This is a genomic window from Klebsiella sp. CN_Kp088, assembly GCF_040064335.1.
Taxonomy (GTDB): domain Bacteria; phylum Pseudomonadota; class Gammaproteobacteria; order Enterobacterales; family Enterobacteriaceae; genus Klebsiella; species Klebsiella aerogenes.
Window position 1 is genome coordinate 114123 of sequence record NZ_JBEAIQ010000023.1, and the last position, 57671, is coordinate 171793.

Here is a 57671-nt window from a genome sequence, read left to right on the forward strand (position 1 = left end):
AATCGCGCTGGAGGTGGCGTTGATCGAATCCAGGCTATCGCCGCACTCGATCAGCACGCAGGAGCTGAACTGACGAGTTGGGGTACGCACGCCAGACATGATCGGCGTCGGCAGCGAAATTTTAAAGGTGGACACCGCGTCATAGAAACGCTTGATGTAGTCCAGACGGGTCTCACGCGGATAGTTAGAGAACAGGCAAGCCGCAACCAGAATATAGAGGAACTGGGCGCTTTCATAGATTTCGCCGCTGACGCGGTTCTGCACCAGGTATTTACCTTCCAGCTGCTTAACGGCCGCGTAGGAGAAGTTCATATCGCGCCAGTGGTCGATAAAACCGTCCATCTGCTGGAACTCTTCTTCCGTGTAGTCTTCCAGCAGATGATGATCGTATTTACCTTTTTCGACCATGTTCACCACATGGGTGTACAGCGCCGGCGGTTCAAACTGGCCAAACGCTTTCTTGCGCAGGTGGAAAATCGCCAGTCGCGCGGCCAGGTACTGGTAGTCCGGCGCATCGCGGGAGATCAGGTCCGCTGCGGCCTTAATAATGGTCTCGTGGATGTCGGCGGTTTTAATGCCGTCATAGAACTGAATATGCGAACGCAGCTCTACCTGGGAAATCGAAACGTTATTCAGTCCTTCTGCCGCCCAATCTAGTACGCGATGGATTTTGTCGAGATTGATACGCTCGGTGCTACCGTCGCGCTTTGTCACCAGCAGACTCTGATTCATGTGGTTTTTACCTGTCCGTGAGAAAAAATATCCCCCCATTTATCCACAGCCAGTCGTTGTGACTAACTCTGTGGATAAATACTATATGTAGGGGGTTGTCGATAAAAAGAACGCTATATGGTGAGTTATTTTAGTAAGGATTCTTTTGAGTACAAGGGTTGATTTTGACGTTAATTTGAGGTTGCGCAGGCGTAATAATCGCTAAGTCCACGCCGTATAAGGCCTGGAGAAGAAGTCAATAAAACAGAAAAAAAAATCAAAATTTGATCGAGTGCTGATTTCTTCGTCGGAAGGGAAAATTGCGCAGCTTGATGCCGCGCAATCATCATCATAAAAACGTATGACGTTATGCTTTTTTCGCCGTTGTATGCAACATATAGTTAACATCAACCCCCGGCGCCAGCTTGAAGGTATTGGTGAGCGGATTGTAATGCAGGCCGGTAATGTGCTGCTCTTTCAGAGGAGTCTGATCGATCCAGCCGATGAGCTCCGCCGGCTTGATAAATTTCTTAACGTCATGCGTACCTTTTGGCACCATTTTCATCACGTATTCCGCGCCGACCACGGCCATCAGCCACGCTTTGCCGTTGCGGTTAATGGTCGAGAAGAAGACCTGGCCGCCGGGCTTCACTAGCCGCGCGCAGGCGTGCACTACCGACTGTGGGTCAGGGACGTGCTCGAGCATCTCCATACAGGTGACGACGTCGTACTGCTGGGCGTGCTTCGCCGCATGCTCTTCGACGGTCTCCTGCACGTACTCTACCTGAACGCCGCTCTCCAGCGCGTGCAGTTTTGCGACCTGCAGCGGCTCGAAGCCCATATCCAGACCAGTGACCGTCGCACCTTCGCGCGCCATGCTTTCGGCGAGGATGCCGCCGCCGCAGCCGACATCGAGCACTTTTTTGCCGAACAGGCCGCCGGAGCGTTCGGCAATATAGCCAAGGCGCAACGGGTTGATGCGATGCAGCGGTTTGAACTCGCCTTCTAGATCCCACCAGCGCGAGGCGACGGCTTCAAATTTGGCGATTTCATTGTGATCAACGTTGGGGGCCACCGACGGTTTTTCGGCATTCATGGGCGCTTTTACTCCTTTTCTGTTCTGACCTGCGAGTATATCAGCAGACTGCCACGAATAAACCGTATTGCTTTACCTCTATTACGACGGCTGTGTTATAATTTGCGACCTTTGAATCCGGGACACAGTAGAGGGATAGCGGTTAGATGAGCGACCTTGCGAGAGAAATTACACCGGTCAACATTGAGGAAGAGCTGAAAAGCTCGTATCTGGATTATGCGATGTCGGTCATTGTTGGCCGTGCGCTGCCGGATGTCCGAGATGGCCTGAAGCCGGTACACCGTCGCGTACTATACGCCATGAACGTATTGGGCAATGACTGGAACAAAGCCTATAAAAAATCAGCCCGTGTCGTTGGCGACGTAATCGGTAAATACCACCCGCATGGTGATACCGCCGTTTATGACACCATCGTACGTATGGCGCAGCCGTTCTCCTTGCGTTATATGCTGGTCGATGGCCAGGGTAACTTTGGTTCTGTCGATGGCGACTCCGCCGCAGCGATGCGTTATACGGAAATCCGTATGTCGAAGATCGCTCATGAGCTGATGGCCGATCTCGAAAAAGAGACGGTTGATTTCGTCGACAACTATGACGGCACGGAGAAAATCCCTGACGTCATGCCGACAAAAATCCCTAACCTGCTGGTGAACGGTTCTTCCGGTATCGCCGTAGGTATGGCGACCAACATTCCGCCGCATAACCTGACGGAAGTCATCAACGGCTGCCTGGCATACGTTGACAACGAAGACATCAGCATTGAAGGGCTGATGGAACACATTCCGGGCCCGGACTTCCCGACCGCCGCTATCATTAACGGCCGTCGCGGTATTGAAGAGGCCTATCGTACCGGTCGCGGTAAAGTTTACATTCGCGCGCGCGCGGAAGTCGAAGCTGACGCGAAAACCGGCCGTGAAACCATCATCGTGCACGAAATTCCGTATCAGGTGAACAAAGCGCGCCTGATTGAGAAAATCGCCGAGCTGGTGAAAGAAAAACGCGTTGAAGGCATCAGCGCGCTGCGAGACGAATCTGACAAAGACGGTATGCGTATCGTTATCGAAGTGAAACGCGACGCGGTGGGTGAAGTGGTTCTTAACAACCTCTACTCCCAGACCCAACTGCAGGTTTCCTTCGGTATCAACATGGTTGCGCTGCACCACGGTCAGCCGAAGATCATGAACCTGAAGGACATCATTGCGGCGTTTGTTCGTCACCGCCGCGAAGTTGTCACTCGTCGTACTATTTTCGAACTGCGCAAGGCGCGCGACCGTGCGCATATCCTTGAAGCGCTGGCGATTGCGCTGGCTAACATCGATCCGATCATTGAACTGATTCGCCGTGCGCCGACGCCGGCGGAAGCAAAAGCGGGTTTAATCGCGCGTTCATGGGATCTGGGCAATGTCTCCGCGATGCTGGAGCGCGCCGGCGATAACGCCGCACGTCCGGAATGGCTGGAGCCAGAGTTTGGCGTGCGTGATGGCCAGTACTATCTGACCGAACAGCAGGCTCAGGCGATTCTGGATCTGCGTCTGCAGAAACTGACCGGTCTGGAGCATGAAAAACTGCTCGACGAGTACAAAGAGCTGCTGGATCAGATTGCCGAGCTGCTGCACATCCTGGGCAGCGCCGATCGTCTGATGGAAGTTATTCGCGAAGAGCTGGAGCTGGTTAAAGAACAGTTTGGCGATGCGCGTCGTACCGAAATCACCGCCAACAGCGCTGATATCAATATCGAAGACCTGATTAACCAGGAAGATGTTGTCGTGACCCTGTCGCACCAGGGCTATGTGAAATATCAACCGTTAACCGACTACGAAGCGCAGCGTCGTGGCGGTAAAGGTAAATCGGCAGCGCGTATTAAAGAAGAAGACTTTATCGACCGTCTGCTGGTGGCCAACACCCATGACACGATCCTCTGCTTCTCCAGCCGTGGTCGTCTGTACTGGATGAAAGTGTATCAGTTGCCGGAAGCCAGCCGCGGCGCGCGTGGTCGACCAATCGTCAACCTGCTGCCGCTGGAAGCTGACGAGCGTATCACCGCTATCCTGCCGGTTCGCGAGTACGAAGAGGGCGTTAACGTCTTTATGGCGACCGCCAGCGGTACCGTGAAGAAAACGGCATTGACCGAGTTCAGCCGCCCGCGTTCTGCCGGTATCATTGCCGTCAATCTGAACGAAGGCGACGAACTGATCGGCGTCGATCTGACTTCTGGCCAGGACGAAGTGATGCTGTTCTCCGCCGCTGGTAAAGTGGTGCGCTTTAAAGAAGACGCCGTTCGCGCGATGGGCCGTACCGCAACTGGCGTACGCGGTATCAAGCTGGCGGGCGAAGATAGCGTCGTGTCGCTGATTATTCCTCGTGGCGAAGGGGCGATCCTGACCGTGACGCAAAACGGTTACGGCAAGCGTACCGCGGCCGAAGAGTATCCGACCAAGTCGCGTGCGACGCAGGGCGTTATCTCTATTAAGGTCACCGAACGTAACGGTTCCGTGGTCGGCGCCGTGCAGGTCGATGATTGCGACCAGATCATGATGATTACCGATGCGGGCACCCTGGTGCGTACTCGCGTTTCTGAAGTGAGCATCGTGGGTCGTAATACTCAGGGCGTGATTCTGATCCGTACCGCGGAAGATGAAAACGTTGTCGGCCTGCAGCGCGTGGCTGAACCGGTTGACGACGAAGAACTGGATGCCATCGATGGCAGCGTAGCGGAAGGCGATGATGATATCGCGCCGGAAAACGACGCTGACGACGACATCGCCGAAGACGAAGAGTAATCGTCGCAGGTAAATGTTCTGAAAGGGCCGGGTGTTATCCCGGCCCTTTTTGCATTAACATTGCGGCAAAGCCCATTTACCGCTACTTTAACCCCATTCTGTTGAGCCCCTGACGACCGAGCATTGCCCCATTGAAATATCTTGCCTCGTTTCATACGACCTTAAAGGTTTCTCGTTATCTGTTCAGAGCGCTGGCGGTTCTGCTATGGATGCTGATTGCTTTTGTCTCCGTGTTTTATATCGTTAATGCGCTGCATGAACGGGAATCGGAAATTCGTCAGGAACTGAATCTTAACGCCGACCAGGCCCAGCGCTACATCCAGCGTACCGCGGATGTCATCAAAGAGCTGAAGTACGTCGCAGGCAACCGCGCGGCGACCGGCAGCGAGGGTAGCGCGCTACTTGCCAATAGTGGCAATATCACAATCCCTAATTTTGAACCGCTGTATCCGGATTCCGACTGCGGCGCAATGAGCGGCGCCTGGCGCAACTCACTGCAATCGCTGGCGTGGTTCATGCGCTACTGGCGGGATAATTTCTCTGCCGCCTACGACCTGAACCGTATTTTTTTAATTGGCAGCGACAACCTCTGCATGGCTAACTTCGGCCTGCGCGATATGCCGCTGGAGCGCGATCAGGCGCTGAAGGTGCTGCATCAGCGTATCGAACAATATCGCGATGCGCCGCAAAACGAGCGCGGCAATAACCTGTTCTGGATTAGCCAGGGCGTGCGTCCGGGCGTTGGTTATTTCTACGCCCTGACGCCTATTTATATGGCTAACCGTCTGCAGGCGATGCTCGGCGTTGAGCAGACTATCCGCATGGAGAGCTTCTTTACTCCAGGTAGCCTGCCGATGAGCGTGACGATCCTCGACGATAACGGTCAGCAGCTCATTTCCCTTGCCGGGCCGGATAACAGCATTAAACCGGAAACCCGCTGGATGCAGGAGCGGATGTGGTTTGGCTACAGCTCTGGTTTCCGCGAGCTGGTGCTGAAAAAGAGCCTGCTGCCATCATCGCTGAGCATTGTCTATTCGGTTTCCGTCGATCAGGTGCTGGAGCGTATCAGGATGCTGATCCTCAACGCTATCGTGCTGAATATCCTGACCGGCGCGATCCTGTTCGCGCTGGCGCGTATGTATGAACGGCGGATATTTATTCCGGCGGAAAACGACGCCCAGCGGCTGGAAGAGCATGAGCAGTTCAACCGTAAGATCGTCGCCTCCGCGCCGGTCGGAATCTGCATTCTACGCACGCAGGACGGCACCAATATACTGAGTAACGAACTGGCGCATAACTATCTGAATATGCTGACGCACGAAGACCGCCAGCGGCTCACGCAGATTATTTGCGGCCAGCAGGTCAACTTCGTCGACGTGTTAACCAGCAACAACACCAACCTGCAGATTAGTTTTGTACACTCGCGATATCGTAATGAAAACGTCGCGATTTGCGTGCTGGTTGACGTTTCCGCCCGAGTGAAAATGGAAGAGTCGCTGCAGGAGATGGCCCAGGCGGCAGAGCAGGCCAGCCAGTCGAAATCGATGTTCCTCGCCACCGTCAGCCACGAGCTGCGTACGCCGCTGTACGGCATTATTGGCAACCTCGACCTGCTGCAGACCAAAGCGTTGCCGAAGGGAGTCGATCGCCTGGTGACGGCGATGAATAACTCCTCCAGCCTGCTTTTGAAGATTATCAGCGATATTCTCGACTTCTCGAAAATTGAGTCTGAGCAGCTCAAAATCGAGCCGCGAGAGTTTTCGCCGCGCGAGGTTATGAATCATATTTCGGCGAACTATCTACCGCTGGTGGTGCGCAAGCAGCTTGGGCTGTACTGCTTCATTGAGCCGGATGTCCCGCAGACGATGATTGGCGACCCGATGCGCCTGCAGCAGGTTATTTCCAACCTGCTGAGTAACGCCATTAAATTTACCGATACCGGCTGTATCGTGCTGCATGTACGGCGCGCCGGCGACTATCTGCAAATTAGCGTACGTGATACCGGCGAAGGGATCCCGGCGAAAGAGGTTGTGCGCCTGTTCGACCCGTTCTTCCAGGTTGGTACCGGGGTGCAGCGTAATTTCCAGGGCACCGGCCTGGGACTGGCTATCTGTGAAAAACTCATCAGCATGATGGATGGCGACATTGACGTGGAAACTGAACCCGGCATGGGGAGCCGTTTCACCATTCGCATTCCGTTATACGGCATGCAGCAGATGCCGCCGCTGTTGGCCGAACAGCACAGCAACAGCACCTGTTGGCTGGCGATTCATAATACGTCACTGGCGTTGTTTATCGAATCGTTGCTGCAATATCATGGCCTGACGGTACGGCAATTTGCTGGCCAGACGCCAGCCGCTGACGATATTTTATTAACCGATGATGAACTCAGCGAGCGTTGGCCGGGAAGCGCTGCGGTGATCTTCTGCCGTCGGCATATCGGTATCCCCGTTGAGCGCGCGCCGGGAGAGTGGTTGCATAGCGTCACCACGCCGCATGAACTTCTGCCGTTGCTGGGACGCCTGCTGCATCTGGCGCTGGCGGTAGAAGAGAATGGTCCGGCGCTGTCGGCCCACGACGCGCCAACGGTCAGCAATGACGACATGATGATTCTGGTGGTCGACGATCACCCGATTAACCGCCGCCTGTTGGCCGATCAGCTTGGCTCACTGGGTTATCAATGCGTGACGGCCAATGATGGCGTCGATGCGCTTAACGTCCTGAGTAAACAACATATTGATATTGTTCTCAGCGACGTGAACATGCCAAACATGGATGGTTACCGTCTGACGCAGCGAATCCGTCAACTGGAGATGACGCTACCGGTTATTGGCGTGACGGCAAACGCGCTGGCGGAAGAAAAACAACGCTGTCTGGAGTCGGGAATGGATAGCTGTCTGTCAAAACCAGTGACGCTGGATATCCTCAAGCACACGCTGGCCACCTATGCCGCGCAGGTGCGTAAAGCCAGAAAAACAAGCTGAAGTCGCACTTCATCGTGTTGAGATCGCCCCGGAGCGCGATGCTTTCCGGGGTGGGGGAATAAGGCTTCAGAATGGCCCGGAAACGGCGGCTTGCCGCCATCCGGGAAATGTGAATTACTCTTTATCCGTTGAGGTGAGAGAAACGGAAGAGAGGTAGTTCAGCAGCGCGATATCATTTTCAACGCCCAGCTTCATCATGGCCGATTTCTTCTGGCTACTGATGGTCTTGATGCTGCGGTTCAGCTTTTTAGCGATTTCGGTGACCAGGAAGCCTTCAGCGAACAAACGCAGAACTTCACTCTCTTTCGGCGACAGGCGTTTGTCGCCATAGCCGCCGGCGCTGATTTTCTCCAGCAGGCGGGAGACGCTTTCCGGGGTAAACTTTTTGCCTTTCTGCAGCGCGGCCAGCGCTTTCGGCAGATCGGTCGGCGCGCCCTGTTTCAGCACGATCCCTTCAATGTCGAGATCCAGTACTGCGCTCAGGATCGCCGGATTGTTGTTCATCGTCAGGACAATGATCGACAGCTCCGGGAAATGGCGTTTGATGTATTTGATCAGGGTGATCCCATCGCCATATTTGTCGCCAGGCATCGACAAGTCGGTAATCAGAACGTGCGCGTCAAGCTTAGGAAGGTTGTTAATCAGGGCTGTGGAATCTTCAAATTCGCCAACAACATTCACCCACTCGATCTGCTCAAGTGATTTGCGAATGCCGAACAGTACGATCGGATGGTCATCGGCAATAATTACGTTCATATTGTTCATGTATTAGGCTACCTTGCTACAGCAAGCTCTTGACGTAACCGTCAATGTCGCTGATGTATTTTTCTATACCTTGAGTATCTCGTTCATGAATCAGATGCTCAAGCGCTTCACATAACTGCTTGCCGGGTATCAAATTAAGCATAGCAAACGCGCCTTTAAGGCGGTGAGCGGTCTGCGCCAGCGCAGCGAAATCGCTGGTGGTGAATTCAGTATACAATCTCTGAACATCATCCGGTACCGTGTCGGCAAACAGCGCGTAATAGCCGCTGGCATGGAGTTCCGCATTCCCCTCATTTCCTGTTGAGGAGGGCTGAACCTCTTCTTGCGCCAGCTGCTGCTCAATCAGCTGCAGGATAGCTTCCTGCATTGCAGTGCTGATATTAAAATTGACGCTCAACTGACCTGGGCCAATTTTGCGTATCCCAACCTCATCATCGCTTAAAAGCAAGCCTGAAGCAGTAAGATTAGACGGATTATCCGTTAAAAAGAGATCATACTCTTGACTTGTGAGCCTTTCGTCCGGGGTGATACAGCTTGCGCCCCAGCTCTCTAACTGACGCGTCACGATGCGGCGCACTTCATTGGCGGTAATGTCAATCATCACGACCACATCGTCCAGCAGATGTTCGCCTGAGTCGCTCTCTTCCTCACTTGCCGCCATTTTAAGGTGTAGCGAGTAGCGGGTGCCGAGCGATTCCCGCGCCTTAATATTAAGCTGTCCGCCAAGCTTGCGAGTTAACCGGTCGCACAGCCAGAAGGTGAGGGCGTTGGCTTTGCCGTACTGGTCGGCTTGCGTCTCATTAAGGAACGGGAAGTGCATATTATCGATTTCATTGCCGCTCACGCCATTGCCGGTATCGAGGATACGGAAGGTCAGACGATCGTCGGCAGATTCATCTTTGCTCACCTCAAGAGTAATTTTACCGATGGGGGTGGTGGTGATCGCGTATTGAATCAGAAGTAATAGCGTGCGGCGCAGCGCGTCGCGGTCGCCGTAGCGCTGCTCATTGGCCGGCAGCGCATTATTGATTAACAGCTGAAGTCCTTTGCGTTTCACCATCGGCAGGACTTCAGGAACCACTTCATCTATTAAGCCCTGAATGGAGAACAAACCGGGGGTGGTTTTCCAGGTATCGCTTTCCAGTAAGTTCGCCAACTGAATCTCATCGACAAGATGAACCAGTTCATCAGCGTGCTGCGCCAGTTTGCGGCTTTCATGAATCCCAACGGCCGCCGCCTCCTGCGCCAGAGCCTGCGCCGGGTCTTTCAGCGCGGCGCCAATATTCTGCATAAAGGCGATGCGCCCCTGCTGATTTTTCTCATACAGACGCTGGGCCTGTTTGAGTTTTTTGTTCACCATCACTTCTCTATCCTGGTCGCGAATAATCAGGATCTGCGTGCGAGGAGCCACCTGGCTGCGGTACTGGCGGATTTCATAAAGTTCATTATTGATCGTCGCCTGAATCACCCCTTGATGCTGATCGGCCAGATTGGTGATGTTCTGCAGGTTGAGGTGCGGCAGCAGATGATCGGCAATCGGGTTACTAATAATGGTGCGGTTGGCTTCCTGATCGTGGACCAACAGACCCAATGGTAGCAAAGAGACGATCTCTTCATTAATTGCGCGCTGAGCGCGCAGCTCGCTGTTGGCCGCGGCGGGGGCCGTGCTTACGCTGCCGGGGGTACGGCGGCCGCTATAGTTGCGGAAAGTGGCAAAGCCAAACAGGGTTAACGCCAGCAGGCCAATGGTGAGCAGCAGCGGCAGTAAAATATTCTGTAAGGATTCCATTAGCAAAGTGCTGAACGGCACGACCCACACCAGCCGCATGCCGGTGGTATTGATGGCGGTGGTTATCTCAATACGCAGGCCATTAAAGCTGACGCTAACGTTATCAACGGCTTCTTTGTCTGAGCTGGTAGCGCCATTTTGCGCCGGATCTGGCTCGAGACGGAAGCTGTCCAGCGACATGCTCGGGGGGATGAGGTCGTTAATCGGTAAATCGAAGGCGACAACCGTTGCCAGATGACCCGGCTGGTTAAAGGTGGTACGCAGCGTGAAGTAATGGCCATTTTGCCAGGTCAGATGACGCAGCGAAGAAAAGGTTTCCCGTTCGTCCAGCGTATTTGCCTGCAGGAGCATTTCGGCGCGGCGGGATTCCACCACGCTGCTAATCGTCGATTCTTTAAAACTCGAAGACAGATCTTTCAGCGGCAGGGTAGAGACCAGAATCAGGCTGTTATCCAACCCATTCAGGTAATACATCGACCAGGGAATGGTTTCCGCGCCCCATAAAATATCGAGGTAGTTGGAAATTTTCTGCGTCATCTCAAGCGTCGAGCTGTCATGAGAGCCGAAGATCAGCGCTTCGGTCTTACGTCGCGGCTTTTCCAGATAGTAGACGTCCTGCTTCAGCCGCGTCTCCTGCAGACCATCGCTTGAGGTACTTGAGCTGGTGGCGGCAATGTTGTCGTAAATCTGCCAGGTGGCGTAACGCCAGGTATCGATGCGTTTGTGTAACGCGTGGCTGATATCAACCACCTGGTAACTCCGGTCTTTTAGCCACGTATTAACCGAACTTTGGATCATCACGCCCATCGTCGCGAGCAAGACGATAACCATCAAGATGAAGAACCGGGTGATGCTACCGGGGATCAGGGAGAATTTTTTTTGGGTCATCGCGTGGCAGAGCTGCTCAGTAGTGTTTGTAAACAGGATGTTGCGCCATAGTGACGGGCAGCACAACGAATACTGGCAGGAAGTATAAAGGCTAACGCGGGAAATCCATACAACAGATTGACGCTGAGGGATCTTTTAATGCTGAGATTTCTCTCAAAACCATAGATGCGACAAATATGTACAGTTGAATTGATCTTGTACAATTAACCGACATTTCTTGCAGATAAATAGCACTAAAAAACAAGAAATTGGCCAAATAGGCTGACTTTCATTCGGAATTGATTGATTAATAGTCGTTATTTTTTTGCTGCGTTAGCACAGCATAATTCAAGATACGTAAAGAAGGGTAAAAAAAAACCGGATGCGAGGCATCCGGTTGAAATAGGGGTAAACAGACATTCAGAACTGAATGACGGTAATAAATAAAGTTAATGATGATAGCGAGGATTATTTTAGTCTTCGGGGAGGATTTTGTTTTACCATTCAGTGCTATACATTTGAATGCTTGTAATGCAATGATTTGTAATGAAAATATTATTTTTTTGATTTTTGGTGCTTATTTTTGCGACCTTTATTGCGCCTAAAAAGTTCCTTGGTATTTACAAATTGAAACATCTTGTGCGCATTTTGAAACACCTTAGAAGTTTTCGTATCATATTCTTGTTGGATTATTCTGCATTTTGCAGCACAATGAATACAGCCGACTGATTAGAAGGGTAATCAGTAAGCAGTGGCAATAATAAAAGGCATATAACAAACAGAGGGTTAATAACATGAAAGTTAAAGTACTGTCCCTCCTGGTACCAGCACTGCTGGTAGCGGGCGCAGCAAATGCGGCTGAAATTTATAACAAAGACGGCAACAAATTAGACCTGTACGGTAAAATCGACGGTCTGCACTACTTCTCTTCCGACGACAGCGTCGACGGCGACCAGACCTACATGCGTGTCGGCGTGAAAGGCGAAACCCAGATCAACGACCAGCTGACCGGTTACGGCCAGTGGGAATACAACGTTCAGGCGAACAACACTGAAAGTTCCAGCGACCAGGCGTGGACTCGTCTGGCCTTCGCGGGTCTGAAATTCGGCGATGCGGGTTCTTTCGACTACGGTCGTAACTACGGCGTTGTTTACGACGTAACTTCCTGGACCGACGTTCTGCCGGAATTCGGCGGCGACACCTACGGTTCCGACAACTTCCTGCAGTCCCGTGCTAACGGCGTTGCCACCTACCGTAACTCTGACTTCTTCGGTCTGGTTGACGGCCTGAACTTTGCTCTGCAGTACCAGGGTAAAAACGGCAGCGTGAGCGGCGAAGATCAGACCAACAACGGTCGCGGCTTCCAGAAACAGAACGGCGAAGGCTTCGGCACCTCCGTGACTTATGATATCTGGGACGGCATCAGCGCTGGTTTCGCGTACTCCAGCTCTAAACGTACCGATGAGCAGAACAGCATTAACACTCGTTATACTGACTCCAACGGTGTTTCCCGTCGCGTACTGGGTGAAGGCGATCACGCTGAAACCTACACCGGTGGTCTGAAATACGACGCCAACAACATCTACCTGGCGACTCAGTACACCCAGACCTACAACGCAACCCGCACCGGTAACATCGGTTTTGCTAACAAAGCGCAGAACTTCGAAGTTGTTGCTCAGTACCAGTTCGACTTCGGTCTGCGTCCGTCCGTGGCTTACCTGCAGTCTAAAGGTAAAGACATGGGCCGTTACGGCGACCAGGACATCCTGAAATATGTTGACCTGGGTGCGACCTACTACTTCAACAAAAACATGTCCACCTACGTTGATTACAAAATCAACCTGCTGGACGACAACAAGTTCACTAAAGATGCAAGCATCTCTACTGACAACGTTGTGGCTCTGGGCCTGGTTTACCAGTTCTAAGCAAGCTGAAGTGTTGAAAAAGGCGCCTGCGGGCGCCTTTTTTTATGCCCGGTTTAACCTCGCTGGTATACTCTGGCTGCCTTTGTAACAGGAGCCCGTTTTCATGGATACCACCTTTTTCCGCGCCGCCTTTTTCGGCCTCTGCGTTCTGCTTACCGGCTGTGATTCTGCGACATCCCCGGCCACGCCAAAATCCGCCGCCACCGTACTCGATGGCAAAACGATGGGGACCTACTGGCGCGTTAGCGTTGTTGGGTTGGATCCGGCGAAAGCCGAAGATTTACGCCATAAAGTTCAGGCGCAGCTCGACGGCGATGATTGGCTGCTTTCGACCTGGAAAAACGACTCCGCGCTGATGCGCTTCAATCATGCCGCCACCACCGAACCGTGGCCAGTGAACGAGGCGATGGCGGATATCGTCACTCTGTCGCTGCGCATTGGCGCCAAAACCGCCGGAGCGATGGACATTACCGTCGGGCCGCTGGTCAATTTATGGGGTTTTGGCCCGGATAAGCAGCCGGTTAAAACGCCGACGGAGCAGCAAATCGCGGCGGCAAAAGCGCGTACCGGGCTGCAGCATCTGACGGTGATTAACCGCGCCGATAAACAATATCTACAAAAAGATATTGCGGATTTATTTGTCGATCTTTCCACCGTCGGCGAGGGCTATGCCGCCGATCATCTGGCGCGCCTGATGGAGCAGGAAGGGATCGCCCGCTATCTGGTGTCGGTTGGTGGCGCGCTGGTCAGCCGCGGGATGAACGGCGACGATAAACCGTGGCGGGTGGCGATTCAAAAACCGACCGACCGTGAAAACGCTGTGCAGGCGATAGTCGATATCAACGGCCACGGCATCAGTACCTCCGGCAGCTATCGCAACTACTACGAGCTGGACGGCAAACGTATTTCTCACGTTATCGATCCGCAAACCGGCCACCCCATCAACCATAAGCTGGTATCGGTGACGGTGATTGCGCCGACGGCGCTGGAAGCCGACGGCTGGGATACCGGGCTGATGGTATTAGGGCCGGAAAAAGCGCAAAAGGTGGCACACGAGCAGGGGCTAGCGGTCTATATGATCGTCAAAGAGGGCGATGGCTTTAAGACCTGGATGTCGCCGCAGTTCCGCACCTTCCTTGTCGGCGAGCAGAATTAAAAAGCAAGAAGCGCAGTTTTTTAGATCGGAGCAAGGCGCAAAGTAAGGATACACTTACAGCAGGAGCCCGCTATGAAACCGATGATTGCCGATATGACTAACGATGACCGCCGCTGGCAGGCGGTCTGCGAACGCGACGCCAGCGCCGACGGGCAGTTTGTTTTCGCCGTGTTGACCACCGGCGTCTGCTGCCGTCCCTCGTGCCGTTCACGGCGCGCGCTACGGGAGAATGTCCGCTTTTATGCTGATGTCGAAGCCGCAAAGGCCGCCGGATATCGCCCCTGTAAACGGTGTCGGCCGGATAATCTCGACCCGGACCAACAGCGGGTCGAGAAGGTGGCCGCCGCCTGCCGTCTGCTGGAGCAAGAGGTGCCAATCACCCTTGAGGCGCTGGCGCAGCAGCTGGCGGTCAGCCCGTTTCATTTCCATCGCATTTTTAAATCGGTCACCGGGCTTACGCCCAAGGCCTGGCAGCAGGCGTGGCGCGCGCGGCGCCTACGCGAAGCATTAAGTCATGGCCAGAACGTCACCAGCGCGGCATTAGCCGCCGGCTTCCCTGATTCCGCCAGCTATTATCGCCAGGCAAATGAGACGCTGGGCATGACCGCCCGCCAGTTTAAACGCGGCGGCGCAGATATATTGATTAGCTGGGTTTGCTGCAATAGCGCCTCAGGACGGTGCCTGGTGGCGTTCAGTGAACGCGGCGTATGCGCTGTGTTGCTGGGCGATGACGATAAGGCGTTATATGCGCAGCTGGCGAGCTTGTTTCCCGGCGCCCAATTACAGCCGGGTGATGACACGTTTACCGAACGCGTGGCGCAGGTGGTTGCCCATCTGGACAACCCGCAGCAGGCGGTGAATTTGCCGCTGGATATTCGTGGTACCGCTTTCCAGCAACGGGTCTGGCAAGCCTTGCGCCAGATCCCGGCAGGCGAAACCCGCAGCTATCGCGAGGTAGCGCATAGCATCGGTCAACCGCGCGCGGTCAGAGCGGTAGCCGGGGCCTGCGCTGCCAATAAACTGGCGATAGTCATTCCTTGCCATCGGGTAGTGCGTGAGGGCGGGGCGCTTTCCGGCTATCGTTGGGGAAGCGAACGTAAAGCGCTGCTGCTGGCGCGCGAAGCAAAAATGCGGGAGAAATAATGCTCGATCTGTTTGCCGATACGCCGCCCTGGCAGGAGCCGCTGGCCCCCGGGGCGATGATATTACGCCGCTTCGCCGTGCAGCGCGCGCCGGCGCTGCTGCAGGCCATCGCCGCGGTAGCCAGCGCTTCTCCGTTCCGCCAGATGGTGACCCCTGGCGGTTATACCATGTCGGTGGCCATGACCAACTGTGGCCAACTCGGCTGGACAACCGATATGCACGGCTATCTCTATGCGCCGGGCGATCCGTTGACCGGCGAACATTGGCCGCCGATGCCATTGATTTTTCAGCAACTGGCGGCGGAGGCGGCGCAGGAGGCGGGTTATGCGCATTTCTCCCCGGACGCCTGTTTGATTAACCGCTACCAGCCGGGCGCGAAGCTGTCGCTGCATCAGGATAAAGACGAGCGAGATTTGCGCGCGCCTATCGTTTCGGTGTCGTTGGGACTGCCGGCGGTGTTTCAGTTTGGCGGGCTGAAACGTAACGATCCGCTGCGTCGGCTGCTGCTGGAGCATGGCGATGTGGTGGTGTGGGGCGGCGAATCACGGCTCTTTTACCACGGCATCCAGCCGCTTAAACCGGGGGAGCACCCGCTGACCGGCGCCTGTCGTTATAACCTCACGTTTCGCCTCGCGGGAGGCCGGCAAAAACAAAAATAAGAATTATTCTTGCTGTCGTCGGCAAGCCGTTTAAACTGCTGGCTGTTTGCTTGTCCGGATCGTAGCTTATGGAATTACTTGTTCTTGTTTGGCGCCAGTACCGCTGGCCGTTCATTGCCGTCATGGCGCTCAGTTTGCTCAGCGCGGCGCTGGGTATCGGGCTTATCGCCTTTATTAACTTGCGCCTGATTTCCCTTGTGGATACCTCGCTCACCGTGCTGCCGGAGTTTCTCGGCCTGCTGCTGCTGTTGATGGCGGTCACGCTCGGCTCGCAGCTGGCGTTAACCACGCTTGGCCACCACTTTGTCTATCGCCTGCGCGGCGAATTTATTAAACGCATTCTCGACACCCAAATCGAAAAGATCGAAAAAATCGGCAACGCTTCGCTGCTGGCGGGCTTAACTAGTGACGTGCGTAACATTACCATCGCCTTTGTGCGCCTGCCGGAACTGGTGCAGGGGATTATCCTGACCTTCGGGTCCGCCGCCTACCTGGCTTTTCTGTCAGGTAAAATGATGCTGGTGACCGCGGTCTGGATGGCGGTCACCATCTGGGGCGGCTTTGTGCTGGTGGCGCGCGTCTATAAGCATATGGCAACGCTGCGCGAGACCGAAGATAAGCTGTATCATGATTATCAGACGGTGCTGGAAGGGCGCAAAGAGCTGACGCTCAACCGCGAACGCGCCGAATATGTTTTTAATCAGCTGTATCTGCCGGATGCCCGCGACTATCGCCACCACATCATCCGCGCCGATACGTTCCACCTGAGCGCGGTGAACTGGTCGAATATCATGATGCTTGGCGCCATCGGTCTGGTGTTCTGGATGGCGAATGGCCTCGGGTGGGCCAATACCGCGGTGGCGGCGACCTATTCTCTGACGCTGTTATTCCTGCGTACGCCGCTGCTGTCGGCGGTGGGGGCGCTGCCGACCTTGCTCAGCGCCCAGGTGGCATTCAATAAACTGCATCAGTTCGCGCTGGCGCCTTATCGCGCCGGTTTCCCCGAGCCGCAGGCGCATCCGCACTGGCAGACCCTGGAGCTGCGCGACGTGTCGTTCCACTACCCGGATAACAGTTTTGCCGTCGGGCCGATTAATTTAACTCTCAAACGCGGCGAACTGGTGTTTCTGATTGGCGGCAATGGCAGCGGTAAATCGACGCTGGCAATGTTGTTGACCGGGCTGTATCAACCGCTCTCCGGGCAGATCCTGCTCGATGGGCAACCGCTGGCGGCGGAAAAACCAGAAGATTACCGCAAGCTGTTCTCGGCGGTATTTACCGATGTCTGGCTATTTGATCGTCTGTTAGGGCCAAAAGGCGAACACGCCGATCCGGCGCTGGTCGCGAAGTGGCTGGCGTATCTGAAGATGGACCACAAGCTGCAGCTGGAAGAGGGAAAAATTCTCGATCTGAAGCTGTCTAAAGGACAGAAAAAGCGCGTGGCGCTGCTGCTGGCGCTGGCCGAAGAGCGCGATATCATTTTGCTCGATGAGTGGGCTGCGGATCAGGATCCGCATTTCCGCCGCGAGTTTTATCAGGTGTTATTACCGTTGATGCAGCAAATGGGGAAAACCGTGTTTGCTATCAGCCACGATGATCACTATTTCCAGCATGCCGATCGCCTGCTGGAGATGCGCAGCGGCAAGCTTAGCGAGCTCACCGGCGTTGAGCGCGAACTGGCGACCCGCGATGCGGTCGCGCGTACCGCCTGACGGTTTTGCTGGTTACCCGATCGGGCGTGCTCGCCCGTTCGGGACATATTGCTGGTTTTTACAGCAGATAAATTGCTGGCGGTTATTATTTCCCCCTCCTCGCGCTATGCTTATGGCTGCGGCCATGCAGGTCGACTTCTATTCTCACAAGGATTGCCTGAGCGATGTCCGTTTTGCATAAAAAAAGCGCCCGATTACGCGATGAAGAACGCGCCCGCCTGATTTGGCTATTGAGCACTGATAAAGCCGTCACCTCCGCGCTGCTGGGGAAACTCACCCTCGCGGAGCGCTATGATGAAGGGACGCTGGCCGATGACCTGGCGGAAGTGGAAGTGCTGGTGTCGCATCTGCCGCCGCCGGACCTCGCCGATGCCCTGGAAGCGCTGCCCTATGACGCGCGTACCGCGCTGTGGGGGCTGGTTGCCGATGACAAGCGCGGCGAGGTGCTGCTGGAGGCGTCAGAGAGCGTATGGGGCGATCTCATCGATAAGATGAGCGATCACGACTTGATATTTGCCCTGCAATCGCTGGATATTGATGAACAGGTTTACCTGTTGCAGCACCTGCCGCGCGACTTAACCGGCCGCCTGCTGGCGACGCTGCCGCCGGATAAACGTGCGCGCATTCGTCAGATGATGCGCTACGCCGATAACACCGTCGGCGCGATCATGGAATTTGAAGTGATTACCGTACGCCCGGAAGCCACTCTGGCGGCGGTACAGCGCTATCTGCGCCGTCTGGGCAAAATGCCGGAAAACACCGACAAACTGTTCGTCACCACCCGTAATAAACTGCTGCTTGGCGAGCTGGAGCTGCAGACTATTCTGCTCAATGATGCGCAAAAGCGCGTTGGCGAAGTGATGGAAGGCGATCCGGTGACTTTCCAGCCGCAGGAAGAGGCGGAAAAAGTGGCGCGTACCTTCGAGCGTGATGACTTACTGAGTGCTGCGGTGATTGATGCCGACGGCAAGCTGATGGGGCGTTTGACCATCGATGAGATCGTCGATGTGGTGTACGAAGAGACCGATAACGACCTGCGCCGGATGGGCGGTCTGAGCGAAGATGATGATGTTTTTGCGCCGGTGAGCAAAGCGGTGAAAACCCGCTGGGCGTGGCTGGCGGTGAACCTCTGTACGGCGTTTATCGCTTCACGGGTGATCGACGGCTTTGAACATACGATTTCGCAGCTGGTGGCTCTGGCCTCGCTGATGCCGATCGTCGCCGGGATTGGCGGGAATACCGGCAATCAGACGATCACCATGATCGTCCGTGCGATGGCGCTGCAGCAGATCCAGCCGGGAAGTTTTACCTTCCTGATCCTGCGCGAGATGGGCGTCGCGCTGATTAATGGCCTGGTATGGGGCGGGATAATGGGCGCTATCACCTGGTGGCTGTACGATGACCCGCAGCTTGGCGGGGTGATGACGTTGGCGATGATGCTCAACCTGCTGATGGCGGCGATGATGGGGGTTATCATCCCGATGGTGATGGTCAAGCTGGGGCGCGATCCGGCGGTCGGCTCCAGCGTGATGATCACCGCGATTACCGATACCGGCGGCTTCTTTATTTTCCTTGGTCTGGCGACGCTGTTTCTGATGTAAGCTGCGCTTTTACGCGCAGGCGGCGAGGGATGAGCGCCATTGCGATAAGCCCCGCCAGTACGCCGATCGCCAGATTACTGGTAGTGACCGTCACGACAACGGTCGCTGCCATGACCACCGTTTCCGGCCATGGATTGCGCGCCAGCGCGGTTGGGCGAATACTCTGCCAACTGAAGGTTTTCACCGCCACGATCACCATGACCCCGGCCAGCACCGCCATTGGAATTTTGGCCATTACCTGGCTTAGCACCGTCACCAGAAGCAGCAGTACCATACCGGCCACTATCGTCGATAGGCGGCTGCGCGCCTTGCCCATTTCTACGTTAACGATAGTCTGGCCGATCATCGCGCATCCGGCGATGCCGCCATAGCAGCCCGCGAGGATATTGGCGATCCCCAGTCCTGCGCTCTCACGCGACTTATTTGACGGCGTATGGGTGAGATCGTCCACCAGCTTTGCCGTCAGCAGCGATTCCATCAGGCCGACAAAGGCGATACTCAGGGCGCAGGGCCAGATAATTTTTAAGGTGCTTAAATCCAGCGGCACCGCCAGCGCGTTGAAGCCCGGCAGACCGCCGCTCATAGCGCCTTCATCACCCACGGTCGGCAGAAGCTGCCCGCTGGTGACGGTATAAGCAGTAAGGAGGACGATAGCAATAAGCGGCGCCGGCACGGCTTTGATAAAACGCGGCGCCCACAGCACGATGAGCAGCGTCAGAACGAACAGGCCGACGATGAGCGGTTGCCTGCTCCAGAAATGGGGAACCTGGGCGAAAAAAATAAGAATGCCTAGCGCATTAACAAACCCGGTCATCACCGGTGGCGGGATAAAGCGCATTAACCGCGCCATACCGCATATCCCAAACAAAATTTGAATAATACCAGCCAAAATGACAGCAGGCAGAATATACCCTACGCCATGCTGATGTACCATCGGGCCGATCACCAGGGCGACAGAACCTGCCGCCGCCGTCACCATCGCCGGGCGCCCGCCAAGAACCGACATCGCCAGACAGAGCACTGCCGAAGCAATCAGGCTGACCTGTGGGTCAACGCCGGCAATGACCGAAAATGAAATGACTTCAGGAATTAACGCCAGGGCAGTCAGCACGCCAGCAAGGGTCTCGCGTGTTATCAACGCCGGAGAGAGAGAGCGGAAAGTTGAGGGCATAAAAGTTCGCGGATGATAAAAAATTTGAAGTGAGGCATGCCGCCGTTGGCGTGCGCTCCATCACAGAACGGGAGATGATAGCGCGGAAATGACCATCATACCAGTACAAAAAGTGATTTTGTGTACACATTTATTAAACATTTTTATAACAGATCTCAAAACTCAACTTAAAATTTAAACAATATTTAAATTTTTGAGTACAGGTGGTACCTTTGATCCCGAGAATCGTTTCACCTGCGCTAAATAAAAAAAGCGAGTAAAAGTAAGGCTCAAATCCGATGAAGAAAAAGATGGCCGTACCCAGCTCACAGGCGGTTGGTTCCAATACAAATCGGACCAACACCCGCCATGAGCAAGAGACGGATGTATTGTTGATTGGCGGCGGTATCATGAGCGCCACGTTGGGAACCTGGCTGCAGGAACTGGAGCCGGATTGGTCTATTACCATGGTCGAGCAGATGACCAGCGTTGCCGAGGAAAGCTCGAACGGCTGGAACAATGCGGGTACCGGCCATGCGGCGCTGATGGAGCTTAACTACACGCCGCAAACCGCCAATGGAATCAATATCGACAAAGCGGTCGATATCAATGAGTCCTTCCATATTTCTCGTCAGTTTTGGGCCCACCAGGTGACCCGCGGCATCCTGACTAAGCCGAAATCTTTTATTAACAGCGTGCCGCACATGAGCTTTGTGTGGGGTGAAGACAACGTTAACTTCCTGCGCGCGCGCTACGCGGCGCTGCAGCAGAGCGAGCTGTTCCGCGGTATTCGCTATTCTGAAGATCATCAGCAGATCAAGGAGTGGGCGCCGCTGGTGATGGAAGGTCGCGATCCGCAGCAAAAAGTGGCGGCGACGCGTACCGAAATGGGCACCGACGTTAACTACGGCGAGATCACTCGCCAGCTGATCGCCGGGCTACAGACGCATGATAATTTTTCTCTCCAGTTGGGTACCGTCGTTCGCCGTTTTAAGCGCAATGCGGACAACAGCTGGACGGTGACGCTGGCGGATGCCAACAATCGTCACCAGAAGCGGACAATCAAAACCAAATTCATCTTTATTGGCGCGGGCGGCGCTGCTCTGACGCTGCTGCAGGAAACCGGCATTCCGCAGGCGAAAGAGTACGCGGGCTTCCCGGTTGGCGGACAGTTCCTGGTGTGTGAGAACCCGGAAGTGGTTAATCATCACCTGGCGAAAGTCTACGGCCAGGCGGAAGTTGGCGCGCCGCCGATGTCGGTGCCGCATATCGACACCCGTATTATCGACGGCAAACGCGTGGTGCTGTTCGGGCCATTCGCGACCTTCTCGACCCGTTTCCTGAAAAATGGATCGCTTTGGGATCTGCTGGCCTCGACGAATACCTCGAATATTCTGCCGATGCTTAACGTCGGGATGGATAACTTCGACCTGGTGAAATATCTGATTAGCCAGGTATTGCAGAAAGATAAAGATCGTCATGCCGCACTGTGCGAGTACTACCCGGAAGCGCGCAAAGAGGACTGGCGCCTGTGGCAGGCCGGTCAGCGTGTACAGATTATCAAACGTGATAAGAAGATGGGCGGCGTGTTGCGCCTTGGCACCGAAGTGGTGTGCGATGATGAAGGCACCGTAGCCGCGCTGCTGGGCGCTTCTCCTGGCGCGTCGACGGCGGCGCCGATCATGGTGCAGCTGTTGGAGAAAGTCTTCAAAGACAAAGTACAGACGCCGGCCTGGCAGGCGAAGATGAAAGAGATCGTGCCGAGCTACGGTATGCGTCTGGATGGTAACCCAGCCGCTATTGAGCAGGCGCTGGCGTGGACCAGTGAAGTGCTGGGGCTACACTACGAGCCGACGACTGCGGCGGACGAGGTGCCGCAGGCCGAACTCAAACCGTTGACCGGCGGCAAACCGATGGCGGATATCGCGCTATAACAAAAACGGCAGCCTTCGGGCTGCCGTTTTGTATTACCGCAGGCGATTAACGCTCAACGGCATTACCGATAGTTTCTTCAGCTTTCCAGATGCGGTATTTCACTTCGACGTTGGCCGGAGTATAAACCACGATCGGCAGCTTGCTGTTGTAACGCAGCAGGCCTGTATCGCCGAGACCAGCGGTAACAAATTTCTTCTCTTTCTTACCGTCCGGGCAGGCCATCATGGTGGAAACCGGGGACGTCAGCTTATCAAAGACATAGTAGTCATAGCCCCAGCCTTCCAGGGTTTTGCTTTCCAGTTGACCGCCCAGGCGGTGATGGTTGCAGTCGACTTCCAGCGTCTGGCCAATCATCAGTTCAACTTTTAACGCGGATTCATCCTGCTGCTGCGGCAGCTGAATCACCTGACGCTTCATCCCTTTTTCCGCTTTCGGATAGGGGGCGACTTTCTCCAGCGGCTGTTCAGCGGCTAAGGCGCTGGTGGAAACACAGGCAACGGCCAGCAGAGAAACAGCAAGCGTAGCGATTTTTTTCACGGTTGATCATCCTTTATTATCGTTACTAACCAATACAGACTAACATCATTGTCGTGAATGGTAAGAGTTATTTACCATTATTTTCAATATGAATAGTGAAATGCACTAGCAAGCTGAGGCTTGCGTTAGCTATTCATCGCGGCTGTTTTTGGCTTCTTCAATAAACTCTTCGTCCAGTAAGTCGGCGTTCCCGGCGTGTTCACGGCCCGATAACAGGTTCCAGCAGGCAATAAACAAGGCGGCAATCAGCGGGCCGATGACAAAGCCGTTGATGCCATAGATTTCCATGCCGCCAAGGGTGGCAATCAGGATCAGATAATCCGGCATTTTGGTATCTTTCCCCACCAGTAGCGGACGCAGAATGTTATCCACCAGGCCGATGACAATCACGAAGAAACCGACAATAAACGCCCCTTGCCACAATTGCCCGGTGGCGAACAGGTAAATCGCCGCCGGCACCCAGATGATGGCGGAGCCCACCGCCGGGATGAGCGACAGAAAGGCCATTAAAGCGCCCCACAGAATGCTGCCATCAAGACCGACAATCCAGAATGCAAAGCCGCCGAGCGCCCCCTGCGCCAGCGCGACGGCAACGGTACCTTTAACCGTCGCCCGCGCGACGGCGGCGAATTTGGCAAACAGATGTTGTTTTACGTAATTGGATAGCGGCAAGGATTCAAGGATCAGAAGTACCAGATAGGGGCCATCCTTCAGCAAGAAGAACAGCAGGTATAACATAATGCCGAAGCTGACGGTAAAGCCAAAGGTCCCTTTACCAATCAGGAAGGCGCTACCGGCCAGATACTGCCCGCCTTTCAGGGCGGCATCGGACAGCTGCTGCTGAATCTGTTCCGCGCTATCGAGATTGTGCTCGGAGAGGAAACTTCTGGCCCAGCTCGGGAGATGGGCAAACAGGTTGGCGACCACCGTCGGAAACTGGGTGTCGTTGTGCTGTAACTTGGTGTAGACCACGTTGAGTTCGAAGGCTAGCGACGAAATGATAATCGCCAACGGGGTGAAAACAATAAGACAGATAATCACGACGGTCAGTAGCGCCGCGATACCGTTGCGCTCACCGATGCGCGTACGGATGTTGTTTTTTACCGGATTAAATATCACCGCCAGGATAGCTGCCCACAGGATAGCGGAATAGTAAGGGGAGAGTACGTCAAAAAAGGCCAGGGTAACGATCAGTAAAATAAGGATAAAAAATCCTTTGGTAAGTCCTTTAACTCTCATTGGGTCCGCTCCAGATGATAACGAATACAGTCGAATGATAGATGGAATTTAACAATTTGCCATCAGGATAATCGCAGTCACAAAGGGAAGGGGAGTACAAACATTAAAAAACCCGCGCTCTCAGGGAGAGTGCGGGTTCTAAAGGGGACCGGTGGTTGTAGCAACCTACCGGTTAAATTTTTGGTCGGCACGAGAGGATTTGAACCTCCGACCCCCGACACCCCATGACGGTGCGCTACCAGGCTGCGCTACGTGCCGACGCGTGGAGGATAATATTACCCGTTCCCCCATCGAATGCAAGCGACCGACAACTGATTGATTTAAAATTAATCAATCAGTTAGCGATAAAGCGTTTTTCATCCGTCAGCACCTGCAGCAGCAGGCTGAGCTGCGGTTTTTGGTCTTTCACTTTCTCACCATCGCTGTTCCAGGTGTGGTAGGTGCCGTTGTGGTCGAGCACCACGGTCATCGTTGGCGTGGTAATCGCCAGAGTATCGCTATTGGCCGCAGTGACCCAGCTGCGGCGGCGTGCCGGGCTAAACAGGTCTTCGCCCTGCGAATATTCATTCGCTGGCGTCGACACGTGCAGCAGACGCTGCATCAGCGTCGTCATCACGTCTTTGTTATCCGTGAGCGTTGCGATCTCTTGCGCTGGGGTTCCCGGCCAGTGGATAACCAGCGGTACCTGCAGATTGCCCCGTGACCAGTCGAATTTACCCTGCTTGTTATCCAGCGGCATACCGTGCCCGGCGGTAATTATCACCACCGTATTATCCAGTTTGCCCGCTTTACGCAGCGCGTCCAGCACGCGGCCAATTTGTGTATCGACGTTGCCTGCGGCGCGGCCATAGGTGCGCGCAAAATTCTGCTGCTGGCTGTTATCAATATTAGTGCCGTTCAGCGATACCCACGAGAACCAGCGGTTCTCGTCCAGAGCGTAGCGATCCAGCCAGCCGATCCATTGGTCGGCCGTTTGTTCATCGCTCTGCGTTTTAGCCGCCGGCAGCGAGAAGTCCGACAGCAGTGCCTGACGATAGAGCGGGCTGCTGAAACCGTCTGACGAGAACAGACCCAACTGGTAGCCCTGTTGGTTGAGGGCGGTAATCAGCGCCGCCGGGATACGCGCCGAGAGCACGCCATCCATATAACCCGGCGATATGCCGTAGAACAGGCCGAACATCCCGCTGTCGGTGCTATTACCGGAGCTCATATGCTGGCTAAAGTTGACGCTCTCTTTCGCAAAAGCAGCCAGCTGCGGCATGTTCTTCTCGAAACGTGAATAGTTAAGGTTATCCACGGTAATGAGCAGTACGTTGTAACCCGTACCGAGGTCGCGATAGCGCAGATCGCTCAGCGGATATTGCACCGAAACCGCTTCCGGCGCGCCTTGCTCAACCAGACGGCGCTGATAGTCTTGCGCATCGAGCAGGCCATGCTTCTCAAGGAAGCGGCGGGCGGTCATCGGATAAGAGAGCGGCAAGTTGGCCCGCTGCATGGTGATCGGGCGATAAAAATTGGCATCCGCCCAGATATAAATCAGGTGGCTGCTGATAAACGAAATAAAGAAAAACCAGGCGACGGGGCGCGCGTAGTGGCGGCGGCGCGTCAGGCTGCGCAGCTTTTGCCAGCTCCAGGTGGCGAAGAGCATCTCAATCAGGAAGATGATCGGTACGCTGATAAACATCAGCTGCCAGTCGCGAGCCATCTCGTTCTGATCGGGGTTAATCACCAGTTCCCAGACGACGGGATTTAAGTGCAGGTGGAAGCGAGTGAAAACTTCGCTATCGATTAGCAGCAGCGTCATCCCCGCGGTGGCGAAGATAACCGACAGGAAGCGCATAAGCCGCTGCGAGCCGACAATAAAGGTCAGCGGAAAGAGAATCAGTACATAGCTGGTGAAAACCAGAAAACTGAAATGACCAACGAGGCTGACATACGAGAATACTCGTCCGGCAAGCGTCGTTGGCCAGTCGGCGACAAAAAGATAGCGGCTGCCGAGCGCCATTGCCAACAACATGTTGAACAGGGCGAACCAGTGTCCCCAGCTGACCATCTGGGAGACTTTTTCTCGGTAGGGCTGACGAAGAGTCACCATATACTGTTGTTCGTTATCCTTAGTGCGCGGGATCGTCGTTAATGGACGATTGCAGCGCCTGGGCGAAAGAACGGGCGATTGCCTGACGCTGCGCCGGCGCGACGCTACTGTTGAGCAGGTTGGTCACCATATTGCCCAGCACCATCAGTGACAGGTCAACCGGCGCTTTGTGTGTTTCCAGGACGTTCGTTAGCTCGCTGAGCAACTGCTCGACCTGTTCATCGCTATAGCGGGATATTTGTGGCATAAACTCAAAATCTGTTTGTTCGTGAAAGGGCAACATATTACCGTAGCAGCAGCTTTTTTTCCGCATTTTTTCGCCACGGCGCAAAAGCGCCCGGCCACGCGAGTCTCAAGCATAAAAGAGGCGTCTGCCGGTTGCGTCGTCGTCCCGGTGGTGGTTGAATACCGCCCGGTCTAAAAGGAGAGTTTAACATGAGTCTGGATATCGACCAGATTGCCCTGCATCAGTTGATCAAACGTGATGAACAGAATCTGGAACTGGTGCTACGCGAGTCGCTGCTGGAACCAAATGCCACTGTCGTGGAGATGATGGCCGAACTGCATCGTGTCTACAGCGCAAAAAGCAAAGCCTACGGCCTCTTTAATGAAGAGAGCGAACTGGCGCAAGCGTTGCGTTTACAGCGTCAGGGTGAAGAAGAATTTCTTCCTTTCAGCCGTGCGGCAACCGGCCGCCTGCGCGATGAGCTGGCGAAGTATCCATTTGCTGAAGGCGGCATTGTGCTGTTCTGTCAGTATCGTTACCTGGCGGTCGAGTATCTGCTGGTGGCGGTGCTCAATAATCTGAGCAGCATGCGCGTTAACGAAGAGCTGGATATCAGTTCCACCCATTACCTGGACATCAACCATGCCGACATCGTGGCGCGTATCGATCTGACCGAGTGGGAAACCAATCCCGAATCGACCCGTTATCTGACCTTCCTGAAAGGGCGGGTGGGGCGTAAAGTCGCCGATTTCTTCATGGACTTCCTCGGCGCCAGCGAAGGGCTCAATGCCAAAGCGCAGAACCGCGGTCTGTTGCAGGCGGTGGATGATTTCGCCGCTGACGCGCAGCTGGATAAATCCGAGCGCCAGAACGTGCGCCAGCAGGTGTATGCCTACTGTAACGAACAGCTGCAGGCAGGCGAAGAGATCGAGCTGGAGTCGTTGTCGAAAGAGCTCTCAGGCGTCAGCGAAAAGAGTTTCCAGGAGTTTACCGCCGAGCAGGGTTATGAGCTCGAAGAGAGCTTCCCGGCGGATCGCAGTACGCTGCGCCAGCTGACCAAATTTGCCGGTAGCGGCGGCGGCTTGACCATTAACTTTGATGCGATGCTGCTCGGCGAGCGCGTATTCTGGGATCCGGCAACGGATACGTTGACCATTAAAGGTACGCCGCCGAACCTGCGCGATCAGCTGCAGCGCCGTACCTCAGGCGGTAATTAATCCCTGCTGATTATCCCGGCGGAACATGATGCCGCCGGGTTAACCTGCTACCTGAATAATCCCGACGCCGCTTTGCTTAAGCTTCTGACGTAACCTGTCATCCAGTTCGCTATCGATAACCACTGTGCTGGCAAGATTAAGCTCGCCGATGGCAAACGCGGAGGCGGAATTAATTTTTTCGGCAGAGGCCATCACCACGGTTTCTGCGGCTCTGGCCGCCAGCGCGCGCTTAATGCCCGCCTCTTCATAATCACCGGTGGTAAAGCCCGCCTGCGGGTGCACGCCGGTAACCCCCATAAAGAACAGATCGGCATGAATCCGCGCCATCGCCGCCAGCGTCCCGGTGCCGACCGTAACTACGGAATGTTTAAACAATGTACCGCCGAGCAGGATCACTTCGATCCGCGGATGCTCGACCAGCGCCACGGCGATCCCCGGACTGTGCGTCACCACGGTACAAGCAAGGTCGGCAGGTAGCGCGGCGATCATCGCCGTGGTGGTGGTGCCGCCGTCGACGATAACCACCTGTCCTGGCTGGATAAGCGCCGCCGCCCGGCAAGCTATCGCCTGTTTGGAAGCCATCTGCACGTTTTTTCTGCTTTCGATTGGCGCGATAGCGGCGGATACCGGCAGCGCGCCGCCGTGGACCCGTTGCAGTTTACCTTCCGCCGCCAGTTCGCGCAGATCGCGACGAATGGAGTCTTCTGAGACCTGAAAGCGTTGACTTAACTCCCCCGACATCACCTGTTTTTCTGCGGCAAGGATCTGCAGGATGTGCTGTTTTCTCTGGCTGGCGAGCATTTTGTTTACTTCACGATTGATCTTGTTTGTGCATGATTATGCATGCTATGTTGCCCGCTGTCACCTTGGAAGGGGAAAAATCATGCATGAAGACGCACCGCGCGTTCGCCACGTTCGCGAAACGCTCTTGTCCGATAACTGGTACACGCTGAAAAAATATACCTTTGAGCTGTTGCGCCGGGATGGGCGCTGGCAGGAGCAGAGCCGGGAAGCCTACGACCGCGGCAACGGCGCGGTTATTCTGCTCTATAACCGCCACAAGCAGAGCGTGGTGCTCATCCGCCAGTTTCGTTTTCCGGTGTGGATCAACGGTCACGACGGCTTTCTGATCGAAGCCGCCGCGGGATTACTGGATAACGCCTCGCCGGAAGAGCGCATTATCGCCGAAGCGGAAGAGGAGACCGGATTTCGCGTTACCCGCATTGAGCCGGTATTCACCGCGTTTATGAGCCCGGGGTCGGTTACCGAGAAGCTGTACTTCTTTATTGCCGGATACTCCGCGGACGATCGCCGTGGCGATGGCGGCGGGCTGGCGGCGGAAGGAGAGGATATTGAAGTGCTGGAGTGGCCGCTGGCGCGGGCGTTACAGGCCATTCGCGAGGGTGAAATCGTGGATGCGAAAACCATTATGCTGCTGCAGCACCTGGCGTTAAATGCCGATACGCTCCTTGCCGGTTAAGCGGCAAGGAGCAGGGGAGATTAGCGCAATTCGCGGGCAATGGCGCTGTACATCAGCGCCGCTTCCAGCGGCTGTGCGTTAAAGGACGGTTCCGCTTGTGGCCAGGTTGACCACTGCACGATCACCAGATGTTCCGCACGGTTGACCATAATCACCTGGCCGTAGATCCCCAGCGCCCACAGCGAGCCTTTCAGCCCTTCCTGCGGCGTCGGCTGTACGTTTTGCGCATTGGCCGGAATGGCGTTATTCCACCATTGATAGCCATAGATACCTTCCGGATGCGCGGCTGAAACCGAGTTCAGCGCTTTTGTCCAGCTTGCGGCTTGATCGAACCAGCCAGCGGGCACCAGCTGTTTACCGTTGCTCAGGCGGCCATCGCGGGCGACAAACTCGCCAAAGCGGCCCCAGTCTTCGAGGGTGGCGTTAAAGCCGTGGGCGCCGACATCATGTTGTCCTTTTTTGTAGGCGTGCCAGACGCCATCGTGAGCCATACCCGCAGGTTGCCACAGTGATTGCTCAAGCCAGGCGGCCAGCGACATACCGGTCGCGCGCTCCAGCACATCGCCCAGCAGCCAGGCGCCGCCGGAAGAGTAGGACCACTGCTCGCCCGCCGGGTGTTTGCGCGACAGTGTCGATACGATTTTACGCACGCAATCGTAGGCGCCGGGCTGCGCTTCACACTGGGTCAGGCGGGCGAAGTGCGACTGTGGATTGGTGTAATCTTCATTCCATTCCACGCCGCTGGTATGTTGAATGAGCTGCTTGAGCGTTACGCCGTCCCAGGCGGTGCCTTTCAGTTCGGGTTCATAAACGGTAATCAGGTCGTCGAGGGAGTGGATTTTACCCTGTTGAATAGCGATGCCGACCAGCGTTGAGACGACCGATTTGCCCACCGAGCGCGAGGTCCACAACGTGGTGTCGGTATTACCTTCGGCGAGATATTTCCAGGCGACTTTACCGTCTTTCAGCACCAGCATACCGCTGACGTTTTCGCGCTTCAGGTAATCCTGCAAATTCCAGGTGTGGCCGTTGAGCGTATAGCGGGCATCGGTCAGTTGCTTTTCAGCGCGCTCCAGCGGGACCGAGGCGCCGTGGAGGAATACATCGCCAGCATAGTTGCGATAGTCATTACGAAAGCCAATCACGCGTGAAGTCTGATCCCAGGTGAGCATGTCTTTGGCCGCGGGTAGCGTTTGATCGTAAGGCGTGGGGCAGACATCCAGCGTCAGGTCGCCGCAGTTTTGCGCCATTGCCGCCGCCGGCAGCGCCGCCAAAATTAACGCCAGGGCCAGTGGTTTTCTTATCATTTTCATTTCCTCGTTTGCCATAGATTCGCATCGCAGTATATAAATCGGCGCGCGGCGGCTAAAATCACTACATGGGGGATTTTCCCCCGAAAGGGAGGGAAGGATGAAAACCCTGCAGTATTCATTTGCACAGATTGAAGCCTTCGCGACGATTGCTGAGACCGGTAGTCTGTCGCGGGCGGCGATCCGTTTAGGGAAAGACCGTACGACGCTTCGCGATCTGCTGGATTACCTGGAAGATGCGTTGGGCTACCGGCTATTCAGCCGTGCAGGGCGTAGCCTGACCTTAACCGCCGAGGGCGAGCAGCTTTTTCGCCAGGCGCACCTGTTGTTGCGTCAGGCGCAGGCTTTCGAGTCTTTTGCGCAAACGCTGCCGCAAACGGCCTGGCAGGAATTACGCCTGGTGTACGATCCCTTCGTGCCGCGTGAATTTCTCTGTTTGCTGGCCGATACGCTTGCCCGGCGGCAGATCCGTTTAAGCTGCTGGAGCGCTTCGCGTCGCGAAGCCGAGCAGGCGTTGAGCGATGGCGTCGCGGATATGGCCATTTGCCAGGCGAACAATCGTACGCTGGGTAGCGAAATGGAGTGGCGGGCGCTGGGTACCGTTGATTTACGCTTTTACGCCGCGCAGCGGTTGTTCGCTGATACCGCAAGGCCGCTGACGTTGCTGAATTTATCGCTCACCCCGCAGTTAGTCATGCACCGGCGCAGCGACGATCAAATCGCCCGCCGGCTGCAGATATCCGGCCATACGCTGTATATGAATGAAATCACTATGTTGCGCCACGCAATGGAGCAGGGGCAGGGCTGGGGTTTTTTACCCGATCATTTACGGCCCGACGAGTGGCAGGGGGTTGCTGAAATTGCCACCGAGGTCGGTAATCAGGGGCTTAACGTTACCATGGTGATGCTGTGGTTGCCGGGAATGAATAAACACCGCGCGTTGGGAGAGATTGTTGACGACGCGCCAGGGTTATGGCGGCGCAGATAACAAAACGCCCCGGGTCAGAAGACACCAGGGCGTTTGCCATACAACTTGCTATCGGCGATTAAGCGCGAACGAAGTCGATGTGGGTCAGTTTCGGCTTGAACGCGTGACGCTGAACAGCCTGAACTTTAACTTTTTCTTCTTTGCCATCGACAACGAGGGTCAGAACTTCGCCGTAGAACTCAGCTTTGTCCTGCATGTTCCACAGTTTGTCGTGGTCCAGTTCGATAGCAACCGGAGCAGCTTCGCCACCGTAGATGATTGCCGGGAACTTGTTAGCTGCGCGCAGGCGGCGGCTCGCACCCTTACCCTGCTCTTTACGTACTTCTGCGTTGATAGTAAACATTGATGTCTCTCTATATATAAAGCCTGCAACAGGCGACCCAGCAGCAGGCAGATTATCTGCTTTGCGAATGCAAAAGCGGGCGGCATTATAGCCGCCTATCGGCACAGCGGCAATCAAAACCTCAGTTTTTGACGGATTAACGTAGCTCATTAGCGCGACGGAAACGGCCCTGATAATCGAACACTTTTTCCCGCACCTGCCAGTATTGCCCCTTCATCCGGGCGACGACAAAGTCCGGATGGCGCAGTAGCGCCTGCTGGGCAATGATATCCGCCGGGGTTATCCAGCGCAGCGGCACGCCCGGCGTACGGGTATGCGGGCGGATAAACAACTGCTCAAAGGCGGTACGCTGCGCGGGTGTTTGCAAACGGAAGCGCTCACTCACATCGGCGCCGTCCTCATCGTAATAGGTGATTTTTAGCCACGGGCCTTTTTCGTCGCCGCCATGCTGCAGCGCCATGCCGCTGCAGCGCAATACCAGCGCGTCTTTAAGCTTCAGCGCCGCCTTCAGCATGTCGTCCGGGTCGACCAGCACCGTATCGCACTCGCGACAGCGGCGGGCGGCAATGTCATTCTCGGCGTTGCACTGCGGGCAGTTTTTAAAACGAAAGCGGAAGTCGCACTGTTCGCGGTGGCCGTCGTCGTCTTCGAACCAGCCCTGGCAGCGGCGGCCAAAATGCTCAATCAACGTGCCGTCGGCGGTGGTTTTCCCCCAAAAAGTATTGGCGAAACCGCAGGCCGGGCAGAAGACCTGCACCGGGACATTATCGCTTTTGCCTTTTGGCGTGCCGACTTCCGGCGCATACAGGTCGTGAGGGTTGCCGGCATAGTCGAGGATCAGACAGTCGGTTTTGCCCGGCGCCAGACGCAGGCCGCGGCCAACAATTTGTTGGTAAAGGCTTACCGACTCGGTTGGCCGAAGAATCGCGATAAGATCGACGTGCGGCGCGTCAAAGCCGGTGGTCAGTACCGCGACGTTCACCAGATAGCGATACTGCTGCGCCTTAAAGGCTTCGATGATGCGATCGCGCTCCGGCCCCGGCGTTTCGCCGGTAATCAGCGCCGCCTGCGCGGGCGGCAGCAGGCCGGTAATTTCCCGCGCGTGTTCGACGGTCGCGGCGAAGATCATCACGCCTTTACGGTTTTCGGCAAACTCAACGATTTGGCTAACGATATGCGGCGTGATGCGCTGCTGTTTTTTCAGCTCGTGGTTAAGGTCAGCTTCGCTGAACAGGCCATTGCTCTGCGCCTGCAGGCGGCTGAAATCGTACTGTACCACCGGCATATCGAGGCGCTCAGGCGGCGTCAGGTAGCCGTGCTTAATCATATAACGCAGCGGCAGTTCATAGATGCAGTCGCGGAACAGCGCTTTCTCGTCGCCGCGTACCATACCGTGATAGTGGAACTGATAGATCCACCCCTTGCCCAGGCGGAAAGGGGTGGCGGTCAGGCCAAGCAGTCTGAGATGCGGATTCACCTGCCGCAGGTGGCTGATGATTTGCTGATACTGGCTGTCGTCATCGTCGCTGATACGGTGGCACTCATCGACGATCAGTAAGGAGAATTCGCTTTGAAACTGCTCAAGATTACGCGCCACCGACTGCACGCTGCCGAAGACGACCTTGCCCTGGCTCTCCTTACGCTGCAGACCGGCGGCGAAAATATCCGCTTCCAGCCCAAGCGCACAGTATTTACTATGATTCTGCGCCACCAGTTCTTTAACGTGGGCCAGAACCAGTACGCGTCCGCGCGCCAGCCGCGCCAGTTCGGCGATCACCAGGCTTTTGCCGGCGCCGGTCGGCAGTACGATGGCGGCGGGCTCATGGTGACGGCGGAACCAGGCGAGCGTGGCGTCAACGGCCTCTTTTTGGTAGGGACGTAGTGTAAAAGTCATCAATTCTCGGGGGTTAATTAACTCGCAAATAGTATGCCATGAATCTTTTCCCTTGAGTGGTGTTAAGAGCCCGTTATACTAACCAATGGAATTCTTCTTTTTCGGGCGAGATGCCCGCTCCAGCATTATTACAGGCTAAAAAATCTCATGCGACTTGATAAGTTTATCGCTCAGCAGCTTGGCGTCAGCCGTGCTATTGCCGGGCGTGAAATCCGCGGCAGCCGCGTTACCGTGGACGGCGACATTGTGAAAGATGCCTCCTTTAAGCTCCAGCCAGAGCACGAGGTGGAATATGACGGCAATACGCTGACCCAGCAGCACGGCCCCCGTTACTTTATGCTCAACAAGCCGCAGGGTTATGTCTGTTCAACAGACGATCCCGATCATCCAACGGTGCTTTATTTTCTCGATGAGCCGGTTGCCCATAAGCTGCACGCCGCCGGGCGTCTGGATATCGACACCACCGGTCTGGTACTGATGACCGATGACGGTCAGTGGTCGCACCGCATCACTTCGCCGCGTCATCACTGCGAAAAAACCTATCTGGTGGAGCTGGAAAATCCGCTGGAAGAGGGCGTCGCCGAGCAGTTTGCCAAAGGCGTGCAGCTGCATAATGAAAAAGATCTCACCAAACCTGCAGTCCTCGAAGTTATCACTCCGACAGAAGTGCGCCTGACCATCAGCGAAGGCCGCTACCACCAGGTAAAACGCATGTTCGCGGCGGTGGGTAACCACGTCGTGGGATTACATCGCGAGCGTATCGGCGACATTACCCTCGATGCGTCGCTGGAACCCGGCGAATACCGCCCGCTGACGGAAGATGAAATCGCCAGCGTTGGCGCCCCACAAGCACGGAGTAAAACGTGACGACAAAGCAGAATTCTTCATTTGGGATTGTGTTTATTCTTGGCCTGTTGGCCATGTTAATGCCGCTGTCGATTGATATGTATCTGCCGGCGCTGCCGGTCATCTCGTCGCAGTTCAACGTGCCGGACGGCAGCGCGCAAATGACGCTCAGTACCTATATTCTGGGCTTTGCGCTGGGGCAGTTGCTGTACGGGCCGATGGCCGACAGCATTGGCCGTAAACCGGTGATCCTTGGTGGGACGCTGATATTCGCCGCGGCGGCGGTGGCCTGCGCGTTGTCGCAGACCATCGAGATGCTGATTACTATGCGTTTCTTCCACGGCCTGGCGGCCGCGGCGGCCAGCGTGGTGATCAACGCCCTGATGCGCGATATCTACCCGAAAGAAGAGTTCTCGCGCATGATGTCATTTGTCATGCTGGTCACCACCATTGCGCCGCTGGTGGCGCCGATGGTCGGCGGCGCGGTGCTGGTGTGGTTCAGCTGGCACGCGATTTTCTGGATCCTGGCGCTGGCGGCGCTGCTGGCATCGGCGATGATCGCTTTCTTTATTAGCGAGACGCTGCCGGTAGAACGGCGGCAGAAATTTCATATTCGCACCACGCTTGGCAACTTCGCCACCCTGTTCCGCCACAAGCGGGTACTCAGCTATATGTTGGCCAGCGGCTTTAGTTTCGCCGGCATGTTTTCATTTCTCAGCGCGGGCCCATTTGTCTACATCAACATTAATCACGTGTCGCCGCAGCACTTTGGCTACTATTTTGCGCTGAATATCGTGTTCCTGTTCATCATGACCATCATTAACAGCCGCTTTGTTCGCCGGGTCGGCGCATTGAACATGTTCCGCGCCGGGCTGTGGATCCAGCTGGCGATGGCGGTGTGGATGGTGGTGTGTGCGCTGCTTGATGTTGGTTTCTGGTCGCTGGTGGTGGGCGTGGCGGCGTTCGTCGGCTGCGTATCGATGGTCTCCTCTAACGCCATGGCGGTGATCCTCGACGAGTTTCCGCATATGGCGGGAACCGCATCGTCGCTGGCCGGAACATTTCGCTTTGGGATTGGCGCGATTATCGGCGCATTGCTGTCGATGGCCACCTTTACCACCGCCTGGCCGATGCTGATTTCTATCGCATTTTGCGCCGTTAGCTCCATTCTCTTCTATCTGTACGCCAGCCGGCGACGAAAAGTCGCACATTAAGTCACATTTTCAGGGGCGATTTCCGCCCCTTTTTTGATACATGTCAACCGAAATCGGCTTCCCTGTTTAGCTATATGTTTCTTTTATGTAAAATCAATTAGTGTAAAAAGTCGCAATGTTGCGATAAAAAAGTTGTTTTGGATCACAGAAACGGGTACATATAGCCGCGAACTGTTTCCGCAAGGCAACTATAAGGTTCTGGATAATAAGCTGTTAGCCCTGACCCCATGCGGGTGTAAGCGTTTTCTAAGCTGTTGCAGGACTATTTGTCAACAATGTGTTAATATTGATGTAAATTTATTGTGAAGCCTTTTGCTTCCGGGGAAACCAAGTGAATACACAGCAACTCTCTATCGTACACCGACTGCCGCAGAGCTATCGCTGGTTGGCCGGTTTTGCGGGTTCAAGAGTTGAACCGATTCCGCAAAACGGCGCTGAGGGCGAAAATAGCCTGGTGGCATTAAAACTGCTCAGCCCGGACGGCGAGAAAGCGTGGCCGGTGATGCGCACGCTGAGCCAGGCGCTGAGCGACATCGAAGTGGACTGTTCCATTCTTGAGTGTGAAGGCGAACCGTGCCTGTTCGTTAATATGCAGGATGAGTTTGCCGCTACCTGTCGTCTGAAAAATTTCGGCGTGGCCATTGCCGAGCCTTTCTCTGGCAACAACCCCTTCTGACCGTCAGCTTAACGCCAGCAGCTGGCGGGTATACTCCTGAAGCGGTGCCGTAAATACGCGCTCGCATTCTCCCTGCTCGACGACTTCTCCCTGCCGCAGCACTATCACCTGATGGCAGAGCGTCCGTACAACACGTAAATCGTGGCTGATAAACAGATAGGCCAGCTGATGCTTTTGCTGTAGCGTCTTCAGCAGCGCCAGGATCTGCGCCTGCACGGTTTTATCCAGCGATGACGTCGGTTCATCTAACACAATCAGCTGCGGTTTGACGATCAGCGCCCGGGCAATGGCAATACGCTGGCGCTGGCCGCCGGAGAATTCCGCCGGATAGCGCTGCCGCGTCGCGGGGGCGAGCCCCACTTCCTGCATCACCTGAATCACCGCGTGTTCACGTTGCGCGGACGTCAACGTCGGCTGGTGAACGCGTAATCCTTCCTCGATAATCTGCAGGACGTTCAGACGCGGGTTGAGCGATGAATTCGGATCTTGAAAGACCACCTGAATGCGTCGGCGCAGCGGCAGCATCTGGCGGCGATTTCGTCCCTGGATCGACTCGCCGGCAAACTGCATTTCTCCGCTGGAGTTAATCAGCCGCAGCAGCGCCAGCCCGGTGGTGCTTTTGCCAGAGCCGGATTCTCCCACCAGCCCCAGCGTTTCTCCGGCCCGCAGGGTAAAAGTCAGATGGTTGACCACTCGATTGTGATCGACCACCCGGCGCAGGATCCCTTTGCGGATTGGGAAGGCGACATTAAGATCGCGGGCCTGCAGTAGGATGGGCGCGTCGGCGGGGAGCGGCACCGGTTTGCCGGCCGGTTCGCTATCCAGCAGGCGGCGGGTATACGGGTGCGTTGGCGCCTGAAACAGCTCCCGGCAGCCGTTTTGTTCGACGCAGCGGCCGTTTTGCATCACCGCCACCCGGTCGGCAAGCTGGCGGACGATGCTAAGATTGTGGGTGATGAACAACATCCCCATGTTGAGCTCACGCTTCAGTTCGCGCAGCAGTTGCAGAATCTGCGCCTGTACCGAGACGTCCAGCGCGGTGGTCGGTTCATCGGCAATGAGCAGCTCTGGGCGCGTCAGCAGCGCCATGGCGATCATCACCCGTTGGCGTTCGCCGCCGGAAAGCTGGTGCGGATAGTCGGCAAGCCGTCGTGAGGCGTTGCGGATGCCAACCCGATCCAGACAGTCGAGGATTTCGCCGCGCGCCGCCTCTTTGCGCATGCCGCGGTGCAGCGAAAGCACCTCGTACAGTTGTTTCTCCAGATTATGCAGCGGATTGAGCGACACCATCGGCTCCTGGAAAATCATCGCGATGCGGTTGCCGCGGATCCCGCGCAGGGTTCGTTCATCGGCGTGCAGCAATGATTGACCGTGAAAGCGAATATCGCCGCTGGGATAGCTGACCGGCGGCGAGGGCAGGAGGCGCAGTACCGACAGCGCGGAGACGCTCTTGCCGGAGCCTGATTCGCCGACCAACGCCAGCGTTTCACCTGCGGCAATCCGCAGCGTCAGGTTGCTGACGACCGTTTGGCTTGCCCCTTGCTGGCGGAAGGCGATAGAGAGGTCGTCAATGTCTAATAACGGCTGGCCCATGTTATACCGCCTTACCCGGATCGAAGGCGTCGCGGACCGCTTCGCCAATGAAAATTAGCAGCGTCAGCAGCACCGCCACCGACAAAAATGCCGCCATCCCCAGCCACGGCGCCTGCAGGTTATTTTTCCCCTGCAGTAGCAGTTCGCCCAGCGATGGCGAGCCTAGCGGCAGGCCAAAGCCGAGAAAGTCGAGCGAGGTCAGGGTGGTTATCGAACTGCACAAAATAAACGGCAGGAAGGTGAGGGTGGCGACCATCGCATTCGGCAGCATATGGCGCAGGATTATATGGCGATCGCTGACCCCCAGCGCCTGTGCGGCGCGAATATAATCGTAGTTACGGGTGCGCAGGAACTCGGCGCGAACCACCCCGACCAGCGTCATCCAGCCAAATAAAACGGTAATCGCCAGCAGCCACCAGAAATCAGGTTGCACCACGCTTGAGAGCAGAATAATTAAAAATAGCGTCGGCATGCCGGACCATACTTCAATAAAACGCTGCCCCCACAGGTCGAGCTTACCGCCGTAGTAGCCCTGCAGCGCCCCGGCAAGCACGCCAAGCACGCTGGAGAAGAACGTCAGCAGTAGGCCGAATAATAATGAGATCCGTGCGCCATAGAGGATCCGTGCGAATACATCGCCGCCGTTAGCGTCGGTACCCAGCCAGTTGTGCCGGGACGGCGGCGAAGGGAAGGGGCTGTCGGTGGCGAAATTGATGCTGGTGGCGCCGAAACGCACCGGGGCCCACAGCACCCAGCCGTTTTCTGCCAGCCGTTTTTGCAGCCAGGGATCCTGATAGTCGGCGGCGGTGGCAAAATCACCGCCAAAGGTTGTTTCGCTATAGGTTTTCAGCGCCGGTACGTAGAGACTACCGCGATACTGCACCAGCAGTGGTTTATCGTTGGCGATAAGCTCGGCGCACAGGCTGCAAATAAATAGCGCAAGGAAGATCCACAGCGACCAGTAGCCGCGGCGGTTGTGGCGAAAACGCGCCCAGCGGGCCTGATTAACGGGGGAGAGAAATGACATTAGCGGCCCTCGAAATCGATACGCGGATCGACCAGCGTATAGCTGATGTCGCTGACAATGTTTAATAACAGGCCGATTAACGTGAAGATATACAGAGTGCCGAACATCACCGGATAATCGCGCGACACGGTGGCTTCGTAGCCGAGCAGCCCAAGACCATTGAGCGAGAACATCACCTCAATCAGCAGCGAACCGGTAAAGAACATGCTGATAAAGGTGGCGGGAAAACCGGCAATCACCAGCAGCATGGCGTTGCGGAAAACGTGTTTCCACAGGATCTGTTTTTCACCGACGCCTTTGGCGCGGGCCGTTACCACATATTGCTTGCGGATCTCATCAAGGAAACTGTTTTTAGTCAGCATGGTCAGGGCGGCAAAACCGCCGATCACCGTCGCCAGCACCGGTAAGGTGATATGCCAGAGATAGTCGGCGATCTTCTGGTACCACGGCAGGCTATCAAAATTAGCGGAGACCAGGCCGCGCAGCGGAAAAAGATCGAAATAGCTGCCGCCGGCGAAAATCACGATCAGTAATATCGCGAACAGAAACGCCGGGATGGCGTAACCGATGATGATAAATGTGCTGCTCCAGACGTCGAAATGGCTGCCGTTACTGACGGCTTTCCGGATCCCCAGCGGTATCGACACCAGGTAGATAATCAGCGTGCTCCACAGGCCGAGGGTAATAGATACCGGCAGGCTGTCTTTAATCAACTGCAACACCGAAGCGCTGCGAAACAGGCTATCGCCAAAATCAAAACGCAGATAGTCGCCAAGCATCTTAAAGTAGCGTTCGTGAATGGGTTTATCGAAACCGTAGCGGTGGGTGATTTCGGCAATCACTTCCGGATCGAGCCCGCGCCCGCCGCGATAATGGCCTTCACTGATATTGCCAACGCCGGTACGCGCATGGCTGGCGCCCATACCGCTATCTCCTGCGCCGGGCAACCCGCCGCGGTCGCCGAACTCCACGGCGGCGATCGCCTGATCGACCGGACCGCCTGGCGCAATCTGCACGATAAAAAAATTGATGGTGATGATGGCCCAGAGCGTCGGGATCACCAGTAATAGTCGGCGGAGCAGGTAGGCGCCCATCTTTAATCCTTAACGTCGGTCCGCGGGAAGCCTGGCGGCTTTGTTAACATCGTACCACCAGCCATCAAAACCGGAGGAGTAGGTCGGGCGTGTTTGCGGGAAGGAAAATTTATTCCAGTAAGCCGTCCGGTCCTGCGCCATATACCACATCGGCAGCATGTAATAGTTCCAGGTCAGCACCCGGTCGAGCGCGCGGCCCAGCGGCAGAAGCTTCTGTTTGTTGCCCTGCCAGCGCACGATCTGCGCAATCAACGCGTCGACCGCCGGGTTCTGCACTCCCGGCGCGTTATAGCTGGAGTTAATATAGTCCGAGGCCCACGAAACCTGTAAGCCCGTATCTGGCCAGGCGGTGGCGCGCCACAGTGAGGGCATCATGTCGTAATCGCGGCTCCGCAGTCGGCTGTTGGCCTGGGAGTTATCCACCTGACGGATATCCATCGTCACGCCTAAACGCTGTAAATTATGCTGGAACGGTAGAACCCAACTGACGTTGCCGCCGGAGGCGAGCAGCAGCTCAAAGCGCAGCGGTTTGCCGGTTTTGGCATTAACGCGCTGACGGTTTTTTAGCACCCATCCCGCTTGGTTCAATAGGGCATCTGCTTTGAGTAAATTAGCGCGGTCAAAACCATCGCCGCTGGAAACTGGCGGCTGATAAATCCGGGTAAAGACCTCAGGCGGCAATTCTTTTTTCATCGGCGCCAGCAGGGCGAGCTCATCGGCCTTCGGGTAATCACGAGCGGCATATTCTGTGTTCTGAAAGTAGCTGTTTGGCCGACTGTAGGCGCCGTAAAACAGCGCCTTATTCATCCATTCGAAATCAAATGCAAGGGTGATGGCCTCACGTACCTGACGGTCGGCAAAGACCGGGCGCTGAATATTAAAAGCCAGCCAGCGGGTATCCTTTGCCGAGGTATTCGTTCGATCGTCTTTCACAATATAACCGTTGCTAAAGTTGCGCCCGATATAGCGCGTGGCCCAGTTTTTTGTTGAACTCTCCTCGCGCATATCTACCGCTCCGGCCTTGAAGGCTTCGAAAGCGACGTTATCGTCAAGATAGTAGTCGTAGCGAATCGTGTCGAAGTTCCAGCGCCCGCGGTTTACCGGCAGGTCGGCGGCCCAGTAGTTCTCGACTCGCGAATAGACAATATACTGCCCCATCCGCCAGCGGCTGATGCGATAGGGGCCGCTGGCGAGCGGCGGCGTTGAAAGCGGGTCACTCAGTTTATGATGGCGCCAGAATGACTCAGGCATTACCGGCAGCGACAGCAGGCTGAGCATATTTTCTTTGCCCGGCTTGGCCAGTTCGATGCGCACCGTCAGCGGGGCGATGGCTTTGACGGTCGTCCCTTTATAGATAAGACGGAACTGCGGTACCCCTTCGGTCATAAATTTGTGGAAGGTGAAAGCAACGTCGCTGGCGGTAATCGGGCTACCGTCATGAAAGAGGGCACGCGGGTTGATGGTAATTTCCATCCACGAGAAATCATCGGCAAAGCGCGCGCGATCGGCAATCAGCGGGTAGTAGCTGCCCGGTTCATCGTCCGAGGTGGTAAACAGGGTGTCATACAGCGCATCGGTGCGTACGCCGGGGTTACCGCGCAGGGCGTAGCGGTTAAAATTGTCAAAGGTGCCAATGGCGGCAAGCGTTATACTGCCGCCTTTAGGCGCGTCCGGATTGACGTAATCGAAGTGATGAAAGTCAACGGCATACTTTGGCTCGCCGATAATAGCGAACGCTTCGCTCTCTTTAATGGTTTGCGCCTGGCTACTCAGGCTAAATAAAGCCAGCAGCAGCAGGCCGATGCGCGCAAACATAGTTGGAATATCATCCTCTGACCATTAACCCCGGTGGTTTCGCATCATAAGCGACCCTCAGCGGCTTGTGAAATAATTTGCCGGTTCATCATGGGCGGCGACCAGTTTATCCAGCGGCAGCGGGCGGCTGAAGCAGTAACCTTGCAGATACTTCACGCCGTGAGCACGCAGCCATTCCGCCTGCTCCGGCGTTTCTACGCCTTCAGCCACGGTTTTCAACTGTAGACGGCGGCTTAGCGTTAGCACCGCATCCAGCACGGGAGAGGTGACGGTTTCGGTACCGATCGCCTGCACAAAACCACGATCGATCTTCAGATAATCAAAGTTATAGCGCTCCAGATAAATCAGCGCGCTATGGCCGGTACCAAAATCATCGATAGCAATTTCGAAGCCCTGTTGATGGAGCCACTCAAAAATGGCCATCGACTGGTTTTTATCGATCATCGAACGTTCGGTTATCTCCAGCACGACGTCGAAGTAGTTTGCGGGTAACGCGGCGGCAAAACGTTGCATATCTTGCTGGAATCCGGCGGCATGCAGGTGGGCAGGCGAGATATTCAGACCGAGCTTGGTACCGCGCGGCAAAATACGCTGCAGAGTCGGCGCGTCGCGGGCAATCAACATTAACAGGTGATGGGTAAGCGGCACGATCATCTGCTGCGTCTCCGCCAGATTAATAAAGACGTCTGGCGGGATTTCACCTACCACCGGATGCCGCCAGCGCATCAGCACTTCAACGCCGCTAATCTGCAGGGTATCGGCCTTTACCACCGGCTGGTAGACCACGTAGAACTGGTTGTTTTTGATCCCCAGTTGGATCGATTTCCGCGGATCGGATTTGATCGTCAGGATGTAGTAGCTGAGCAAGCCGGCAAGCATGCCGCATACTACGCCAAGCAACAGGGCGAACTGGGTATTCTCGCCGAGCCAACTGTTAGAAAAGAGATACACTTTTAGCGGTAGCCCCGGAACCTGAATCTGGCGTATCGGCTCATTGGGCAATGATAGCGGGTCGATAATTTTGCTGCTGAAGGTCGAAATTGCCGTATGGCCGATGGCCAGCGCAATGCCGCTGAAATCATTCTGTCGTGCGGTATAGAGGATATAAGGCGTCAGATTGGCATTGATGGATACAAAAATTCCGCTGTCTCGATCGCCAGGACGTTGTACCCACATTGCCAGCGCGGCGGTGTTCGGCATCATCGGCGTGCCCTGGAGGATGGCCATATCCAGAGGTTTATTGGTATCAAGCTGCGGTATCAATTGTTTAAACGGTGTGTCCATTGCTCCGGTGGCGGATGAGCAGAACGCTTTGCCGTTTTTCACCAGCAGGAAGGCGCGCACGTTGGGACTAAAGGCGGCGCTGGCGGCGAGGCCGGAGTCAATATGTTCGCAGGGCTGATCGAGCAGCGGCTGCAGGCCATCAATGGTTTTGCTTAAATCAGCGAAATAGCTATTAAGGTAGTGGCTGACGTTATTGATTATCTGATCGAAACGCTCAGAGCGGTTGTGGTAGATAACCATAAACTGGATGCTGCCGGCCAGTAGCGCGACGGCAACGCCGATACAAATACTGGTAAGCCAGATTTTACGTCGGGGTGAAAAGTAGCGGGTTAGCATAGGCCAGAATCTGTCCGTATTATTGAATCACGCCAATGGGATGCCTGAAGAGTATGGTTCCATTTCCTTTAAAAGGCATAGCTTGTAATGACATAGCTTATTTTGCGGAGTTCATCGGCGGAAAAGCAAAAAAAAACACTGCCGGGGCAGTGTTCTTTTCATTTCTTACCGTCAGCCAAGGGATAACTCACGGTAAGAAGAAGAATCAGGAACGACTCAGAACGCGACGTGCTTCGTTATAGCGCTTTTTCCAGTATGGCTCATCCAGGCTTGAGATGGTGACGCCGCTGCTGGTAGAGGCATGAACAAACTGGTTGTTGCCGATATAGATACCAACATGACGACCCGTAGAGCCAGCGCGGAACAGCACTAAATCGCCGGTACGCAGTTGAGTGCGCGAAATCGATTTGCCGGAATCCTGTTGCTCGGAAGTTGAGCGTGGCAGCTCCAGGCCAAATTGTTCACGGAAAGTACGCTGCACGAATGCCGAGCAATCGATCCCTTTCCGGGTGCTGCCGCCAAGGCGGTAACGCACGCCTTTCCAGCTAGCATACTGGTCCATCAAACGGGACTTCACGTCCAGGTTGCTGACCATTTTTTCAAATTCATCCTGAGAAGCTTGCAGTGATGATAAATCCCCACTACCCACAGCATGCGTCTCAGAATGCATATTCTTGGCGGTACTTGTTGAACTACACGCGGAAAGCAGAACCGCAACTGCAATCGCGGGGGCGACCCGCAAGATATATCTCAAAATCGGCTGAGATTTGACCATTATGTTTATTTTCCCTTGTTGTCCTTAACGACAATGTCGTTATAAAAAATGCCAAACGTGGTAGAGCCTAGATTCCAGAAAGCAATGAGACAATTCCTTAAGCCTAAAAATGTGGAGTACCGCACAAATTTATTTGGATGATGAATTGTGTTGCTTGGGAAGGCAAAACGAGAAAGAGATTACCCTATCAAACGTGGGATGGCGAGCGGTTTTGCGCGATTTCTTATAAGTATTTTTGCGACCAAAAGTGAATCATCGGCAAAGGGGAAAATAGCGCCTTTTTTGGCTGAAAAATATGCAATATCTTCATTTCAATGATGATTAATGTGACAGGAAGATGATGTCGCGAATAAATCATCAGCAAATATAAAAAAAGGGGTCAGAACGACCCCTTATGGATAATATTAATAAAATGTAAAAATGATCTTATTTTTTTGCTATTCCACCCGGAAGCGAACGGTCGAACCAGGCGATGGCCTTATCGGAAAGCGAGGTCATTAATACCCATGGCGCGCCAATCAGCACCGCGCTGAGTGAACCTACGGCAATATCGGTGAACCAATGGGCGCCGATCATCACTCGCGGGAAAGCAAAAACCACAAAAATAATCAGTGAAATGGTAAATGCCCGGCGGCCGAAATATCGCCACATAAACGAGGCGAAAATGAGCAACATCATGCCGTGGTCGCCCGGGAAGCTATCTTTTGAAGCGTCTTTGGTGGGCAATGAGACCACGTCGCTGACTTTCGTGATATCCGTAAAGAACAGCGAAGGGCTGGCGCGTTTTACCGGCATCAGATGCTGGGCAAGTTGATTGATAATTACCGCTGCGAGCAACATCACCAGCCCCATAAGGATAATACGACGGCGTTCAGCGCTCTGCGCTTTGATCCAGAAACTGAGCATCAGACAGCCCATCGCCAGCAGCGAGCAGGCGTCGAAAGCGCGATTGTTGATGATCGCTAACAGCCAGGCATACGCGTGGTTGGCGCTGACGCCCTGGTTAAAGAAGTGAAAAATAGCCGAGTCAAGCGGGAACCAGAAACCGTGATTTGCCGGTAGATACCAGGAACAAAATAAGGCTACGCCCGCGACGTTCAGCAGCAAGATAAGGGGAATACGGTTTTTAGTCATAACAGATGCGATTTTTTTAAACAGCGGCTAAAAATAGCCGCATTAACTTAAACGAAGCTTCAACAGCGAGGACTGCAGGGCATTCCAGTCAACGTCTGATTCACAAATCAGTTCGATGCGGCTATCCGGCGGCGGCGCATTTTGCGTTTCGATATGCAGATCGAGTCCCTGACGGTTGATACGCACCAATCCTTCAGCAATACGCATCACGCCTTTCACCCGGCCAACCGGCGCCAGACGCGCCCACTCCAGCAACCCAACGGTGTCAAATTGGGTATCAGCATCAAAAATCCAGCCGCAGGCATGGTATCCCTGGCCGCTGTTAACACTGCGACGCCAGCGTTGGTGCGCCGGTAGATTTAACGCCGCCAGACCCTGCTTTTGTCCGTGACTATGCACGTGGTCCGGGCTTGCCGGCAGCGGGGCGGTGTTACGGCGCGGCAGATCCAGCAGCGCGAGCTCGATATTTCCTTGGGTGGCGTTCACCTGCAGGCGCTCGCCGCCGTACTGTTGCCACCAGTTGGTAAAAGCGGCCTCGCTTTCCGGCGTCGCCCGATCGCTTTTATTGGCGACGATGACATCGGCTGCGGCCAGCTGATCGCGGAAATTATCATTGGCTACGATCTTCTCCTCCAACAGCTGGCGCGGATCGAGAATGCACAGCGTCGCGCGCAGATCGATCCACGGCTCGTAGACCGCAGCGGTGAGGGTATCAAGGATCTGCCTGGGATGACCCAGTCCGGTTGGTTCAATCAGCAGACGATCGGGCTTTCCCTGGCGCAGCAGCGTATTGAGCCCAACCTGCATTGGCAGACCGTTGACGCAGCACATGCAGCCGCCGGGGATCTCTTTTAGCAACGCGCCGCTTTCCGCCAGCAGGGCGCCGTCGATGCCGACTTCGCCGAACTCGTTGACCAGCACGGCCCATTTTTCATTTGCAGGCTTGTGGGCCAGTACATGAAGAATCGAGGTCGTTTTGCCGCTGCCGAGAAAGCCCGTGATCAGGTTAGTTTTGGTCACATCCCCTCCAGCATAGAAATGTAATGTTGTAACAGTTGCGACTATCCTGACGAAAAAAGGGGAAAAAGAGAAGGGTTACTGCGGACAGAAAAACATTCTGTCCGCTAAACAGCAGAAATTGTTAACTATGCAGAGCGTTAGCCACGGCCTGGCGGGAGCCGAATGTTGTCAGTTGCTGCCAGGCTGAAGTGATTTCAGCAACAAACTGCGGGTTGCCCGGCAGATCTTTGCCAAATATCTCTTCCAGGCCAAGCAGGGCGCTGACGCGTTCCTCTTGCTGGCTGGCGTCAACCAACCGTTTGATTTTGTCGACTAGCGGGTCGCGCACGTCAATGGCTTGCCCGGCGTCGTCGACGCCGCTTACGTAACGCATCCAACCCGCCACGCCCAGCGCCAGCAGTGGCCAGCGGCTGTCGTTTGCCAGATGAACGCGTATACTATCGAGCATGCGCTGCGGCAGCTTTTGACTGCCGTCCATGGCGATTTGCCAGGTGCGATGCTTTAAGGCCGGATTGGCGAAGCGCGTTATCAGGCTGTCGGCATAGGCAACTAAATCCACGCCGGTAATCGATAGCGTTGGCGCTTGTTCATCAAGCATCAGGCGACGGGCGGCATGGCGGAAAACATCGTCCTGCATGCAGTCGCTAACGTGCGCATGCCCCGCCAGGTAGCCCAGCCAGGCGAGGAAGGAGTGGCTACCGTTGAGCATGCGCAGTTTCATTTGTTCCCACGGCAGGACATCGTTGGTCATCTGTACGCCTGCCGTTTCCCAGGCCGGGCGCCCGGCGACAAAATTGTCTTCCACTACCCATTGAATAAACGGTTCGCAACTGATAGCGCAGGGATCGTCAACGCCCAGCACGGAGGCAATCTCAGCCAGAGATTCTTCGGTGGCGGCTGGCACGATGCGGTCAACCATGGTGCCGGGGAAGCTGACATGTTCAGCAATCCAGCTTGCCAACTCCTGACTACGTTTCTCAGCCATGCCGAGGACGGCGTTTTTCACGACGTGACCATTGTCGGGAATATTGTCGCAGGAGAGTACGGTAAAGGGAGCGAGTCCGCGTTCGCGGCGGCGATTGAGCGCTTCAACTAAAATACCGGGAGCCGACTGCGGCAGCGTCGGGTTTTCCAGATCGTGAACGATGCGCGGCTGGGTTGGATCCAGTTTACCGGTGGCCGGATCGATGCAATAACCTTTCTCAGTAATCGTCAGCGAAACGATAGCCACCTGCGGTTCGCAAAATTTTTCGATAATTGCTGCCAGCGAATCAAGTTTGGCGTTCAGGCATTCATGTACTGCGCCAACCACGATCGGTTGGTTACCCTCAGCGCCTTTTTCCAGCACCGTAAACAGGTGGTCTTGCGCACGCAGTTGGCTCATCAGCTTATCGCCGCTGAACAGGCTGATTTCACAAATTCCCCAGTCGCCGCCGCTGGCGTTAAGCACCCGGTCGGTTAGCAGCGCCTGATGCGCACGGTGAAACGCGCCAAAACCAAGGTGCACGATACGCGAGCGCAATTGGCGGCGATCGTATTGCGGAAGTTGCACGCCTGCTGGCAGCGCGGCGGTAGCGATAGTTGTCATTTTTATACACCTGATTAACCAATGATTAACATGAGGCAGTGTAAAGTTATATGACAACAATTTAAATTGGTAAGCCGAATTTATCCGCTTAGTGTGAGCTGGATCAATCAATGCTACGGGGGAAATTGACCATTCAGCAGAAGCATGTATGGTAGTCGTCATGATGTTTCACATTATTGGTATAACAACTTAAAGAGGGCATTGCGATGGAGCAAACCTGGCGTTGGTATGGACCGAACGATCCGGTATCGCTTGATGATGTGCGCCAGGCGGGCGCCACGGGTGTCGTGACCGCGTTGCATCATATTCCGAATGGCCAGGTCTGGCCGGTAGAAGAGATCCAACAGCGTTTAGCGCTACTGGCGGAAAAAGGCCTGAGCTGGTCGGTTGTTGAGAGTATCCCGGTGCACGAGGATATCAAAACCCACAGCGGACAATATGAGAAGTGGATTGCCAACTATCAGCAGAGCATCCGCAATCTGGCGGCCTGCGGTATTGATACCGTGTGCTATAACTTCATGCCGATTCTGGACTGGACGCGTACCGATCTGGAATATCAGCTGGCTGATGGCTCCAAAGCGCTGCGTTTTGACCAGATTGCTTTCGCCGCTTTTGAACTGCACATCCTTAAACGCCCGGGCGCCGAAGCTGACTACAGCGCTGAAGAACAGCAGCAAGCGGACGTTTACTTTAAGGCGATGAGCGCGGCGGATATCGACAAGCTGACCCGCAATATCATCGCTGGTCTGCCGGGAGCGGAAGAGGGCTATACCCTCGATCAGTTCCGCGCACGTCTGGCGGAGTATGACCATATCGATAAAGCGCAATTGCGTGAGAACATGGCTTACTTCCTGCGGGCGATTGTGCCGGTGTGCGAAGAAGTCGGCGTGCGCCTGGCGGTTCACCCGGACGATCCGCCGCGTCCGATCCTCGGCCTGCCGCGTATCGTGTCGACTATCGAAGATATGCAGTGGTTGAAAGAGACGGTGGACAGCATTTATAACGGCTTTACCATGTGTACCGGATCCTACGGCGTGCGTGCCGATAACGATCTGGTGAAGATGGTGGAAACCTTCGGCGATCGTATCCACTTTACCCATTTGCGCTCTACCTGCCGTGAAGAGAATCCTAAAACCTTCCACGAGGCGGCGCACCTGAACGGCGACGTCAATATGGTGGCGGTGGTTGATGCGATTCTGAGCGAAGAGCAGCGTCGTAAGAAAGCAGGCGATCTGCGTCCCATCCCGTTCCGTCCGGATCATGGGCATCAAATGCTTGACGATCTGCGTAAGAAAACCAACCCCGGTTATTCGGCGATTGGCCGTCTGAAAGGCATGGCGGAAGTGCGTGGCGTTGAGCTGGCGCTGAAGATGACCAAATATCCTGAGTTGCTGTAATCGTGGTGTGAGGGAAAGCAAAAGGACAGCCAACGGCTGTCCTTTTTTGTGCCTGATATCGGCAGCGAGTAGCCTGGATAAGGCGCGCAGCGTCGCCATCCGGGACATTCCCCGGCCTGCGCTACGCTTAGCCGGGCTACCGAACTACCGAACTACCGAACTACCGAACGTCTCGGGTTGTGTAGCCCGGATAAGGCGCGCAGCGCCGCCATCCGGGATATTCCCCGGCCTGCGCTACGCTTAGCCGGGCTACCGAACTACCGAACGTCGCGGGTTGTGTAGCCCGGATAAGGCGCGCAGCGCCGCTATCCGGGAAGAGTCCGGCCTGCGCGACGCTGGGCCGGGCAACCGTCAGAGGCGGGAGGTTAGTCCGCGCGGCCCATATAGCGGCACTCTTCGATATGAATGCGGATTTTCTCGCCACTGGTCAGGTATTCCGGAACCTGAATCACCAGCCCGGTGCTCATGGTGGCCGGTTTGGTGCGCGAACTGGCGGAAGCGCCTTTGATTCCCGGCGCGGTTTCTACGATTTCCAGGTCAACGGTCTGCGGCAGCTCCAGCGCCAGCAGCTGGCCATCCCAGGTCAAAACCTGCATATCCGGCATGCCGCCTTCCGGGATAAACTGCAGCTCTTCTTCGATCTGCTCTTTGGTGAAGGTATACGGGGTATAGTCTTCTTTATCCATGAACACGTATTCGTTGCCATCGACGTAGGAGAAGTCAACGAAACGACGGGTCAGGGTAACGGTATCGACGATGTCGTCGCCCTTAAAACGTTCTTCTACTTTCAGGCCGGTACGCACGTCGGAAAAACGCATTTTATACAGCGTTGCTGCGCCACGGGCGCTTGGCGACTGAATATCAATATTTTTAACAATCAGCAGTTTGCCGTTGTAATTCAGCACCATACCTTTTTTAATTTCATTCGCTCTTGGCATTGCAGTAATCCTGTCACTTAAAGGGTCAAAAATATCGCGTAAAACTACTCGCGCCGGGCCTTTCAGGCAAGCGGAATTCGCGACTTTTGCTATCTCCTGGCAAATCTTCGATCGGCGCTGCTGAAAAAGCCGTGTCGCCAGCTTCAGCTTTCCTGACGGGCGATATTTTGCTACTGTCCGCCTCCCACTCATTAAGGAGTCAGGTATGGAATGTCGCCCGGACTGCGGAGCCTGTTGCACCGCGCCGTCCATCTCAAGCCCCATTCCCGGAATGCCTGACGGCAAGCCGGCTAACACCCCATGCGTGCAGCTGGATGAACATCTGCGCTGCAAGATTTTTGCCTCGCCGCTGCGCCCTAAAGTCTGCGCGGGTTTACAACCGGCCGCGGAAATGTGTGGCAGCACGCGTCAGCAGGCGATGGCTTATCTCATTCATCTCGAAGCGCTAACCGCGCCTTAAACGTCTTTAATTCGCCACAGGCAGCCCTGAGCGATAATTCCCATCATTAGCGCAATCCAGAACACCGCGTGATAGTTCCAGATTTCCGCGACAACGCCCGCCAGCGAACCGGCGATGATCCAGCCGACGCGCGTGGTATTGGTATACAGCGTGGTCGCCGCGCCCGCCTGGCCCGGCATCAGATCCTGAAAATAGAGCATACCGATACCGGCGAGGATCCCGATGTAAATTGCGTTCAGCGCCTGCATCGCCAGCAACAGGGCCGGGGTATGGACAGTCAGCATACCGACATAAAACAGCAGTCCGGCAAGCGCGGCAATGCGCATCAGCAAGCGCTTTCCAAAGCGTTTCGCGTAATAACCGGCAATCAGCATGGTGGGGATTTCCAGGCCGGCGGCGGTCCCCATCATCAGCCCGGCCAGTTTCTCCGGCAGATGCAGTTCATTAATGATAAACAGCGGCATATTAATGATATAGAGGCTGTTGGTGCCCCACATTAACGTACAGATGCTGAACAGCAGCAGCGCATCGCGGCGGTTGGTGCGCGGCGCTTCAAGATGACCACCGGCGGTTTTGCTCTCTTTACGCATGCTGGGCAGGAAGAACCAGACCATCAGCGCGCAGACGATAAACGCCACGGCGGCGCTGAGATACATCACGGTAAAACCAAAACCCATCGCCAGCGCGTAGGCCAGCGGCGGGCCGATCACCCACGCCAGCGAGACCTGCGCGCGCAGAATGGAGCTGAACATCACCGCCTCGCGCCCGGTTTTGTCCGCGTGCTCGCGGGCGAGGGCGAACATTTGTGGGTTGGCGGTGGAGCCAAAACTACTGAGAAAGACGCCGACGAACAGCAGAATAAAGTAGTTGCGGTTCCAGGCGAACAGCACGCAGGCCAGCACCCCCAGCAGGCAGCAGGCGACAATCAGCTGCTTGCGATCGCCTTTACGATCGGAACGCCCGGCAAGAAACTGACTTACCAGAATGCCGATGACCGCGCTGCCGGTAAAAAAAAAGCCGACCATTGCCGGGCGAACGTGCACCTCATTGGTTAGAAACAGGCTCAGGGTCGGGGTCTGTAAGGCCCCGGCGATCCCCGTCAGAAAGGCGACGATAAGAAAAGCGGAGGAGGTTAAGTCGAACCCGCGGCGGGGAAGGGCGGCGCTACTGTTTTGCATGCTGGAATATCATTGGTTTCAGGAGAGGCGAAGTTTACGCCGACACCCATAAAATGAATAGTGGTATGGCACGAAAAATTAAAAAGGCGTTTCAAATTATGTTGTTCAGCAAAATGCTGAAGCCAATGGCGCGTTTCACCATTAGCTTCAGCAAAAATGTGCGGTATCTCTAAATTCTGTTATCAACCTTCGGAGTTTACTTGCGCAGTGCGCAAGAAAGGTACAGACTCATTGAAACGTTTCAGCGTCATCAGAGTATTATCCAGTCATCGGGTGGCGTATTTTTTCTCATGTTAGCTGAAACGATTCAATTCAGCGGAGAGGAGAATTATGTTCCAGTTATCTGTACAGGATATCCATCCCGGCCAGCAGGCCGCGAATAAAGAAGAGGCAATACGTCAGATTGCTGGCGCGCTGGTTAGCGCGGGTAATGTGGCTGACGGCTACGTTAACGGTATGCTTGCCCGCGAGCAGCAGACCTCCACTTTCCTCGGCAATGGCATCGCTATTCCGCACGGCACCACCGATACCCGCGACCAGGTTCTGAAAACGGGCGTACAGGTGTATCAGTTCCCGCAGGGCGTGACCTGGGGAGAAGGACAAACCGCTTATGTGGCGATCGGTATTGCCGCCAGCTCCGACGAGCACCTCGGTCTGCTGCGTCAGTTGACGCACGTCCTGAGCGACGATTCGGTGGCTGAACAGTTGAGAACCGTCACCACCGCAGAAGAACTGCGCGCTCTGCTGATGGGCGAAAAGCAAAGCGAAGCGCTGAAGCTCGACAACGAAACGTTGAGCCTCGACGTGGTCGCCAACGATCTGCTGACGCTGCAGGCGCTGAACGCCGCGCGGCTGAAAGAGGCAGGGGCGGTAAACGCCGATTTCGTCAGCCGCACTATTAATGATGCGCCGCTCAACCTGGGCCAGGGGATCTGGTTGAACGACTGTGCGGAAGGCAACCTGCGCAGCGCTATCGCCGTGAGTCGCGCCGCCAATGCGTTTACCGCTGACGGGCAGCCGGTGGCGCTGCTGATCACCGTCGCGATGGCCGATGAGCAGCCGACCGCGGTGCTTAATCGCCTGAGCAATCTGCTTATTGATAAAAAAGCGGAGCATCTGCTAAAAGCCGACGCCGCCACGCTGCTGGCGCTGCTGACCAGCGACGACGCCATTGCTGAAGACGTGCTGAACGCCGAGTTTGTGGTACGCAACGAGCACGGGCTGCACGCACGTCCGGGCACGATGCTGGTTAATACGATTAAACAATTCTCCAGCGACATTACCGTTACCAACCTCGATGGTTCCGGCAAGCCGGCCAATGGCCGCAGCCTGATGAAGGTCGTGGCGCTGGGTGTGAAAAAAGGTCACCGTCTGCGTTTTACCGCGCAGGGTGAAGATGCGCAACAAGCGCTGGATGCGATTGGCGAAGCGATCGCCGCAGGCCTTGGGGAGGGCGCATAAATGAGCAGACGTGTAGCAACGATTACTTTAAATCCGGCATACGACCTGGTGGGTTTCACCCCGGAAATCGAACGTGGCGAAGTGAACCTGGTACGTACTACCGGCCTGCATGCGGCAGGCAAAGGTATCAACGTGGCGAAGGTGCTGAAAGATCTTGGCATCGACGTCACCGTCGGCGGCTTCCTCGGTAAAGATAACCAGGATGGCTTCCAGCAGCTGTTTAGCGAGCTGGGTATCGCCAACCGCTTCCAGGTGGTGCAGGGGCGTACCCGTATTAACGTCAAGCTGACGGAAAAAGATGGCGAAGTGACCGATTTCAACTTCTCCGGTTTCGAAGTGACCCCGGCGGACTGGGAGCGTTTCGTTAATGATTCTCTGAGCTGGCTGGGGCAGTTCGATATGGTTTGCGTCAGCGGCAGCCTGCCGTCCGGCGTGAGTCCGGAAGCCTTTACCGACTGGATGACGCGCCTGCGCAGCCAGTGCCCGTGCATTATTTTCGATAGCAGCCGTGAAGCGCTGGTTGCAGGGCTGAAAGCCGCGCCGTGGCTGGTAAAACCAAACCGCCGCGAGCTGGAAATCTGGGCTGGCCGCAAGTTGCCGGAGATGAAAGATGTTATCGACGCCGCCCATGCGCTGCGCGAGCAAGGTATCGCCCACGTGGTGATTTCGTTAGGCGAAGAGGGCGCGCTGTGGGTTAACGCCTCCGGCGAATGGATTGCCAAACCGCCTTCAGTAGAGGTCGTCAGCACCGTCGGCGCCGGTGATTCGATGGTCGGCGGCCTGATTTACGGCCTGCTGATGCGTGAATCCAGCGAGCATACCCTGCGCCTGGCGACCGCCGTCGCCGCCCTGGCCGTCAGCCAGAGCAACGTTGGTATTACCGATCGTACCCAGTTGGCCGCAATGATGGCGCGCGTCGACTTACAACCCTTTAATTGACAGCAGGAGAGGCATAATGAAAACGCTGCTGATTATTGATGCCGGGCTTGGCCAGGCTCGCGCCTACATGGCGAAGACCCTGCTCAGCGCCGCGGCGCAGAAAGCGCACCTTGAGCTGATTGATAACCCGAACGATGCCGAACTGGCCATCGTACTGGGGACCGCGCTGCCGGCCGATAGCGCGCTGAATGGTAAAAACGTCTTTCTGGGCGATATTAACCGTGCTGTCGCCCATCCGGAGCTGTTCCTGGGTGAAGCGAAAGATCACGCTAAGCCGTACGTTGCGCCAGCGGCGGTAGCCGTTCCGGCCGCCGCCCAGGGGCAGAAACGTATTGTCGCCGTTACCGCTTGTCCGACCGGTGTAGCTCATACCTTTATGGCGGCGGAAGCCATTGAAACCGAGGCTAAAAAACGCGGCTGGTGGGTGAAAGTGGAAACCCGCGGCTCCGTGGGGGCCGGTAATGCTATTACCCCGGAAGAGGTGGAGCAGGCGGATCTGGTGATCGTCGCCGCCGATATCGAAGTCGATCTGGCGAAGTTCGCCGGTAAACCGATGTATCGCACCACCACCGGACTGGCGCTGAAGAAAACCGCGCAGGAGCTGGATAAAGCCGTTGCTGAAGCGAAGCCGTACCAGCCATCCGGCAAACCGCAGGCCTCCGGTGACGGTAAAAAAGAGTCGGCTGGCGCCTATCGTCACCTGCTGACCGGCGTCTCCTACATGCTGCCGATGGTGGTCGCGGGCGGTCTGTGTATCGCGCTGTCGTTCGCGTTCGGTATTAAAGCGTTTGAAGTGAAAGACACCATGGCGGCGGCGTTGATGCAAATCGGCGGCGGTTCAGCCTTTGCGCTGATGGTGCCGGTACTGGCAGGTTTTATCGCGTTCTCCATCGCTGACCGTCCGGGTCTGACGCCTGGTCTTATCGGCGGTATGCTGGCCGTGAGCGGCGGTTCCGGCTTCATCGGCGGTATTATCGCCGGTTTCCTTGCCGGTTATGTGGCGAAGTTAATCAGTACTAAGCTGAAACTGCCGCAGAGTATGGAAGCGTTGAAGCCGATTCTGATCATTCCACTGATTTCCAGCCTGATTGTTGGTCTGGCGATGATCTACCTGATCGGTAAACCGGTGGCGGGTATCCTGGCCTGGCTCACCCACTGGCTGCAAACCATGGGGACGGCGAACGCGGTGCTGCTCGGCGCGATCCTTGGCGGCATGATGTGTACCGATATGGGCGGCCCGGTGAACAAAGCGGCTTATGCTTTCGGTGTGGGTCTGTTGAGTACTCAAACCTACGCGCCGATGGCGGCGATTATGGCGGCCGGTATGGTGCCACCGCTGGCGCTTGGCCTGGCGACGCTGATTGCCCGCAACAAGTTCGACAAATCACAGCGTGAAGGCGGTAAAGCGGCGCTGGTTCTGGGTCTGTGCTTTATTACCGAAGGGGCGATCCCATTCGCCGCACGTGATCCGATGCGCGTACTGCCTTGCTGTATCGTTGGCGGCGCGGTGACCGGCGCTATCTCGATGGCGGTTGGCGCGAAACTGATGGCGCCGCATGGCGGTCTGTTCGTTCTGCTGATCCCAGGCGCCATCACTCCGGTGCTGGGTTATCTGCTGGCGATTATTGCCGGTACGCTGGTTGCGGGTCTCTCTTACGCGGTGCTGAAGCGCCCGGAAGCGCCGGCGGCGGAAGCTGAAAAAGCGGCGTAATATAAGCGCAATAAAAAAGGGCCGATTTGTCGGCCCTTTTTTTGTGTCTGGATTCAGGCCACTTCGGCGGTCTGCTGCGCCCGCAGCCAGGCAATTTCTTCCGCCCAGATATCCGGGTTAATGGTTTCCAGAATCAGCGGGATACCATCGAAACGGTTATCCTGCATGATCCAACGAAAAGCATCATGGCCGATATTGCCTTCACCCAGGCTATGGTGACGGTCGACGCGGCTGCCAAAAGCGCTTTTGGCATCATTCAGGTGCATGCCGCGCAGATACTGGAAGCCGACGATCCGTTCGAATTCGGCGAAGGTCTTTTCACACTCCTCCGCGCTGCGTAGGTCATAGCCGGCGGCGAAAGCGTGGCAGGTATCAATGCAGACGCCAACGCGGGATTTGTCTTCAACGCCGTCAATGATGGCGGCAAGATGTTCAAATTTAAAACCGAGATTGCTGCCCTGACCGGCGGTATTTTCGATAACCGCGGTTACGCCTTCGGTTTTCGCCAGCGCGATGTTGATGGATTCAGCGATACGCGCCAGGCATTCATCTTCCGGGATCTGCTGCAGGTGGCTGCCCGGATGGAAGTTGAGCAGCGTTAATCCCAACTGCTGGCAGCGGGTTAATTCATCGATAAACGCCTCGCGGGATTTCTCCAGCGCTTCTTCGACCGGGTGACCGAGGTTAATCAGGTAGCTGTCGTGCGGCAGGATCTGCCCCGGGCCGAAGTGATATTTTTCGCAGGCGGCTTTGAATTCGGCAATCGCTTCGTCGGTGAGCGGCGCGGCGCGCCATTGACGCTGATTTTTGGTGAACAGGGCGAAGGCGGTCGCTTCGATTTCGGCGGCGCGGATGGCGGCATTGGCCAGCCCGCCGGAGGCGCTAACGTGCGCTCCAATATATTTCATAAAAAAACTCCAGTTAAGCCGCTGGGGGGAGGGTAATGATAGCGGCTTAACCGGAGAGTTACAGCAATGAATGAATATCGACGAGAAAACTTACTGCTTAGCCAATCAGGTGGTGGATAGCGAAGTTAATCGCGCCGCCGCCAACAATCAGCCAGACGAACAGCATCAGCGCCATCAGCAGCGGCTTCGCACCGGCTTTTTTCAGTGCGCTGACGTGGGTGGTTAAGCCCAGCGCGGCCATCGCCATCGCCAGCAGTACGGTATCGAGGGTGACCAGCATATCGACGACGGCTTTCGGCAGCAGGTGGAAGGAGTTAAATACCGCCACCAGAATAAACAGGATGGCAAACCACGGAATGGTGATTTTGCTCTTTTCGCCGTTACCGGCTGGCGCCAGTTGTTTCACACGAGCAGCGATGAACAGCAGGAACGGAGCCAGCATCATCACGCGCAGCATTTTAGCGATAACCGCGGCATTTTCCGCATCCGGGCTAACCGCGTGACCGGCGGCGACCACCTGAGCGACTTCATGCATGGTGGAGCCCATATAGATGCCGTAGGCTTCCGGGGTGAACCAGTGCGCCAGCAGCGGGTACATCGCCGGGTAGAGGAAGATAGCGATAGTACCGAAGATAACCACTGTCGCCACGGCGACCGTCACTTTACTGGCTTCGG

At 55.6% G+C, this 57671-nt stretch carries 46 protein-coding genes and 1 tRNA gene (2 of these 47 cut by a window edge); 20 read left to right on the top strand and 27 right to left on the bottom strand.

Annotation, left to right across the window (positions count from 1 at the left end):
* Positions 1-732, bottom strand: partial view of a class 1a ribonucleoside-diphosphate reductase subunit alpha gene (gene nrdA / locus ABLV08_RS13830; protein WP_015365619.1) — the start only. It extends 1554 nt beyond the left edge of the window; the window shows 732 of its 2286 coding nt (coding positions 1-732); the start codon lies at positions 730-732; its stop codon lies off the left edge, out of view.
* Between the two features lie 346 nt (positions 733-1078).
* A complete protein-coding gene (gene ubiG, locus ABLV08_RS13835) occupies positions 1079-1807 on the bottom strand; it encodes a bifunctional 2-polyprenyl-6-hydroxyphenol methylase/3-demethylubiquinol 3-O-methyltransferase UbiG (RefSeq protein ID WP_020078258.1) in 729 nt (242 codons plus the stop codon).
* Positions 1808-1953: 146 nt separating this feature from the next.
* Here ubiG and gyrA point away from each other — a divergent pair, with 146 nt between their 5' ends.
* Both gyrA and rcsC read left to right on the top strand, forming a co-directional pair.
* The gene (gyrA, locus tag ABLV08_RS13840) at positions 1954-4587 is read left to right on the top strand and encodes a DNA topoisomerase (ATP-hydrolyzing) subunit A (protein WP_015706144.1); all 2634 of its coding nucleotides are present in this window, start codon (positions 1954-1956) and stop codon (positions 4585-4587) included.
* A 131-nt stretch (positions 4588-4718) separates the two neighbouring features.
* Positions 4719-7571 carry a two-component system sensor histidine kinase RcsC gene (gene rcsC, locus ABLV08_RS13845; RefSeq protein WP_045412294.1) on the top strand — a complete coding sequence of 951 codons (2853 nt, stop codon included), beginning with the start codon at positions 4719-4721 and terminating at the stop codon, positions 7569-7571.
* A gap of 114 nt (positions 7572-7685) precedes the next feature.
* On the opposite strand, the gene rcsB is transcribed toward rcsC, so the two are convergent.
* The gene (gene rcsB, locus ABLV08_RS13850) at positions 7686-8336 is read right to left on the bottom strand and encodes a response regulator transcription factor RcsB (RefSeq protein ID WP_015365624.1); all 651 of its coding nucleotides are present in this window, start codon (positions 8334-8336) and stop codon (positions 7686-7688) included.
* Between the two features lie 16 nt (positions 8337-8352).
* Complete coding sequence (gene rcsD, locus ABLV08_RS13855; RefSeq protein ID WP_348855958.1) at positions 8353-11013, bottom strand: phosphotransferase RcsD; 2661 nt, start codon at positions 11011-11013, stop codon at positions 8353-8355.
* Between the two features lie 773 nt (positions 11014-11786).
* On the opposite strand from rcsD, the gene ABLV08_RS13860 reads away from it, so the two are divergent.
* The 6 genes from ABLV08_RS13860 to mgtE all read left to right on the top strand — a co-directional run bounded on the left by ABLV08_RS13860 (position 11787) and on the right by mgtE (position 19188).
* A complete protein-coding gene (locus ABLV08_RS13860) occupies positions 11787-12917 on the top strand; it encodes a porin OmpC (RefSeq protein WP_117025963.1) in 1131 nt (376 codons plus the stop codon).
* 103 nt (positions 12918-13020) lie between these two features.
* Positions 13021-14073, top strand: a complete 1053-nt coding sequence (gene apbE / locus ABLV08_RS13865) for an FAD:protein FMN transferase ApbE (protein ID WP_316552191.1) — start codon at positions 13021-13023, stop codon at positions 14071-14073.
* 72 nt (positions 14074-14145) lie between these two features.
* Positions 14146-15216, top strand: a complete 1071-nt coding sequence (ada, locus tag ABLV08_RS13870; protein ID WP_045364400.1) for a bifunctional DNA-binding transcriptional regulator/O6-methylguanine-DNA methyltransferase Ada — start codon at positions 14146-14148, stop codon at positions 15214-15216.
* Positions 15216-15875, top strand: coding sequence for a DNA oxidative demethylase AlkB (gene alkB, locus ABLV08_RS13875; protein WP_015365631.1), 660 nt, complete (start codon positions 15216-15218; stop codon positions 15873-15875). Before ada ends, alkB begins: the two co-directional genes overlap by 1 nt.
* Before the next feature lie 68 nt (positions 15876-15943).
* Complete coding sequence (locus tag ABLV08_RS13880) at positions 15944-17587, top strand: multidrug ABC transporter permease/ATP-binding protein (protein ID WP_348855959.1); 1644 nt, start codon at positions 15944-15946, stop codon at positions 17585-17587.
* A 164-nt stretch (positions 17588-17751) separates the two neighbouring features.
* Positions 17752-19188 carry a magnesium transporter gene (mgtE, locus tag ABLV08_RS13885; RefSeq protein WP_015706137.1) on the top strand — a complete coding sequence of 479 codons (1437 nt, stop codon included), beginning with the start codon at positions 17752-17754 and terminating at the stop codon, positions 19186-19188.
* Here the strand turns inward: mgtE and ABLV08_RS13890 are convergent.
* On the bottom strand, positions 19151-20359 hold the full coding sequence (locus ABLV08_RS13890; protein ID WP_348855961.1) for a SulP family inorganic anion transporter: 1209 nt from the start codon (positions 20357-20359) through the stop codon (positions 19151-19153). The two genes, mgtE and ABLV08_RS13890, sit on opposite strands and share 38 nt — an antisense overlap.
* Positions 20360-20637: 278 nt before the next feature.
* Between ABLV08_RS13890 and mqo the strand changes: the two genes are divergently transcribed.
* The gene (gene mqo, locus ABLV08_RS13895; protein ID WP_042893836.1) at positions 20638-22272 is read left to right on the top strand and encodes a malate dehydrogenase (quinone); all 1635 of its coding nucleotides are present in this window, start codon (positions 20638-20640) and stop codon (positions 22270-22272) included.
* A gap of 46 nt (positions 22273-22318) precedes the next feature.
* Here the strand turns inward: mqo and eco are convergent, their stop codons facing one another.
* From eco to ABLV08_RS13920, 5 genes are all read right to left on the bottom strand, one after another.
* On the bottom strand, positions 22319-22810 hold the full coding sequence (gene eco, locus ABLV08_RS13900; protein ID WP_015706134.1) for a serine protease inhibitor ecotin: 492 nt from the start codon (positions 22808-22810) through the stop codon (positions 22319-22321).
* A 129-nt stretch (positions 22811-22939) separates the two neighbouring features.
* A complete protein-coding gene (locus tag ABLV08_RS13905; protein WP_015365665.1) occupies positions 22940-24049 on the bottom strand; it encodes an AI-2E family transporter in 1110 nt (369 codons plus the stop codon).
* Between the two features lie 181 nt (positions 24050-24230).
* Positions 24231-24307, bottom strand: a tRNA-Pro gene (locus tag ABLV08_RS13910).
* A gap of 76 nt (positions 24308-24383) precedes the next feature.
* On the bottom strand, positions 24384-26144 hold the full coding sequence (gene yejM, locus ABLV08_RS13915) for an LPS biosynthesis-modulating metalloenzyme YejM (protein WP_348855962.1): 1761 nt from the start codon (positions 26142-26144) through the stop codon (positions 24384-24386).
* Positions 26145-26163: 19 nt separating this feature from the next.
* The gene (locus tag ABLV08_RS13920; RefSeq protein WP_015365667.1) at positions 26164-26391 is read right to left on the bottom strand and encodes a YejL family protein; all 228 of its coding nucleotides are present in this window, start codon (positions 26389-26391) and stop codon (positions 26164-26166) included.
* Between the two features lie 188 nt (positions 26392-26579).
* Here ABLV08_RS13920 and yejK point away from each other — a divergent pair, with 188 nt between their 5' ends.
* On the top strand, positions 26580-27587 hold the full coding sequence (gene yejK / locus ABLV08_RS13925) for a nucleoid-associated protein YejK (protein WP_015365669.1): 1008 nt from the start codon (positions 26580-26582) through the stop codon (positions 27585-27587).
* Between the two features lie 39 nt (positions 27588-27626).
* Here the strand turns inward: yejK and ABLV08_RS13930 are convergent, their stop codons facing one another.
* Positions 27627-28388, bottom strand: a complete 762-nt coding sequence (locus ABLV08_RS13930; RefSeq protein WP_015706132.1) for a DeoR/GlpR family DNA-binding transcription regulator — start codon at positions 28386-28388, stop codon at positions 27627-27629.
* 82 nt (positions 28389-28470) lie between these two features.
* Here ABLV08_RS13930 and ABLV08_RS13935 point away from each other — a divergent pair, with 82 nt between their 5' ends.
* On the top strand, positions 28471-29067 hold the full coding sequence (locus tag ABLV08_RS13935) for an NUDIX domain-containing protein (protein ID WP_348855963.1): 597 nt from the start codon (positions 28471-28473) through the stop codon (positions 29065-29067).
* A gap of 20 nt (positions 29068-29087) precedes the next feature.
* Here the strand turns inward: ABLV08_RS13935 and ABLV08_RS13940 are convergent, their stop codons facing one another.
* Positions 29088-30374 (bottom strand): serine hydrolase, encoded by a 1287-nt coding sequence (locus tag ABLV08_RS13940; protein ID WP_348855964.1) that lies wholly within the window; start codon positions 30372-30374, stop codon positions 29088-29090.
* 103 nt (positions 30375-30477) lie between these two features.
* Here ABLV08_RS13940 and ABLV08_RS13945 point away from each other — a divergent pair, with 103 nt between their 5' ends.
* Positions 30478-31365, top strand: a complete 888-nt coding sequence (locus ABLV08_RS13945; protein ID WP_032712060.1) for a LysR family transcriptional regulator — start codon at positions 30478-30480, stop codon at positions 31363-31365.
* A 58-nt stretch (positions 31366-31423) separates the two neighbouring features.
* Here the strand turns inward: ABLV08_RS13945 and rplY are convergent, their stop codons facing one another.
* The gene (gene rplY, locus ABLV08_RS13950) at positions 31424-31708 is read right to left on the bottom strand and encodes a 50S ribosomal protein L25 (protein ID WP_015365674.1); all 285 of its coding nucleotides are present in this window, start codon (positions 31706-31708) and stop codon (positions 31424-31426) included.
* Between the two features lie 136 nt (positions 31709-31844).
* Positions 31845-33602 carry a DEAD/DEAH box helicase gene (locus tag ABLV08_RS13955; RefSeq protein WP_032712059.1) on the bottom strand — a complete coding sequence of 586 codons (1758 nt, stop codon included), beginning with the start codon at positions 33600-33602 and terminating at the stop codon, positions 31845-31847.
* Between the two features lie 147 nt (positions 33603-33749).
* Here ABLV08_RS13955 and rsuA point away from each other — a divergent pair, with 147 nt between their 5' ends.
* From rsuA to ABLV08_RS13970, 3 genes are all read left to right on the top strand, one after another.
* On the top strand, positions 33750-34469 hold the full coding sequence (gene rsuA / locus ABLV08_RS13960; protein ID WP_015365676.1) for a 16S rRNA pseudouridine(516) synthase RsuA: 720 nt from the start codon (positions 33750-33752) through the stop codon (positions 34467-34469).
* The gene (locus tag ABLV08_RS13965; protein ID WP_015365677.1) at positions 34466-35662 is read left to right on the top strand and encodes a Bcr/CflA family multidrug efflux MFS transporter; all 1197 of its coding nucleotides are present in this window, start codon (positions 34466-34468) and stop codon (positions 35660-35662) included. The genes rsuA and ABLV08_RS13965 overlap by 4 nt, the downstream gene beginning before the upstream one ends.
* Positions 35663-35993: 331 nt before the next feature.
* Entirely contained in the window at positions 35994-36338 is a 345-nt protein-coding gene (locus ABLV08_RS13970; RefSeq protein ID WP_015365678.1) for a YejG family protein, read from the top strand.
* Between the two features lie 3 nt (positions 36339-36341).
* Here ABLV08_RS13970 and yejF read toward each other — a convergent pair whose 3' ends face one another.
* The 9 genes from yejF to ABLV08_RS14015 form a co-directional block, all read right to left on the bottom strand.
* Positions 36342-37931 carry a microcin C ABC transporter ATP-binding protein YejF gene (yejF, locus tag ABLV08_RS13975; protein WP_348855965.1) on the bottom strand — a complete coding sequence of 530 codons (1590 nt, stop codon included), beginning with the start codon at positions 37929-37931 and terminating at the stop codon, positions 36342-36344.
* Between the two features lies 1 nt (position 37932).
* Positions 37933-38958 (bottom strand): microcin C ABC transporter permease, encoded by a 1026-nt coding sequence (locus ABLV08_RS13980; protein ID WP_020078275.1) that lies wholly within the window; start codon positions 38956-38958, stop codon positions 37933-37935.
* Positions 38958-40052, bottom strand: coding sequence for a microcin C ABC transporter permease YejB (locus ABLV08_RS13985; protein WP_032712057.1), 1095 nt, complete (start codon positions 40050-40052; stop codon positions 38958-38960). The genes ABLV08_RS13980 and ABLV08_RS13985 overlap by 1 nt, the downstream gene beginning before the upstream one ends.
* 9 nt (positions 40053-40061) lie before the next feature.
* Complete coding sequence (locus ABLV08_RS13990) at positions 40062-41867, bottom strand: extracellular solute-binding protein (RefSeq protein WP_348855966.1); 1806 nt, start codon at positions 41865-41867, stop codon at positions 40062-40064.
* 57 nt (positions 41868-41924) lie between these two features.
* Positions 41925-43487, bottom strand: coding sequence for a cyclic di-GMP phosphodiesterase (locus tag ABLV08_RS13995; RefSeq protein ID WP_015365683.1), 1563 nt, complete (start codon positions 43485-43487; stop codon positions 41925-41927).
* A gap of 205 nt (positions 43488-43692) precedes the next feature.
* Positions 43693-44262, bottom strand: a complete 570-nt coding sequence (gene mepS / locus ABLV08_RS14000; RefSeq protein ID WP_015706124.1) for a bifunctional murein DD-endopeptidase/murein LD-carboxypeptidase — start codon at positions 44260-44262, stop codon at positions 43693-43695.
* Between the two features lie 426 nt (positions 44263-44688).
* On the bottom strand, positions 44689-45396 hold the full coding sequence (locus ABLV08_RS14005) for a phosphatase PAP2 family protein (RefSeq protein WP_015706123.1): 708 nt from the start codon (positions 45394-45396) through the stop codon (positions 44689-44691).
* 42 nt (positions 45397-45438) lie between these two features.
* Positions 45439-46416, bottom strand: coding sequence for a GTP-binding protein (locus ABLV08_RS14010; RefSeq protein ID WP_020078278.1), 978 nt, complete (start codon positions 46414-46416; stop codon positions 45439-45441).
* Between the two features lie 121 nt (positions 46417-46537).
* Positions 46538-48004, bottom strand: a complete 1467-nt coding sequence (locus ABLV08_RS14015) for a fructuronate reductase (RefSeq protein ID WP_045412282.1) — start codon at positions 48002-48004, stop codon at positions 46538-46540.
* A gap of 206 nt (positions 48005-48210) precedes the next feature.
* Between ABLV08_RS14015 and uxuA the strand changes: the two genes are divergently transcribed.
* On the top strand, positions 48211-49401 hold the full coding sequence (gene uxuA, locus ABLV08_RS14020; RefSeq protein ID WP_063411236.1) for a mannonate dehydratase: 1191 nt from the start codon (positions 48211-48213) through the stop codon (positions 49399-49401).
* A gap of 365 nt (positions 49402-49766) precedes the next feature.
* On the opposite strand, the gene yeiP is transcribed toward uxuA, so the two are convergent.
* Positions 49767-50339 (bottom strand): elongation factor P-like protein YeiP, encoded by a 573-nt coding sequence (yeiP, locus tag ABLV08_RS14025; protein WP_015365690.1) that lies wholly within the window; start codon positions 50337-50339, stop codon positions 49767-49769.
* A 205-nt stretch (positions 50340-50544) separates the two neighbouring features.
* Here yeiP and ABLV08_RS14030 point away from each other — a divergent pair, with 205 nt between their 5' ends.
* Positions 50545-50799, top strand: a complete 255-nt coding sequence (locus tag ABLV08_RS14030; protein WP_015365691.1) for a YkgJ family cysteine cluster protein — start codon at positions 50545-50547, stop codon at positions 50797-50799.
* Here ABLV08_RS14030 and setB read toward each other — a convergent pair.
* On the bottom strand, positions 50796-51977 hold the full coding sequence (setB, locus tag ABLV08_RS14035) for a sugar efflux transporter SetB (RefSeq protein ID WP_015365692.1): 1182 nt from the start codon (positions 51975-51977) through the stop codon (positions 50796-50798). The genes ABLV08_RS14030 and setB overlap by 4 nt on opposite strands.
* A gap of 330 nt (positions 51978-52307) precedes the next feature.
* On the opposite strand from setB, the gene fruB reads away from it, so the two are divergent.
* From fruB to fruA, 3 genes are read left to right on the top strand one after another with little or no spacing between them, the layout of a single operon-like run.
* Positions 52308-53438: a fused PTS fructose transporter subunit IIA/HPr protein gene (gene fruB / locus ABLV08_RS14040; protein ID WP_045412276.1), complete on the top strand. Its 1131-nt coding sequence runs from the start codon at positions 52308-52310 to the stop codon at positions 53436-53438.
* On the top strand, positions 53439-54377 hold the full coding sequence (gene fruK / locus ABLV08_RS14045; protein ID WP_015365695.1) for a 1-phosphofructokinase: 939 nt from the start codon (positions 53439-53441) through the stop codon (positions 54375-54377).
* A gap of 16 nt (positions 54378-54393) precedes the next feature.
* Positions 54394-56088, top strand: coding sequence for a PTS fructose transporter subunit IIBC (gene fruA / locus ABLV08_RS14050; protein ID WP_015365696.1), 1695 nt, complete (start codon positions 54394-54396; stop codon positions 56086-56088).
* 53 nt (positions 56089-56141) lie between these two features.
* Here fruA and nfo read toward each other — a convergent pair whose 3' ends face one another.
* Both nfo and ABLV08_RS14060 read right to left on the bottom strand, forming a co-directional pair.
* Complete coding sequence (gene nfo, locus ABLV08_RS14055) at positions 56142-56996, bottom strand: deoxyribonuclease IV (RefSeq protein WP_020078284.1); 855 nt, start codon at positions 56994-56996, stop codon at positions 56142-56144.
* A gap of 97 nt (positions 56997-57093) precedes the next feature.
* Positions 57094-57671 carry the 3' portion of a YeiH family protein gene (locus ABLV08_RS14060; RefSeq protein WP_020078285.1) on the bottom strand. 472 nt of this gene lie beyond the right edge of the window, so the window shows 578 of its 1050 coding nt (coding positions 473-1050); its start codon lies off the right edge, out of view; the stop codon is at positions 57094-57096.

Excerpts from the sequence above, each read along its gene's own strand:
- ubiG (WP_020078258.1), bottom strand. The coding sequence starts at position 1,807 with ATGAATGCCGAAAAACCGTCGGTGGCCCCCAACGTTGATCACAATGAA.
- gyrA (WP_015706144.1), top strand. The coding sequence starts at position 1,954 with ATGAGCGACCTTGCGAGAGAAATTACACCGGTCAACATTGAGGAAGAG.
- rcsB (WP_015365624.1), bottom strand. The coding sequence starts at position 8,336 with ATGAACAATATGAACGTAATTATTGCCGATGACCATCCGATCGTACTG.
- rcsD (WP_348855958.1), bottom strand. The coding sequence starts at position 11,013 with ATGACCCAAAAAAAATTCTCCCTGATCCCCGGTAGCATCACCCGGTTC.
- ABLV08_RS13860 (WP_117025963.1), top strand. The coding sequence starts at position 11,787 with ATGAAAGTTAAAGTACTGTCCCTCCTGGTACCAGCACTGCTGGTAGCG.
- apbE (WP_316552191.1), top strand. The coding sequence starts at position 13,021 with ATGGATACCACCTTTTTCCGCGCCGCCTTTTTCGGCCTCTGCGTTCTG.
- ada (WP_045364400.1), top strand. The coding sequence starts at position 14,146 with ATGAAACCGATGATTGCCGATATGACTAACGATGACCGCCGCTGGCAG.
- alkB (WP_015365631.1), top strand. The coding sequence starts at position 15,216 with ATGCTCGATCTGTTTGCCGATACGCCGCCCTGGCAGGAGCCGCTGGCC.
- ABLV08_RS13880 (WP_348855959.1), top strand. The coding sequence starts at position 15,944 with ATGGAATTACTTGTTCTTGTTTGGCGCCAGTACCGCTGGCCGTTCATT.
- mgtE (WP_015706137.1), top strand. The coding sequence starts at position 17,752 with ATGTCCGTTTTGCATAAAAAAAGCGCCCGATTACGCGATGAAGAACGC.
- ABLV08_RS13890 (WP_348855961.1), bottom strand. The coding sequence starts at position 20,359 with ATGCCCTCAACTTTCCGCTCTCTCTCTCCGGCGTTGATAACACGCGAG.
- mqo (WP_042893836.1), top strand. The coding sequence starts at position 20,638 with ATGAAGAAAAAGATGGCCGTACCCAGCTCACAGGCGGTTGGTTCCAAT.
- ABLV08_RS13905 (WP_015365665.1), bottom strand. The coding sequence starts at position 24,049 with ATGAGAGTTAAAGGACTTACCAAAGGATTTTTTATCCTTATTTTACTG.
- yejM (WP_348855962.1), bottom strand. The coding sequence starts at position 26,144 with ATGGTGACTCTTCGTCAGCCCTACCGAGAAAAAGTCTCCCAGATGGTC.
- ABLV08_RS13920 (WP_015365667.1), bottom strand. The coding sequence starts at position 26,391 with ATGCCACAAATATCCCGCTATAGCGATGAACAGGTCGAGCAGTTGCTC.
- yejK (WP_015365669.1), top strand. The coding sequence starts at position 26,580 with ATGAGTCTGGATATCGACCAGATTGCCCTGCATCAGTTGATCAAACGT.
- ABLV08_RS13930 (WP_015706132.1), bottom strand. The coding sequence starts at position 28,388 with ATGCTCGCCAGCCAGAGAAAACAGCACATCCTGCAGATCCTTGCCGCA.
- ABLV08_RS13935 (WP_348855963.1), top strand. The coding sequence starts at position 28,471 with ATGCATGAAGACGCACCGCGCGTTCGCCACGTTCGCGAAACGCTCTTG.
- ABLV08_RS13940 (WP_348855964.1), bottom strand. The coding sequence starts at position 30,374 with ATGATAAGAAAACCACTGGCCCTGGCGTTAATTTTGGCGGCGCTGCCG.
- ABLV08_RS13945 (WP_032712060.1), top strand. The coding sequence starts at position 30,478 with ATGAAAACCCTGCAGTATTCATTTGCACAGATTGAAGCCTTCGCGACG.
- rplY (WP_015365674.1), bottom strand. The coding sequence starts at position 31,708 with ATGTTTACTATCAACGCAGAAGTACGTAAAGAGCAGGGTAAGGGTGCG.
- ABLV08_RS13955 (WP_032712059.1), bottom strand. The coding sequence starts at position 33,602 with ATGACTTTTACACTACGTCCCTACCAAAAAGAGGCCGTTGACGCCACG.
- rsuA (WP_015365676.1), top strand. The coding sequence starts at position 33,750 with ATGCGACTTGATAAGTTTATCGCTCAGCAGCTTGGCGTCAGCCGTGCT.
- yejF (WP_348855965.1), bottom strand. The coding sequence starts at position 37,931 with ATGGGCCAGCCGTTATTAGACATTGACGACCTCTCTATCGCCTTCCGC.
- ABLV08_RS13980 (WP_020078275.1), bottom strand. The coding sequence starts at position 38,958 with ATGTCATTTCTCTCCCCCGTTAATCAGGCCCGCTGGGCGCGTTTTCGC.
- ABLV08_RS13985 (WP_032712057.1), bottom strand. The coding sequence starts at position 40,052 with ATGGGCGCCTACCTGCTCCGCCGACTATTACTGGTGATCCCGACGCTC.
- ABLV08_RS13990 (WP_348855966.1), bottom strand. The coding sequence starts at position 41,867 with ATGTTTGCGCGCATCGGCCTGCTGCTGCTGGCTTTATTTAGCCTGAGT.
- ABLV08_RS13995 (WP_015365683.1), bottom strand. The coding sequence starts at position 43,487 with ATGCTAACCCGCTACTTTTCACCCCGACGTAAAATCTGGCTTACCAGT.
- mepS (WP_015706124.1), bottom strand. The coding sequence starts at position 44,262 with ATGGTCAAATCTCAGCCGATTTTGAGATATATCTTGCGGGTCGCCCCC.
- ABLV08_RS14005 (WP_015706123.1), bottom strand. The coding sequence starts at position 45,396 with ATGACTAAAAACCGTATTCCCCTTATCTTGCTGCTGAACGTCGCGGGC.
- ABLV08_RS14015 (WP_045412282.1), bottom strand. The coding sequence starts at position 48,004 with ATGACAACTATCGCTACCGCCGCGCTGCCAGCAGGCGTGCAACTTCCG.
- uxuA (WP_063411236.1), top strand. The coding sequence starts at position 48,211 with ATGGAGCAAACCTGGCGTTGGTATGGACCGAACGATCCGGTATCGCTT.
- yeiP (WP_015365690.1), bottom strand. The coding sequence starts at position 50,339 with ATGCCAAGAGCGAATGAAATTAAAAAAGGTATGGTGCTGAATTACAAC.
- ABLV08_RS14030 (WP_015365691.1), top strand. The coding sequence starts at position 50,545 with ATGGAATGTCGCCCGGACTGCGGAGCCTGTTGCACCGCGCCGTCCATC.
- setB (WP_015365692.1), bottom strand. The coding sequence starts at position 51,977 with ATGCAAAACAGTAGCGCCGCCCTTCCCCGCCGCGGGTTCGACTTAACC.
- fruB (WP_045412276.1), top strand. The coding sequence starts at position 52,308 with ATGTTCCAGTTATCTGTACAGGATATCCATCCCGGCCAGCAGGCCGCG.
- fruK (WP_015365695.1), top strand. The coding sequence starts at position 53,439 with ATGAGCAGACGTGTAGCAACGATTACTTTAAATCCGGCATACGACCTG.
- fruA (WP_015365696.1), top strand. The coding sequence starts at position 54,394 with ATGAAAACGCTGCTGATTATTGATGCCGGGCTTGGCCAGGCTCGCGCC.
- nfo (WP_020078284.1), bottom strand. The coding sequence starts at position 56,996 with ATGAAATATATTGGAGCGCACGTTAGCGCCTCCGGCGGGCTGGCCAAT.